Origin of the sequence: Egbenema bharatensis FJBBOT/2019 (genome assembly GCF_048077055.1) — a bacterium.
GTDB classification, from domain to species: domain Bacteria; phylum Cyanobacteriota; class Cyanobacteriia; order Elainellales; family Elainellaceae; genus Egbenema; species Egbenema bharatensis.
On record NZ_CP182236.1, the window covers coordinates 4,639,633 to 4,697,303 of the forward strand.

42 protein-coding genes and 4 pseudogenes (2 of these 46 only partly in view) are annotated in these 57,671 nt (G+C 50.8%); 24 read left to right on the top strand and 22 right to left on the bottom strand.

Annotated features, from left to right (window positions below):
* The 6 genes and pseudogenes from ACM1PF_RS21450 to ACM1PF_RS21475 form a co-directional block, all read right to left on the bottom strand.
* Window positions 1-34, bottom strand: the beginning of a protein-coding gene (locus ACM1PF_RS21450) for a response regulator (RefSeq protein ID WP_416666687.1). 1,172 nt of this gene lie to the left of the window's left edge; the window shows 34 of its 1,206 coding nt (coding positions 1-34); it begins with the start codon at window positions 32-34; the stop codon falls past the left edge of the window.
* 310 nt (window positions 35-344) lie between these two features.
* Window positions 345-1,607: a SufS family cysteine desulfurase gene (locus tag ACM1PF_RS21455; RefSeq protein WP_416666689.1), complete on the bottom strand. Its 1,263-nt coding sequence runs from the start codon at window positions 1,605-1,607 to the stop codon at window positions 345-347.
* Window positions 1,608-1,716: 109 nt separating this feature from the next.
* A complete protein-coding gene (gene sufD, locus ACM1PF_RS21460; RefSeq protein ID WP_416666690.1) occupies window positions 1,717-3,066 on the bottom strand; it encodes a Fe-S cluster assembly protein SufD in 1,350 nt (449 codons plus the stop codon).
* Window positions 3,063-3,851 carry a Fe-S cluster assembly ATPase SufC gene (gene sufC / locus ACM1PF_RS21465; protein WP_416666692.1) on the bottom strand — a complete coding sequence of 263 codons (789 nt, stop codon included), beginning with the start codon at window positions 3,849-3,851 and terminating at the stop codon, window positions 3,063-3,065. Before sufC ends, sufD begins: the two co-directional genes overlap by 4 nt.
* 68 nt (window positions 3,852-3,919) lie before the next feature.
* Window positions 3,920-5,355, bottom strand: a pseudogene (gene sufB, locus ACM1PF_RS21470) (Fe-S cluster assembly protein SufB).
* Between the two features lie 104 nt (window positions 5,356-5,459).
* The gene (locus tag ACM1PF_RS21475; RefSeq protein WP_416666694.1) at window positions 5,460-5,825 is read right to left on the bottom strand and encodes a ferredoxin-thioredoxin reductase catalytic domain-containing protein; all 366 of its coding nucleotides are present in this window, start codon (window positions 5,823-5,825) and stop codon (window positions 5,460-5,462) included.
* 211 nt (window positions 5,826-6,036) lie between these two features.
* On the opposite strand from ACM1PF_RS21475, the gene sufR reads away from it, so the two are divergent.
* From sufR to ACM1PF_RS21535, 12 genes are all read left to right on the top strand, one after another.
* A complete protein-coding gene (sufR, locus tag ACM1PF_RS21480) occupies window positions 6,037-6,693 on the top strand; it encodes an iron-sulfur cluster biosynthesis transcriptional regulator SufR (RefSeq protein ID WP_416666695.1) in 657 nt (218 codons plus the stop codon).
* A gap of 51 nt (window positions 6,694-6,744) precedes the next feature.
* Window positions 6,745-7,080, top strand: a complete 336-nt coding sequence (locus tag ACM1PF_RS21485; protein ID WP_416666697.1) for a hypothetical protein — start codon at window positions 6,745-6,747, stop codon at window positions 7,078-7,080.
* Window positions 7,081-7,398: 318 nt separating this feature from the next.
* On the top strand, window positions 7,399-7,806 hold the full coding sequence (locus ACM1PF_RS21490; RefSeq protein ID WP_416666699.1) for a hypothetical protein: 408 nt from the start codon (window positions 7,399-7,401) through the stop codon (window positions 7,804-7,806).
* A 367-nt stretch (window positions 7,807-8,173) separates the two neighbouring features.
* Window positions 8,174-9,373: a class I SAM-dependent methyltransferase gene (locus ACM1PF_RS21495; protein ID WP_416666701.1), complete on the top strand. Its 1,200-nt coding sequence runs from the start codon at window positions 8,174-8,176 to the stop codon at window positions 9,371-9,373.
* An 88-nt stretch (window positions 9,374-9,461) separates the two neighbouring features.
* Entirely contained in the window at window positions 9,462-9,923 is a 462-nt protein-coding gene (locus tag ACM1PF_RS21500; RefSeq protein WP_416666703.1) for an ATP synthase subunit I, read from the top strand.
* A gap of 66 nt (window positions 9,924-9,989) precedes the next feature.
* Window positions 9,990-10,739: a F0F1 ATP synthase subunit A gene (atpB, locus tag ACM1PF_RS21505; RefSeq protein WP_416676749.1), complete on the top strand. Its 750-nt coding sequence runs from the start codon at window positions 9,990-9,992 to the stop codon at window positions 10,737-10,739.
* Between the two features lie 173 nt (window positions 10,740-10,912).
* Window positions 10,913-11,158, top strand: coding sequence for an ATP synthase F0 subunit C (gene atpE, locus ACM1PF_RS21510; RefSeq protein ID WP_088893994.1), 246 nt, complete (start codon window positions 10,913-10,915; stop codon window positions 11,156-11,158).
* Window positions 11,159-11,264: 106 nt separating this feature from the next.
* Window positions 11,265-11,756 carry a F0F1 ATP synthase subunit B' gene (locus tag ACM1PF_RS21515; RefSeq protein ID WP_416666704.1) on the top strand — a complete coding sequence of 164 codons (492 nt, stop codon included), beginning with the start codon at window positions 11,265-11,267 and terminating at the stop codon, window positions 11,754-11,756.
* A gap of 27 nt (window positions 11,757-11,783) precedes the next feature.
* The gene (locus ACM1PF_RS21520; RefSeq protein WP_416666707.1) at window positions 11,784-12,326 is read left to right on the top strand and encodes a F0F1 ATP synthase subunit B; all 543 of its coding nucleotides are present in this window, start codon (window positions 11,784-11,786) and stop codon (window positions 12,324-12,326) included.
* On the top strand, window positions 12,323-12,883 hold the full coding sequence (atpH, locus tag ACM1PF_RS21525; RefSeq protein WP_416666709.1) for an ATP synthase F1 subunit delta: 561 nt from the start codon (window positions 12,323-12,325) through the stop codon (window positions 12,881-12,883). The genes ACM1PF_RS21520 and atpH overlap by 4 nt, the downstream gene beginning before the upstream one ends.
* Window positions 12,884-12,987: 104 nt before the next feature.
* Complete coding sequence (gene atpA / locus ACM1PF_RS21530) at window positions 12,988-14,508, top strand: F0F1 ATP synthase subunit alpha (protein ID WP_416666712.1); 1,521 nt, start codon at window positions 12,988-12,990, stop codon at window positions 14,506-14,508.
* Window positions 14,509-14,681: 173 nt separating this feature from the next.
* Entirely contained in the window at window positions 14,682-15,635 is a 954-nt protein-coding gene (locus ACM1PF_RS21535) for a F0F1 ATP synthase subunit gamma (RefSeq protein ID WP_416666715.1), read from the top strand.
* Between the two features lie 91 nt (window positions 15,636-15,726).
* Here ACM1PF_RS21535 and ACM1PF_RS21540 read toward each other — a convergent pair whose 3' ends face one another.
* The 5 genes from ACM1PF_RS21540 to ACM1PF_RS21560 form a co-directional block, all read right to left on the bottom strand.
* Window positions 15,727-16,251, bottom strand: a complete 525-nt coding sequence (locus ACM1PF_RS21540; protein ID WP_416666716.1) for a hypothetical protein — start codon at window positions 16,249-16,251, stop codon at window positions 15,727-15,729.
* A gap of 1 nt (window position 16,252) precedes the next feature.
* Window positions 16,253-16,699 (bottom strand): Tse2 family ADP-ribosyltransferase toxin, encoded by a 447-nt coding sequence (locus ACM1PF_RS21545; RefSeq protein WP_416666719.1) that lies wholly within the window; start codon window positions 16,697-16,699, stop codon window positions 16,253-16,255.
* Window positions 16,700-16,718: 19 nt separating this feature from the next.
* The gene (locus tag ACM1PF_RS21550; RefSeq protein WP_416666721.1) at window positions 16,719-18,320 is read right to left on the bottom strand and encodes an HlyD family efflux transporter periplasmic adaptor subunit; all 1,602 of its coding nucleotides are present in this window, start codon (window positions 18,318-18,320) and stop codon (window positions 16,719-16,721) included.
* A 99-nt stretch (window positions 18,321-18,419) separates the two neighbouring features.
* Entirely contained in the window at window positions 18,420-21,482 is a 3,063-nt protein-coding gene (locus ACM1PF_RS21555) for a peptidase domain-containing ABC transporter (RefSeq protein WP_416666724.1), read from the bottom strand.
* Window positions 21,479-22,234, bottom strand: coding sequence for a peptidylprolyl isomerase (locus ACM1PF_RS21560; RefSeq protein WP_416666727.1), 756 nt, complete (start codon window positions 22,232-22,234; stop codon window positions 21,479-21,481). The genes ACM1PF_RS21555 and ACM1PF_RS21560 overlap by 4 nt, the downstream gene beginning before the upstream one ends.
* 516 nt (window positions 22,235-22,750) lie before the next feature.
* On the opposite strand from ACM1PF_RS21560, the gene ACM1PF_RS21565 reads away from it, so the two are divergent.
* Window positions 22,751-23,578 carry a metallophosphoesterase gene (locus ACM1PF_RS21565; protein ID WP_416666730.1) on the top strand — a complete coding sequence of 276 codons (828 nt, stop codon included), beginning with the start codon at window positions 22,751-22,753 and terminating at the stop codon, window positions 23,576-23,578.
* Between the two features lie 157 nt (window positions 23,579-23,735).
* Here the strand turns inward: ACM1PF_RS21565 and ACM1PF_RS21570 are convergent, their stop codons facing one another.
* Together ACM1PF_RS21570 and ACM1PF_RS21575 are read right to left on the bottom strand one after the other, a co-directional pair.
* Window positions 23,736-26,045 (bottom strand): GumC family protein, encoded by a 2,310-nt coding sequence (locus ACM1PF_RS21570; protein WP_416666733.1) that lies wholly within the window; start codon window positions 26,043-26,045, stop codon window positions 23,736-23,738.
* A gap of 214 nt (window positions 26,046-26,259) precedes the next feature.
* A complete protein-coding gene (locus tag ACM1PF_RS21575) occupies window positions 26,260-27,636 on the bottom strand; it encodes a polysaccharide biosynthesis/export family protein (RefSeq protein WP_416666736.1) in 1,377 nt (458 codons plus the stop codon).
* Between the two features lie 1,010 nt (window positions 27,637-28,646).
* Here ACM1PF_RS21575 and ACM1PF_RS21580 point away from each other — a divergent pair.
* From ACM1PF_RS21580 to polA, 3 genes are all read left to right on the top strand, one after another.
* Window positions 28,647-31,703 (top strand): HAD-IIIC family phosphatase, encoded by a 3,057-nt coding sequence (locus ACM1PF_RS21580; RefSeq protein WP_416666739.1) that lies wholly within the window; start codon window positions 28,647-28,649, stop codon window positions 31,701-31,703.
* A gap of 45 nt (window positions 31,704-31,748) precedes the next feature.
* On the top strand, window positions 31,749-32,780 hold the full coding sequence (locus tag ACM1PF_RS21585; RefSeq protein WP_416666742.1) for a glycosyltransferase family 2 protein: 1,032 nt from the start codon (window positions 31,749-31,751) through the stop codon (window positions 32,778-32,780).
* 182 nt (window positions 32,781-32,962) lie between these two features.
* Window positions 32,963-35,896, top strand: coding sequence for a DNA polymerase I (gene polA, locus ACM1PF_RS21590; protein ID WP_416666745.1), 2,934 nt, complete (start codon window positions 32,963-32,965; stop codon window positions 35,894-35,896).
* Window positions 35,897-35,932: 36 nt separating this feature from the next.
* Here the strand turns inward: polA and ACM1PF_RS21595 are convergent, their stop codons facing one another.
* Together ACM1PF_RS21595 and rpoD are read right to left on the bottom strand one after the other, a co-directional pair.
* Window positions 35,933-36,550 (bottom strand): hypothetical protein, encoded by a 618-nt coding sequence (locus ACM1PF_RS21595; protein ID WP_416666748.1) that lies wholly within the window; start codon window positions 36,548-36,550, stop codon window positions 35,933-35,935.
* Between the two features lie 212 nt (window positions 36,551-36,762).
* Window positions 36,763-37,899, bottom strand: a complete 1,137-nt coding sequence (rpoD, locus tag ACM1PF_RS21600; protein WP_416666750.1) for an RNA polymerase sigma factor RpoD — start codon at window positions 37,897-37,899, stop codon at window positions 36,763-36,765.
* A gap of 578 nt (window positions 37,900-38,477) precedes the next feature.
* Here rpoD and ACM1PF_RS21605 point away from each other — a divergent pair.
* The 4 genes and pseudogenes from ACM1PF_RS21605 to ACM1PF_RS21620 all read left to right on the top strand — a co-directional run bounded on the left by ACM1PF_RS21605 (window position 38,478) and on the right by ACM1PF_RS21620 (window position 43,263).
* Window positions 38,478-38,759, top strand: a complete 282-nt coding sequence (locus ACM1PF_RS21605; RefSeq protein ID WP_416666753.1) for a TIGR02450 family Trp-rich protein — start codon at window positions 38,478-38,480, stop codon at window positions 38,757-38,759.
* Window positions 38,760-38,946: 187 nt separating this feature from the next.
* Window positions 38,947-39,651, top strand: a complete 705-nt coding sequence (locus tag ACM1PF_RS21610; protein WP_416666755.1) for a hypothetical protein — start codon at window positions 38,947-38,949, stop codon at window positions 39,649-39,651.
* Window positions 39,652-39,837: 186 nt separating this feature from the next.
* A complete protein-coding gene (locus ACM1PF_RS21615; RefSeq protein ID WP_416666757.1) occupies window positions 39,838-42,321 on the top strand; it encodes a heavy metal translocating P-type ATPase in 2,484 nt (827 codons plus the stop codon).
* A 16-nt stretch (window positions 42,322-42,337) separates the two neighbouring features.
* A pseudogene (locus ACM1PF_RS21620) lies at window positions 42,338-43,263 on the top strand (TIGR01777 family oxidoreductase).
* A 26-nt stretch (window positions 43,264-43,289) separates the two neighbouring features.
* Here the strand turns inward: ACM1PF_RS21620 and ACM1PF_RS21625 are convergent.
* Complete coding sequence (locus ACM1PF_RS21625) at window positions 43,290-43,571, bottom strand: Npun_R1517 family heterocyst differentiation transcriptional regulator (RefSeq protein ID WP_416666760.1); 282 nt, start codon at window positions 43,569-43,571, stop codon at window positions 43,290-43,292.
* A 1,335-nt stretch (window positions 43,572-44,906) separates the two neighbouring features.
* Here ACM1PF_RS21625 and ACM1PF_RS21630 point away from each other — a divergent pair.
* Window positions 44,907-46,067, top strand: a complete 1,161-nt coding sequence (locus tag ACM1PF_RS21630) for an ISH3 family transposase (RefSeq protein ID WP_416666610.1) — start codon at window positions 44,907-44,909, stop codon at window positions 46,065-46,067.
* A gap of 125 nt (window positions 46,068-46,192) precedes the next feature.
* On the opposite strand, the gene ACM1PF_RS21635 is transcribed toward ACM1PF_RS21630, so the two are convergent.
* Window positions 46,193-46,540, bottom strand: a complete 348-nt coding sequence (locus ACM1PF_RS21635; protein WP_416666762.1) for a hypothetical protein — start codon at window positions 46,538-46,540, stop codon at window positions 46,193-46,195.
* 182 nt (window positions 46,541-46,722) lie between these two features.
* Window positions 46,723-48,846: an alkaline phosphatase gene (locus ACM1PF_RS21640; protein ID WP_416666764.1), complete on the bottom strand. Its 2,124-nt coding sequence runs from the start codon at window positions 48,844-48,846 to the stop codon at window positions 46,723-46,725.
* A gap of 391 nt (window positions 48,847-49,237) precedes the next feature.
* Between ACM1PF_RS21640 and ACM1PF_RS21645 the strand changes: the two are divergent.
* Window positions 49,238-51,033 (top strand): annotated as a pseudogene (locus ACM1PF_RS21645) (sodium:solute symporter family protein).
* Between the two features lie 83 nt (window positions 51,034-51,116).
* Here the strand turns inward: ACM1PF_RS21645 and ACM1PF_RS21650 are convergent.
* Window positions 51,117-53,155: pseudogene (locus tag ACM1PF_RS21650) on the bottom strand (thioredoxin domain-containing protein).
* 493 nt (window positions 53,156-53,648) lie between these two features.
* Here ACM1PF_RS21650 and fusA point away from each other — a divergent pair.
* Together fusA and ACM1PF_RS21660 are read left to right on the top strand one after the other, a co-directional pair.
* Complete coding sequence (fusA, locus tag ACM1PF_RS21655; protein ID WP_416666766.1) at window positions 53,649-55,739, top strand: elongation factor G; 2,091 nt, start codon at window positions 53,649-53,651, stop codon at window positions 55,737-55,739.
* Between the two features lie 256 nt (window positions 55,740-55,995).
* The gene (locus tag ACM1PF_RS21660) at window positions 55,996-56,181 is read left to right on the top strand and encodes a hypothetical protein (protein ID WP_416666769.1); all 186 of its coding nucleotides are present in this window, start codon (window positions 55,996-55,998) and stop codon (window positions 56,179-56,181) included.
* Window positions 56,182-56,311: 130 nt separating this feature from the next.
* Here ACM1PF_RS21660 and ACM1PF_RS21665 read toward each other — a convergent pair whose 3' ends face one another.
* The 3 genes from ACM1PF_RS21665 to ACM1PF_RS21675 all read right to left on the bottom strand — a co-directional run.
* The gene (locus tag ACM1PF_RS21665) at window positions 56,312-57,088 is read right to left on the bottom strand and encodes a hypothetical protein (RefSeq protein ID WP_416666771.1); all 777 of its coding nucleotides are present in this window, start codon (window positions 57,086-57,088) and stop codon (window positions 56,312-56,314) included.
* Window positions 57,089-57,326: 238 nt separating this feature from the next.
* Window positions 57,327-57,539 (bottom strand): type II toxin-antitoxin system HicB family antitoxin, encoded by a 213-nt coding sequence (locus tag ACM1PF_RS21670; protein ID WP_416676751.1) that lies wholly within the window; start codon window positions 57,537-57,539, stop codon window positions 57,327-57,329.
* Window positions 57,539-57,671: the 3' portion of a type II toxin-antitoxin system HicA family toxin gene (locus ACM1PF_RS21675; protein ID WP_416666774.1), read on the bottom strand. 53 nt of this gene lie beyond the right edge of the window; 133 of the gene's 186 nt are visible here — the last part of the coding sequence; its start codon lies beyond the right edge, outside the window — the gene reads right to left on this strand; it ends in the stop codon at window positions 57,539-57,541. Before ACM1PF_RS21675 ends, ACM1PF_RS21670 begins: the two co-directional genes overlap by 1 nt.

Here is a 57,671-nt window from a genome sequence, read left to right on the forward strand (position 1 = left end):
TGTCTAACTTTTCAATTAACCAGGCTAGTTCCATTGGCAGTAGGCTCTTCTGATAGAGGAAATGCTGATCATTTGCGCGATCGAGCAATCTAGCAACGGACGGACAGCCTGAAATGAGCAAAGCTGCCGAGTTCAAATTGTGGATGAGACTGAAAAAAGCCTTATCCCGACTGTTCCCTCGATTGCAATGCAATTAAATGCCGTGGCTACTCCCTCTCAAGGATCTTTAAAAAGAACCTGTGCCGCAATAGAATGGCGGCAGTATCATCGAAGCTTCATAAACTGCTGTTCTGAGTTAAGTTAGGGTGAAATAATTGAAAGTCTTCCGTTGAATTATCTACAGCCTATCCAAAAATGCCGCTAAAAAACTCGATCGCTTCCTTCAAAGATGCAATAAATGTATCAATTTCTTCGCGGGTGTTGTAGAAGTAGAGGCTGGCTCTGGCAGTGGATTGGGCGTTGATATAGCGGTGCAGGGGTTGTGTGCAGTGGTGTCCCGCTCGAATTGCAATGCCCGCCTGATCCAGAATGGTGGACAGGTCATGGGGATGGACGGCTCCCGTTGTAAAGGAGACCAGGGCTGCCCGATTGCTGGCAGTTGCATTCGGCTGCGGCCCGTAAATTTGGACTTCGGGAATCTGGTTGAGTTGTTCAAACAGGTAAAGGGTCAACTCCTGCTCGTAGGCATGGATCTTGTCCATCCCAATACTGGTCAAGTAATCGACTGCCGCACCGAGTCCGATCGCCTCGGCAATGGCGGGAGTTCCAGCTTCAAACTTGTGGGGTAAATCAGCGTAGGTGGAATGATCTAGAAAGACATCGGCAATCATTTCCCCCCCACCCAAGAAAGGCGGCATGGAGCGCAACAGATCCAGCTTGCCGTACAGGAAGCCAATGCCCGTGGGCGCACACATTTTGTGCCCTGAACCCACTAACCAATCACAGTCGATCGCCTGCACATCGATCGGCATATGGGGCACACTCTGGCAGGCATCAATCAGAACTCTGGCTCCGTGCTGATGGGCAAGTCGCGTAATCTCTTCTACCGGATTAATACAGCCCAGTGTATTCGAGACATGAACGACGGCAACCAGCTTCGTTTTGTTTGAAAGCAGTGATTTGAAGTGGTCTAAATCAAATTCCTGGGTGTCTGTTAATTCAACAAACTTAAGAACTGCTCCGGTACGCTGGGACACAAGCTGCCAGGGAATCAAATTACTGTGGTGTTCCATCACTGTGAGAATCACTTCGTCCCCCGCTTGAAGATGATTCATACCCCAGGAATAGGCCACCAAATTGATCGCTTCGCTGGCGTTGCGTGTATAAACAATTTGCTCCCGACTTTCCGCATTGACGAACGCGGCCACCTTATCCCGCGCCCCTTCATAGCTATCCGTCGCCCGCGAACTCAAGGTGTGAACGCCGCGATGCACATTCGCATTATCCGTTTGATAATAATGCTGCAACGCCTCTAGAACTGCCCTGGGCTTCTGGGAAGTGGCCGCATTGTCCAGATAAACCAGTGGTTTGTCATGCACCGTTTGATGCAGGATGGGAAAGTCGGCGCGAACTTTAGAGGCAAGGGTTCTTTCTTGAGCAATAGTCATAATCGGTGGGGAGGAGGAGAAGGTGAAAGGACGGATTCACATTATGTAGGGGCAAAGCATTCAGTAGACAATCCTGCAATTTTAGAAATTGTTGCCCAAAGGCTTTGCCTTACCTGAAGCATTCAGACAATCGATCGCGCAACGTCTCGATCGGAATATCGTTAATGATTTCGATCGCAAAGGCATAGATCAGCAAGCTGCGAGCACTGTCAGCATCAATCCCCCGGCTCTGAAGGTAAAACACTTCATCTGCTTCCAGTTGTCCCACCGTGGCCCCGTGGGTACATTTCACGTTATCGGCAACAATTTCAAGCTGGGGTTTGGTGTCTACCCTGGCTTTAGGGGAGAGGAGAAGATTCTGATTCAACTGTCCGGCATTGGTGAGTTGAGCCGCCTGGGGTACAAACACCTTACCGTTGAAGACGGTGTGCGCTCTGTCGTCCACAATGCACTTATGGAGTTGATTCGTCGTCGCGTAGGGCTGAGTCAGGGCAATCTTACTATGGGTATCCGCCAGTTGAGTCCCTCTGGCGATCGTTAGTCCATTGAGCGTTGTCTGAATTTGCTCTCCGGTCTGGTAAATCTCCAGGTGATGGCGAGAAATCGCGGCTCCCAGACTAATGGCATGGCAGATATACCGGGAATCTCGCGCCTGGGAAACGGCTGTCTTACCCACATGGAAAGCCGGATCAGACTCCCGCTGTAGTCTAGTATGATTGACCTCAGCGTTGCCCTCAACCCAGATTTCCGTCACTGCATTGGTGAAGGATTGCCCCTGTCCGATCGCTCCATACTCCTCAACAATCGTCACGGAGCTATTGGGTTCAGCCACCACCAGACAGCGCGGTTGGTTAAATAAAGGCGTTTCACCTGCCGTAGAAACAAACAGCAAATGAATCGGCGTTTCTACCGCTAGATTTTTAGGAACCCAGACGATCGCAGCATCCGTCAAACCGGCTGTATTGAGAGCCGTAAACAGTTCGTCATGCCCCGACTGCTGACCGAGATAAGTCTCCAGCTTCAGATCCGGCAAACCAGACAGCGCACCAACGGTCAATCCATCAGGCAAATTGGCGATCGACGATAGCTCTGGGGCATAGACTCGATCGACAAATACCAGCCGACTATTCACCGCTTCCGGCAACACAAACCGATCGAGAGTCCCCAACCCGACTCCCGACTCCCGTTCGCGGAGCGTCTCCGCAGGAGAACTCCCGACTCCTGCAAACGGTACCTCCAGCAACGGGGACAGATCGGTAAACCGCCATTCCTCATCACGGGTGGTCGGAAATGACTGGGACTGTACCTGGGCTAAGGCCCGATCGCGCAATGCCGTGAGCCATGCCTGAGTCGGTTGAGTTTGTTTGACTAGATTCAGCAGATGAGCCAGGTAAGCATCTCGCTTCATGGTTGGCGTTAGTTCAGCGGTCATCGGATTCGCAGAGACTTGAATCGTCATGATGCCACCACCTCCCCTGCGGCTTCCAGCACCCAATCGTAACCACGCTCTTCCACCTCTAGAGCCAGTTCCTTAGTTCCGGTGCGAAGAATCCGACCATTGGCCATGATGTGAACGTAATCCGGCTCAATGTAATTCAGCAGCCGTTGATAGTGGGTGATCAGGACGAGCGCATTGTCGGGATTAGAAAGCTGATTCACGCCATTGGACACAATCTTCAGGGCATCAATATCCAGCCCGGAATCCGTTTCATCCAGAATTGCCAGCTTCGGTTCCAGGAGAGCCATTTGCAGAATTTCATTTCGCTTCTTTTCGCCGCCAGAGAATCCTTCATTCACACTGCGGCTGAGGAAGCTAGCATCCATTTTGACCACGTCCAGCTTTTGCTGCACTAACTCGTCAAAATCGAAGGCATCCAGTTCTTCTTCCCCCAAATGCTTGCGCTTCGAGTTGTACGCCACCCGCAGAAAGTCGAGGTTGCTGACTCCGGGAATCTCTAGAGGATACTGAAACGCCAAAAAGATGCCCGATCGCGCCCGGTCTTCCGGTTCCAGTTCAGATAAATCCTCTCCCCGAAAGATGAGTTCACCTCCCGTTACTTCGTAGTCCGGATGGCCCGCCAGCACCTTGGAAAAGGTACTCTTTCCAGAACCGTTCGGGCCCATAATGGCGTGGACTTCGCCCGATTTGACTTCTAAATTCAGCCCTTTTAGAATCGGGGTTCCGTCTACATCAGCCGTTAAGTTCTTGACGGAAAGAATAACCTCGCTATTTTCAATGATCATTTCAGATACCTAACTAAACTCTCACTCGATTCCTAACTGCATCGCATCATGCTTCCAAACTGGCTCGATCAACCGACGCTGCCTTCCAACTTCAGGCTCAGGAGGCGATCGGCTTCCACCGCGAATTCCATTGGCAGTTGGTTGAACACATCCTTACAGAAACCGCTGATGATCATGGAAATGGCATCTTCCGCCGAAATCCCGCGCTGCTGGAAGAAGAACAGTTGGTCTTCCCCAATCTTGGAAGTGGAAGCTTCGTGTTCTACCCGGGCAGAATTGTTTTGTACCTGAATGTAGGGGAACGTGTTGGCACCCGCCGTATCACCAATCAGCATCGAGTCACACTGGGAGTAGTTCCGCGCCCCTTTCGCCTTCGCCCCACTTTTACCAAGCCGCGATAGCTGTTTTTAGAATGCCCTGCGGAAATTCCCTTAGAAATAATCGTGCTGCGGGTGTTCTTGCCAATATGCACCATCTTGGTGCCCGTGTCTGCCTGCTGACGATTGTTAGTCAGTGCTACAGAATAAAACTCACCGACCGAGTTATCGCCCACCAGCACACAGCTTGGATACTTCCAGGTAATCGCTGATCCCGTTTCCACCTGAGTCCAGGAGATCTTAGAGTTCACGCCCTGACACAAACCGCGCTTTGTGACGAAGTTATAGATGCCACCCTTACCCGTTTCATCTCCGGCGTACCAGTTCTGTACCGTGGAATACTTAATATCTGCATTGTCCAACGCCACCAGTTCTACCACTGCTGCATGGAGCTGATTCGTGTCAAACATGGGAGCCGTACAGCCTTCCAGATAGCTGACCGAGCTACCTTCCTCAGCAATGATCAGCGTCCGCTCGAACTGCCCTGAATCACCATTATTGATCCGGAAATAGGTAGATAATTCCATCGGGCATTTAGTGTTCTTAGGAACGTAGACAAACGATCCATCACTAAACACAGCAGAATTCAAAGCAGCAAAGAAATTATCGCCAACCGGAACAACACTGCCCAGATACTTTTGCACCAGATCAGGATACTTCTGTACCGCTTCCGAGATGGAGCAGAAGATGACCCCTTCCTCCGCCAGTTTCTCCTTAAAGGTCGTGGCAACGGATACGCTATCAAACACTGCATCGACTGCTACGTTGGACAACCGCTTTTGTTCCGACAGAGGAATACCCAGCTTCTCAAAGGTTTCCAGCAATGTTGGATCAACCTCATCCAGGCTGTCCAGTTTTTTCTGCTGCTTCGGCGCAGAGTAGTAAATAATTTTCTCGTAGTCGATCCTGGGGTATCCGACCTCTGCCCACTGGGGTTCTGCCATCTTGAGCCATTGACGGTAAGCTCTCAGACGAAAATCCAGCATAAAGGCTGGCTCGTTTTTCTTGGCAGAAATGAGCCGAATTACATCTTCGCTGAGTCCAGGCGGCAGGGAGTCCGACTCAATGTCGGTGACAAATCCGTATTTATAGGGCTGATTAACAAAAGTTTTGACAGAGGTAGTCATGGGTCAGGTTCTCTCTCGACACGGAATTTCGGGGTTTAGATTTTGGATTTTAGATTTTGGATTTAACAGCCGATCGTCAATCCAAAATCATCCATCCCAAACGACTAGTACTGGTTGGTAATCGTGCGGATCTCGTCAAAGCCAATTTCTTGTTTGTCGCCTGCGAAATCGTTGTCAGAAGTCAAAAACAACATACAGTGGCATTCTTTGCGCTCTCGCATTGGCACACAGGGACAATTCCAGTAGGCAGCTTCGGCTTCAGCTTTCTTATCTTCGTAATGGCGACAAGGACACAGGGGAGAACCCAATTCATCCTTGTGCTTGGCCAAACCTTCGATCACCACTGCGGTTACACCTGGATCGACACAAAAGTATGTTCCAGTGCGTTTGGCGTATTGCTCTGAGAAATGCCGCATGGCTTCCAGGCTTTTGTCGGAGGCTTGACTCGTTTGCTGACTCGATGTATTCATCTCTCTTAGGCGACAGGACGACCAACAGATCTTATAATTAAAACAACACATTTGTTGCTTTACTACTAATTGTAAAGTACTTTAGCAACGTCTGTGTTGTCAAAGTGTATTTTAGAGCCTTTTGGCTCTCTTTGTCTGACTTTTGGCGTATCGAGTTGCAGATCTGACAACTCTGGGAAACGACTCTGGAAAACCTGTTCTGGGAAAACTGATGACAGCCGCGCAGCAGCCTTCCACCAAACAAGATATTTTGAATCATCTCCTTAAGCAGGGCCAGGCAACGGCTCAGGATTTGGCTGAATCGCTGGAGGTCAGCCCCCAGGCCATCCGTCGGCACCTGAAGGATTTGGAAGACGATGGATTGATTGAACATCAGGCGATTCAAGTGGGAATGGGTCGTCCTAACTTTGTCTATCACCTCAGCCGCGAAGGCCGCGATCGCCTGCCCGATCGCTACGATGATTTTGCCCTTTCCCTGCTCGATACCCTGGCCGAAACCGTTGGCAAAGACCAGGTAAATCGCATCCTGCATAAACAGTGGGAGCGCAAAGCATTAGACTATCGCCAGCAGCTAGGGTCGGGTTCTATCCAGGAGCGAGTCGCCAATCTGGTGGAACTCCGTAAGGCAGAAGGCTATATGGCGGAGTGGCATCGGGTTGAGCCAGAAGAGGCTCCCTCGGCAACGCCCCGCTTCATCATCACCGAATACAACTGTGCTATTTCCCACATCGCCGAGTCTTTCCCCAGCGTTTGCGGTCATGAGCTAGAAATGTTTGAACTGGCTCTGCAAGGCTGTAAGGTGGAACGCACCCATTGGCTGGTTAATGGTGAACATCGCTGCGGGTATTTAATTCAGGAAAAAAAATAGCTTAAATACCTTATGTCCTAAGATTGCATACAGAAAATTAATTCACCCCCTATGCACTTTTTCACCATTCATGCCATCCCTGATCCCGAAAGCGAACACGCTGAGACTGCAGGTGGGGCTTATGCCAACTGCTGGATTGACTTCAAGCAAAGAGACGGAGCAGAAGTATTAGCTCGCTACTACATCGAAGAGTCGGGTTGGATCTCCGAGGCGATCGAAGAGGAAGATTGGGTCGAAGAAAAGGATTATGCAGACAACCCAGAGGTGCTGGAATACTTTCAAGAAGCCAGGGAAGATGGCATGTGCATTGTCTTCCATGTCTATCCAATCGGGGATGAGGTAGAGGATGAAGCGGGAGATAATGAGGAGGAGTGGGAGGAAGAGTGAGGATTGAGTGCTGAGGACTGAGGACTGAGGACTGAGGACTGAGGACTGAGGACTGAGGACTGAGGACTGAGTTAAGAAAAGAAAAGAGAAAATTGTATGGTGGACAGTGCTCACCATCCTCAGGAATGCAAAGTGAATAACCTACAATTCTTGTGGGGTGGGCAGCGTTTCGACTGAGTGCTCAAGCCGAAGTCTTGCCCGTCCAGTCAAAGAAGCAGAACGGTGAACAGGTTATTTAATCCATCATCCTGAGCGAGTACCATTCAACCCAAAATAATTCGTTTGTTGCTGGGAAATCTTGAATTAAGGGCTTAATACATGAGTGATTTTCAAGCTGCATCTGAGCAATTTTTAACCCCAGAGGAATGTGCGGAAGTAGACATCGCCATGATGACCTCCCGCGATCGCTTTTCCGCCAGGGTGGCTATCTATTCCCTGCGTTCCCTTAAGCAAATTGCCCAGCAGTATGAGCAGCCGATCGCCCAACTGAAGCCGCAACAAATTGCCAATTGGGTGGAGCAAGATCCATCGCTACGACCGGAAAACGGCTTTGATCAGAGCTTCAAAAATTTCTTTGCCAAACTGGTCATTTCCTCGCTGAATCCCCTGACGCAAATCGCATCAGAGGCGGGGATAGCGATCGAGCAGTTGACAGTTCCCCAGGTTGTAAGCTGGTTTGAGCAAATGGCGAAGCAGCGGATTGAGCAGGAACAGTCATCGTCTTGATCATTTTGCTCATCTTTTGAAGGTGGTGGTGTGTAACTACTGGTGCGATCGTTCTGCTGTGCTGACTGGGCGGGCAAGACTTCGGCTTGAGCACTCAGTCGAAACGCTGCCCACCCCACAAGAGTGATATAGCGTTCACAAATTGTTTGTGAACAAGGGGGGAGGGGCAACGCCCCCACGCCAGGGTTTTACCCCTGCACCCCGTTCAAATCCTACGGAGGATAGCTGTAGATGATTGAATTGGACTGACTGAGGGTGGCACGATTAGAGAATTCCTGGATCGTTGGGGATAGCAGTCCCCTTTTCGATACACTCAGATCTGGTGAGTTCGGATCAATGCGCTGCGATCGAGCAGTGAAAATCTCTTATGTCAGACCCACAGACTATTAGCACCGCCGTTGCTAAACTTTACGACACCTATCCTTTTCCCCCAGAACCCCTGCTGGATGAGCCACCACCAGGCTACAACTGGCGATGGAACTGGCTCGCAGCCTACAACTTTTGCACTGGACAAAAGCCGGCTCGACAGGATATTCGGATTCTGGATGCCGGATGCGGAACGAGCGTAGGGACAGAATACCTGGTGCATCTCAATCCTGAAGCTCAGGTCGTAGGAATTGACTTGAGTGCCGGAGCCTTGGCGGTTGCCAGGGAACGCTGTCAACGATCGGGGGCAAACCGGGTCGAGTTCCATCACCTCAGCCTGTATGATGCCGATCGCCTGCCTGGAGAGTTTGATCTGATCAACTGTGTGGGGGTGCTGCACCATCTACCCGATCCGATCCGCGGGATTCAGTCCCTTGCCCCTAAACTGGCTCCGGGCGGGTTAATGCATATTTTTGTCTACGGAGAATTGGGTCGCTGGGAAATTAAGCTGATGCAGCAGGCGATCGGTCTACTCCAGGGAGAGAAAAAAGGAGATTACCGGGATGGGGTGAAGGTTGGGCGCGAAGTTTTTGCCTCATTGCCAGAGAATAATCGGCTGGTGCAGCGAGAGCAGGAACGCTGGTCGATGGAGAACCAGCGGGATGAATGCTTTGCTGATATGTATGTCCATCCCCAGGAAATCGATTACAACATTGATACCTTGTTTGAGCTGATCGATGCCTCTGGACTGAAATTCCTGGGCTTCTCCAATCCTCGCACCTGGGATCTCGATCGCTTACTGGGCAAATCCCCAGAACTCATGGAACGGGCTAAAAAGTTAGACGATCGCCAGCGTTATCGGTTAATTGAACTACTCGACCCGCAAGCCATCACCCACTACGAATTTTTCCTGGGACGCGCTCCCCTTCCTCACGCCGACTGGTCATCAGATGCTGCCCTACTCAACGCCATTCCCGAACGCAATCCCTGCATGGACGGCTGGGACGGTCGCTGCCTGTTTAACTACGATTACCAAATTGTGAACTTAAATGAAGCAGAGTGGAGATTTCTCAAGGCATGCGATGAAAATCGGGTGGGATCAACCGTAGCGAACTTATTGTCTGATACGGGTTTGGAGCTTGCTGAAGTGCGATCGCTGCTGGCCCAACAACTGATCCTTTTGACTCCATCCGATCAATAACTCATTAAGTATTGTTACCTGTCAGTGATATGATTTTTTAGGGTCATCTATAGACCCAGCCAACACTCTGGATATGTTCTAAAATCCTGTGAACTCGCCAGAAACGTCTCACGAAACCGCTCAAGATCCACAAGAGCCAACAGCCTCAACTGAAGCTCAGGAGGCTGGCACCCTGCCAGACTCACCCGATTCCTCAATGCAGGAATACTACCAGCTTCAGCAGGATTTGTTGAAAGTTACGCTCATCCTAACAGGGATTATCTTTGTCTCTGTCTGGATTTTCTATTCCCTTAATATTGCTCTCAATTATCTGATTGGAGCATGCACAGGTGTGGTTTACTTGAGAATGTTGGCTAGGAATGTAGCGCAGCTTGGACGGGAGCGGTCAAAACTGGGCAGTGCCCGACTCGCTCTTCTGATTGGGGTGATTGTAACTGCCTCTCAGTTGAATCAGCTACAAATCATGCCCATTTTTTTGGGGTTCTTAACCTACAAAGCTGCGGTCATTTTCTATATGCTGCGAACGACTATCCTGCCTGACTCCAATTAGGTTTAGGGTATCCTAGCACTCCTCTAAGTTTCTGGGAAACCTATCGCACGACTACATCTCATGGAAATGTTGAACGTTCTGAATGTCCCACACTTGTTCCTGGCTGAATTAGAGGTTGGCAAGCAATTTTACTGGCACGTCGGCAATTTAGAGCTACATGGTCAGGTGTTCCTGACTTCGTGGTTTGTGATTGGGCTGCTGGTGGTTGCTTCTATCCTTGCAACTCGCAACATCCAGATGGTTCCGGCGGGGTTCCAGAACTTGATGGAGTATGCGCTGGAGTTCGTCCGGGATCTAGCAAAGACGCAAATTGGTGAAAAAGAATATCGTCCTTGGGTTCCCTTTATCGGAACGCTGTTTCTTTTCATCTTTGCTTCTAACTGGGCAGGTGCTTTAATTCCTTGGAAGTTAATTCACTTGCCAGAAGGTGAACTTGCTGCTCCAACTAGCGACATCAACACCACAATTGCCCTCGCGTTACTTACGTCTTTGGCATATTTTTATGCCGGATTCAGCAGGAAAGGTCTGGGTTACTTTGGCAACTATGTGCAGCCAGTACCCTTTATGCTGCCCTTCAAAATTATTGAAGATTTCACCAAACCACTCTCCCTGAGCTTCCGTTTGTTTGGAAATATCCTGGCAGACGAACTGGTGGTCGGAGTATTGGTTCTCTTGGTGCCTCTGTTTATTCCGCTGCCCGTCATGGCGTTAGGACTCTTCACCAGTGCGATTCAGGCATTGATCTTTGCCACCCTGGCGGCGGCATATATTGGAGAGGCGATGGAGGAACATGGTGAAGGACATGAGGAACATTAGAAACTAGGTTCCTCAGAGGGGGTATCCGCCTCCGTTCCCCCGGTAAACAAGTGTTTCAGGTGTTGATTGGTTGATAGCCACAACGCTTTGGAACCATCGGTAGCGTAGCAACGCTAACCTACAACCACGCTCGTTTCGTTGTTTATTTAGTGTAACAAGGTAAGGAAAACATCATGAATCCAACAATTGCTGCCGCTTCCGTTCTTGCTGCTGCATTAGCTGTAGGTCTAGGTGCAATCGGCCCTGGTATTGGTCAAGGTAATGCGGCAGGTCAAGCTGTGGAAGGGATTGCTCGTCAGCCCGAAGCAGAAGGAAAAATCCGTGGTACGTTGCTTCTGAGCTTGGCGTTCATGGAAGCGTTGACAATTTACGGTCTGGTGGTTGCACTGGTGCTACTGTTCGCTAACCCCTTCGCGTAAATTTCTCACTCCCTAGAGGCGCGATCGATCGCGTCTCTACCCCCTCTTTTTAATTTTGGTCGTTTTCGGAGTATCACCCCTTTCTATCTCACCGGGGTCAAAGAATATGATTCACTGGACTATCCTGCTCGCTGCTGAAGCTGCTGCCGAGGGCGGTAAAGGTGGACTGTTTGATATTGATGCCACGCTGCCGTTAATGGCGGTGCAATTCATTATCCTTGTCATTTTACTGAATGCAGTTTTTTACAAGCCGTTAGGGAAAGCGATCGACGATCGGAGTGCTTACATTCGCACGAATCTAGCCGAGGCGAAGGAGCGAATCTCAAAGGCAGAAAACCTGGCAAAACAGTACGAGCAAGAACTGGCAGAGACTCGTCGTAAATCTCAAAGCCTGATTGCAGAGGCGGAGGCAGAGGCAGAAAAAATTGCGGCTGGACAAATTGCCGAAGCTCAACGGGAAGCTCAAGCCCAGCGAGAAGCAGCCCAGCAGGAGCTAGATCAGCAAAAGCAAGCGGCATTGCAGTCGCTAGAGCATCAGGTGGATGACTTGAGCCGTCAGATTCTAGAAAAGTTGATCGGGTCACAGACGGTTGGTTAAGCAAAGCAACGATACTGAATGGTAATCATGGGGACTTTCATAGTACTGGCTGTTGAGGCGGTCGCGGAAGCGGAGGAGTCGGGGTTTGGCCTAAACTTCGACATCCTGGAGACAAATATTATTAACCTGGCGATCATTATTGGTGTTCTGATTTACTTTGGTCGCGGATTCCTGGGTAAGACGCTGGCCGATCGCCAAGCTCGGATTGCCGAGTCGATTCAAGAGGCGGAACAGCGGAAGAAAGAGGCGGCATCTGCCCTGGCAGAGGAGCAGCAGAAATTAGCTCAGGCGCAAACGGAAGCATCCCGCATTCTGGCCGAAGCCGAAGAGCGCTCCAAGGCGGTTCGGGAAGCGGTGCTGGCTCAGGCGCAGGAGGATATCGAGCGCATGAAGGCAGCAGCGGCCCAGGATCTGTCCAGTCAGCAAGACCGGGTGATGAACGAACTTCGGCAGCGGATTGCGACGCTTGCCCTGGAGCGAGTGGAAGGTCAGTTGAAATCTGGATTGAGTGAATCTACTCAGCAACAGTTGATCGATCGCAGTATAGCCAGTATTGGAGGTCACTCATGAGATCCACACTCCTCTCCACAGAAATTGCTGAACCCTATGCTCAAGCTTTAATGTCTCTGGCGAAGGATAGTGATCTGGTCGATCGCATTAATGACGACATTAGCTCTCTGCTCAATCTGCTGAAGGAATCTGATGAGCTGCGGCTCTGCATGACGAGTCCTATGTTTAAGCCAGAGCAGAAGAAGGGGATTCTGAATCAGTTGGCAGGTGGCGATCAGCTTCATCCCTACACCCAAAACTTTTTGATGCTGTTAATCGATCGGGGGCGGATCGTTTTCCTGGAACCCATTTGCAAGCAGTTTCAAGCTCTGGTGCGTCAACTGAAGCAGGCGGTTCTGGCGGAAGTCACGTCAGCAGTGGATCTCTCTGAAGAGCAGCAGGAATCCATTCGCCAGAAAGTGACGGCCCTGACCCAAGCTCAACAGGTTGACCTGGACATTAAGGTTGACCCCAATCTGATCGGCGGTGTCATCATCAAAGTGGGTTCACAGATTCTCGATCTCAGCCTGCGGGGGCAACTGCGCCAGCTTGGAATGCGGCTAACTGGAGCGAGCTAGAACCAGGATTAGTGCTCCAGAATTCAGGGATCCGCTAATCCTGCCTCCAACCTCTAAAACGGTTTATCCTTCACCCTTAACCTTTTACTGAAAGAGAAAAACCAATGGCAATCAGCATTAGACCAGACGAAATTAGCAATATTATTCGCCAGCAGATTCAGCAGTACGACCAGGATGTGCAAATGTCCAACGTCGGGACTGTGCTCTCGGTAGGAGACGGTATCGCTCGTGTTTATGGCTTAGACCGAGTCATGGCTAGCGAACTGCTGGAATTTGAAGATGGCACGATTGGGATTGCCCTAAACCTGGAAGAAGATAACGTCGGTGCCGTGTTAATGGGCGAAGGCCGCGATATCCAGGAAGGCAGTACGGTTAAGGCCACCAGCAAAATTGCTTCGATCCCGGTGGGCGATGCCATGCTGGGTCGGGTCGTGGACTCCCTGGCGCGTCCGATCGACGGAAAAGGGGATATCCCAACTTCTGAAACTCGCCTGTTAGAATCTGGCGCACCGGGAATTATCGATCGTCGTTCCGTTTGCGAACCCCTGCAAACTGGGATTACCGCTATCGATGCCATGATTCCCGTCGGTCGTGGTCAGCGGGAGTTGATCATTGGCGACCGTCAGACTGGAAAGACGACCATTGCAGTAGACACCATCCTCAACCAGAAATCTGAAGATGTAATTTGCGTTTACGTGGCGATCGGTCAAAAGGCTTCCACTGTAGCTCAGGTGGTGGAAACGTTCCGGGAGAAAGGCGCGTTAGATTACACGATCGTTGTGGCTGCCAATGCTAACGATCCAGCGGCTCTACAATACCTGGCCCCTTACACGGGTGCGGCTTTGGCAGAATACTTCATGTACAAAGGCAAGCACACCCTGGTAATCTACGATGACCTCTCCAAGCAGGCTCAGGCTTATCGTCAAATGTCCCTGCTGCTCCGTCGTCCACCGGGTCGGGAAGCCTATCCTGGAGACGTATTCTACCTCCACTCTCGCTTGCTGGAGCGGGCGGCAAAACTCAACGATGAGTTGGGCAGTGGCAGTATGACGGCTCTGCCGATCGTGGAAACCCAGGCGGGTGACGTATCGGCGTACATTCCCACCAACGTAATTTCCATCACGGACGGTCAGATCTTCCTGTCCTCCAACCTATTCAACTCTGGTCAGCGTCCGGCAGTAAACCCTGGGATTTCCGTATCCCGTGTGGGTTCGGCGGCTCAGACCAAAGCGATGAAGAAAGTTGCGGGTAAGGTGAAGCTGGAACTGGCTCAGTTTGATGAACTGCAAGCCTTCGCCCAGTTTGCCTCTGACCTGGATAAAGCAACTCAGAACCAGTTGGCACGGGGTCAACGGCTCCGGGAAATCCTGAAGCAGCCTCAATATTCTCCGCTCTCAGTTGCGGAGCAAGTTGCTCTGATCTACTCCGGCATTAATGGCTATCTGGATGACATCCCTACTGATAAAGTGGTGACGTTCACCAAGGGACTGCGGGATTACCTGAAGACCAGCAAAGCGCGGTACATGGAAGTGATTGGCAATGAGCGGCAGCTCAACGAAGAGGCAGAAGGTCTGCTGAAGGAAGCGATCGCTGAGTACAAGAAGACCTTCTTTGCAACGGTTTAGTTGGTTATCGGGGATCGGGAGTCAGGGATCAGCGATCAGAGTCAAGTGGTTCATTCTGATGCTTGACCTGCTCCCCACTCCCCTCTATGTATGGGCGATCGCTCCTTCGGAGTCGCTGTGCGAACGCAATTGCCCCTACTCCCTACTCCCTACTCCCTATTCCCTACATAGTCATGGCAAACCTCAAGGCAATTCGCGACCGAATTCAATCGGTCAAGAATACGAAAAAGATTACTGAAGCAATGCGTCTGGTGGCAGCAGCCAAGGTGCGTCGGGCCCAGGAGCAGGTGATTGCGACTCGCCCCTTCGCCGATCGCCTGGCCCAGGTTCTTTATGGCTTACAGACTCGCCTGCAATTTGAAGATGTGAATCTACCGCTGTTGAAAAAGCGGGATGTTCAAACCGTTGGTCTGCTGGTGGTGACAGGCGATCGGGGTCTCTGCGGCGGTTACAACGCAAACGTGATCCGTCGGGCAGAAAACCGCGCCAAGGAACTTCAGGCGGAAGGGCTGAACTACAAGTATGTTCTGGTGGGACGAAAAGCAACCCAGTACTTCCAACGCCGGGAGCAGCCAATCAGCAGTACCTTCATTGGGCTGGAGCAAGTTCCGACTGCCCAGGAGGCTTCCCAAATCGCGGATGAACTCCTATCGCTGTTTCTCTCAGACGAAGTCGATCGGGTGGAGCTAATCTACACCAAGTTCGTTTCCACCATCAGCTCTCGTCCGGTGGTGCAAACCCTGCTTCCTCTAGATCCTCAAGGACTGGAAGCGTCTGACGATGAAATTTTCCGGTTAACCACCCGTGAAGGTGTATTTCAGGTGGAACGGCAGCGCGTGGATGCTTCTGCGATTCCCCCGATGTCAAAAGACATGATCTTTGAACAAGATCCCGTCCAAATTCTGGATGCATTGTTGCCGCTGTACCTGAACAACCAGTTATTGCGGGCCCTGCAAGAGTCAGCCGCGAGTGAATTGGCAGCTCGGATGACAGCCATGAGCAACGCCAGCGAGAATGCGAGTGAGTTGATCAAGACGCTCACCCTGTCCTACAACAAGGAGCGGCAGGCTGCCATTACCCAGGAAATTCTGGAAGTGGTCGGTGGAGCAAACGCACTGGCGGGCTAAACCTGGCGTACCTGATGCGTATCTTAACTGGAGGGCATCTCTTTATGAGATGTCCTTTTCTGTTATGTTAATCTCCGATCAATCGTTGAATTCACTTGACAAGCAGTTCATTCAGCTTATTTCTCAAAGCTGGTGATACTACCAATGGATTGTAAACTTCGCCTTCATAGGGGTGCCAAACATAACCTGGGCTGAAAGGACGGAATTTGGTCGAGGCTCCAAACAATCGCCAGACTGACTCCGCTAACACTAAGCCTGGAAAGCTAATTTCAGGGTTTTCTGTACTCAACTCACTGTAGGTTCTAAATTCATCCACTTCCACGCCCACTAAAGCATAGCGAAAGGGTGGAGCCGAGCGCAGCCGTTGATAGAGTAAGATGCCCAACTCTGTCATCTGGTAAGCAATGTCGGATTGATCAATTCCCACGTCACTGATGCCACTGGGACAAACCTGACACCACCAGTTTTCCTCAATATCCTGAAAAACTGCTGTATAACACTGGGACTGATGACCGCTGGAAAGAACCCAGGAAAGACCGTCAAAGTGCTGTGCGAATTGCTCGGCGGCAACCTGATCTGCACCACATTCAGCCGATAAACCAAATGCCCACACCATTTCAACTAACCCTCTCCCAGTCATTTTGGGTATTTGCCAATGCAGTCTCGTACTTTTCCAAAAGCATCGTGACTCTTGGCACAATGCTAACGTGAGTGGCACCGTCTTGGACAGCCTCAAGATCGCCACCAATTTTGCTATCTTCAATTTGCCACAGGGGATCTCTTCCCATTCCTCCAAAAGCTGAAGGTCTGCGAAAGGCAGGTAAGCTCTCGATCGAGAGTGATGTGGACATCCCTTTCGTGCTTCTAACGGCTACAATCACCACCTCCCCTGTGGCTTTGCGTTCTGCTTCGGGTCGCAAATATCCCTGGGCATTCAGCCAATCCTTCGGTATTTCTTCAATATCAATATCAATGCCAAGCCTGACTCCCAGGAGGCGAGCACTACGACCCACCTTGGGCTTGCCGTTTGCTTCTACCATGCCTCGATAGTAAAGTTTTGTCACGCAACCGGAATGAACAGCCTTACCGCACCGTTCTAAGATTATCCACCTGTCGTCTGAACTGATCGGTAAAGATGCTCATCACCGTTCGATCGCGGGTAATGATATTGGCGGTAATCGACATCCCGGTTTGGAGGGGAATATCTCGTCCCCCGGCCCGAATGACTTGTCGATCCATCTCGATCTTGACCGGGAAGCGATAGAAGGGATTCACCTGATCCGGGGGCAGGGCATCAGATCCAATATGAACAATTCGCCCTTTAATATCACCAAACTCACTGAATGGGAACGTATCGATCCGAACATCAACCGGCATTCCCTCTTCAATGAAGCCAATATCCCGGTTGGTGACAAACACTTCAGCAATCAGCGCGTTGGTCGGCACCACCTTCAAAATGGGTTCACTGGTGTTGGCCACAAATCCCCGTCCCCTGGCTTGCAGGTCAAACACCACTCCATCCACCGGGGCCCGAAGTTCCTGATACCGCAGGGTTAGCTCCGTTTGACTGAGTTGGCTATTGATTTCCGCCAATCGGGTTTCATTGTCCAGAATCCGCTGATTCAGTTGACTGTCGATCGTGGCAATCTGCTGCTCGTTGTTAGAGATTTTTTCCCGCAGATCGGTGCTGGAGAGGGAAATCGTGTTCTGTAACCGCTCCCGCGCCTGGGCAATGGCGAACTCTAACCGTTGTTCCTCTTGACTGAGCCGCTGTACTTCCGATTGAGATTCCAGAACCTGCTGCTCTTGACGAGTCACCTGTAACCGCTGGATGCCCCCCTCCTCCAGCAAGGGCCGTAAATCACCCAGCACTTCTTCATCGATCGACAAACTTTGCCGAGCCGTAGCCAGTTGCGTCCGCACCTGATTCAACTGTTCCTGAAGCTGAGACACCTCCAGACGAGCTGCCGCTTCCCGTGACTGGGACTCCGAGAGATTATCCCGTAACCGAGCTGCCTGATCGGGGGTCAGTCCAGCATCAATTGTCCCCGTTAGCTGAGACTGGTATAACCGATTTTCCGCCAGCAGAGCCGCCCGGTTGGCTGTCAACGCCTGAATTTCTGAGGACAAATCAAGCTGCTGCAACTGCGTCGAGTCGGGAGTTGCCGTGGTTCCATTCAGTTGCGATCGCAGGAACTGATTTTGTCGCTGGAGTAAGGACTGAACCTGTTCCAGTGACTGCCGTTCCGCTACCGCAGCCGTGGGGTCAAAGCGCATCAGCACATCCCCCTGGGTCACCCGCTGCCCTTCCTGCACATAGATTTCTTCCACAACACCGCCTAAGGGAGCCTGCACAGGCTGCACTTGCCCTTCCGGTTGCAGTTGCCCGGTGGCTGGAACCGCTTCCTCAATCCGAGCGACCGAAGCCCAGATAATGGCAACGCTGGCAAATCCCACGATGCCCCAGAGGATGGCCCGTGACCAGAGGCTGGTTTGCTGCAAAATCACAGGCTGGTCAAAGGCTTCAGTATGGGTTAATGAGTGGGATTCCTCTTCAACCAGTTCGCCATCGATCGCCGATTGATCGATTTCATCCCTGGGAGCCAGCACGATCGATCGCTGGTGCTTATCACCATTGCGCTTGGCATTATTTTTCCCATTGTTTCCATTGCGTCGAATCATCATGGCAGAAAAGTCCTTAGTTGGTCGGGAGTAGGGTGAGTCTGGTCGGTCGGGTTTCTACTCGACCATTACTGAGAGATTGGACTGACATTGGGACTGAGATCAGGTTTCTTCGCTGACCGCTTGCTGCTGCTGATACAAGCAATAATACCGTCCACGCAGGGACATTAGCTCGTCGTGGGTGCCCAGCTCTACGGGGGAACCCTTATCCATCAGTAGAATTACGTCAGCATTACGAATTGTACTGAGGCGGTGGGTAATAAAGAAGACCGTGCGTCCCTGAAACGCTTCCGCCAGGTTGAGACAAACCCGACGTTCCGAGTCATAGTCCAGGGCACTCGTCGCTTCATCCAGGATTAGCAAGCTGGGATTTTGGAGCACCGTACGGGCGATCGCAATCCGCTGCCGTTGTCCTCCAGACAGAGAGGCTCCCCGCTCACCCACTCGGGTGTTGTACCCATTGGGCAACTTCATGATGAACTCGTGGGCTACCGCAATTTCAGCAGCACGGATAATATCCTCCGGCGAAGCATCCGGGCAGGTGATGGCGATATTTTCCTGCACCGTTCCTTCAAACAGGAGGGGTTCCTGGGGAACAATCCCAATCTGCCGGCGGAGGGAATAGAGTTCTACCTTGCCGATGTCATATCCATCGATCAGAATCCGCCCTACCTCCAGGTCGTACAACCGGGGCAACAGCTTCATCAGCGTACTCTTCCCAGAACCACTCTGACCGACAATGCCAACAAACGCACCCACCGGAAACTCTAGATTGACATTGGACAACTGCCAGGGGCCACTCGTGCCGAAGCGGAAGGAGACATCATCAAACGCGACCGCTCCCTGAATCGCAGGCATGGGAATGTTCTGGCGATCGGTTTCATCCGCTTCTGGCGAGGCATCCACAATATCGCTGAGACGTTCGATGGACAGTCCGACTTCCTGGAAGTTTTGCCACAGTTGCGCCAGACGGAGCAGGGGACTGGTGACATAACCCGCAATAATTCGGAAGGCAATTAACTGACCCAGGGATAGTTCCTGTTGAAGAACCAGGTACGCCCCAACCCAGATCACCAGTAGACCGGAAAGTTGGTTGAGGAAATTACTGGCAGCTCCAGCCGTCGTAGAGGTGAGGACGGTTTTAAAGCCCGCACTGACGTAGCGAGCATACCGCTGTTGCCACTGCCAGCGCGATCGCAGCTCCATATTCTGCGCCTTGACCGTTTGAATCCCCGACATCACCTCGACTAAGTAGGATTGGGTTTCCGCATTGCGCTCGGCTTTAACCCGGAGTTGTTGGCGAATCAGGGGGGAAGCCACCACCGCCAGCAGGATGAAGAGGGGCACTGTCACCAGGGAAACCAGGGTCAGCACCCAGCTATAGAGCAACATCACCACGATGTAGATCACCGAGAACACCGCATCTAACACCACCGTTAGCGCAGTACCCGTCAGGAATTGCCGAATGTTTTCCAGCTCATTAATTCGAGTCGCCAACTCACCCACCGGACGACGCTCAAAGTACCGCAACGGCAGCCGCAGCAGGTGATCGATAATTTCTGACCCCAGGGTCATGTCAATCCGGTTGGTGGTATCCACAAACAGGTAAGTGCGGACGCTGCTGAGAATCGCCTCAAAGATGGCAATAATCACCAGGAAAATGCCCAGAACGTGCAGGGTGCTCACACTCTGCTGGACAATTACCTTGTCAATGATCACCTGAATCATCAAGGGATTGGCCAGGGCAAACAGTTGCACAAAGAAGGAGGCGACAAACACCTCAATCAGCACCCGCCGATACTTTTGAATTGAAGGCAGGAACCAGTCCAGCCCAAATCGTTTCTGTGGCGTTTGGCGGGTCGATTGCAGCAGGAGAACCTCACCCCGATCGCCCCAGGTTTCAATAAAGTCGGCTGGCTTGCGGCGAATGATTCCCAGTTCCGGCACCGCAATCACCATCTCCCGCTCGGTAATGCTGTAGAGCAGAGCCATACTGTCCTGCCATTCCACCAGGGCCGGAGCTTCCAGCCGACTGATCGCGCTAGCGGGCACCATCACCAGTTGAGCATTTAATCCCATCATTTCAGCGATCGCACCGCACAGATCCAGGGAAACACCCCCTAGCCGCTCCATCTGGCTGACCAATACTCGCCGAATCACATCCCGCCGAAACGGCATATTGAAATGCTGACAGAGCATCTGGAAACAGGCCATGGTGACATCTGGCTGCCCCTTCCCGCGTACGAAGGGGAACTTGGTCGGAACGGGTTGCTGGAAACCGCTGCGGTAGGTTGGTTCTGGATCGGGTGGGCGATCGGGGGCGTAGGGAATATTATCCTCAGGAGCCTGCACTTCCAGGGAATCGGCTTCATCAACCGACAGAACATCAGAAGGTTGTAAATCGGTTGTGCCCTGAAGATGGGTCATGCTCTGGGAAGTCGCCAGTGCCTCGGGGTCGGTGATGTCTTTGGGAAAGCCAATCACCCGCGCGGGTCTGTCTCCCACGACCTCCAGATAGGCTCCCAACTCCACCGACTTGGCATTCACATTGAGCCGACTGGCCACGGGATAGTTACTTACCTCTCCGCCGCTCACCAGCCACAGCCGATCGCGTTCCAACTGATTCAGGGGCGTTCGTCCAGGGGGTAAATTACAAACCACCGCAGAGGATGCAGCCCGTACAGAAAGTTCCTTTAAGTCTGCATCGCCGATCGCCTGCCGATGGAGTTCAGCCCCCAGCAGATCAAACACCTCAATCAGGGGACATTGCTGGCGGAAGGCTAGGGCGATCTGGGGTTCCCGTTCCAGTAACGCTAGAAAATCAGAAGCCGCCAGCGTCAGGCAAATGGTTTCATCGGAAGCGATCACCGTTTCACAGGCAACCCCCCGAATTAGACCCACCCAGCCAATGATCGCACCGGGCTTAAGCAGTTCCAGGGTGACGGGCCGCTGAGTCCGAGGATCATGGCCCAATAACCGGACTCGTCCTTCGTAGAGAATCGATAACTGGGCAGGCAGCTTATCTCGAATTAAAACCGCTTGCCCCATGCGATAGCGCAGCAGCTGGAAGCGATCGGTCAAGTAGGCTAATCCAGCGGGGGAAAGTTGATCAAAGGGGGGAATCGTAGCAAGAAAATCTTGAACGGAGGCTTTTGTATAGGTCATGGGGCGGTGGAGGCAGAAGTAGAGGGCGCAAATGAAATTGAACCAAGCTTTTCTAACTGATCAGCCAACCAGGTGTTGAAACATTCATCCAGTAGACGACGGCGCATGGCTTCATCTAACTGGGCAGGAATAAATTTTTCTAGACGCACCAAAACCAACCACTCACCCACGCGGGTAGGGGGGCAAAGTTGTCCTGGCTGACTCAGGGTTAATAGTTGGGCGAGGGTCGGATGGGGTACACTGAGCTCCACCGGGCCAATCAGCCCATCGGTCTGGGCCTCTGGGCCTTGGGAGTAGACCCGAGCCAATTCACCCAGAGATTGTTCTCCTTCTAGAATCCGAAAGTAAAGCTCCTGAGCAATCCCCACATCCTTTGTCCGGATTAATGAATAAATGACTTTGTCAAGCTGTCCCTTGCGACTCAGGAAATAGGACTCTAGCTTCAATCCCCAGGTTGCTTGCTTGAACTTCTCAATCCGGACTCCGCGAGTGGCTAGAGCCTGTAATTGCTCTTCCGTCATCCCATAACGCCCCAACCAAGTCCTGCGGGCTTTCTCGTCAGTAATTTGGGTCTGAACATAGAACTGCTCACAAGCTTCAGCCGTTTCCTCAGGAGTACACTCGATCGAAGCGATGGCCTGATCGATTAGAAGTTCCTGGATAAATTGGGGTAACATCCGATAGCCTGCCAGGAGAGGCAGAACCTCTTCAGCCGCAATGAGACGTTCACCGATTTGTAAAGCTACAGACATTGATTGAACTCGGATGTTTGACCATTGAACTTAATAGATAATATTCCCTACTTCAGCCCATACCCCCTCAGTTATTTCATAAAAAACTCTTAAAGTGCGCGTTTCCTGGATTAAGAAAAATAACGCTGACGGACGGGAGTGGACTCTGTGTGAGCTGGGGATGAAGAATTTGAGTTAAGAATAACCCGTCGAGCAGGAATAATACAGACAAAGCTGAAGTTTTAGAAATCTGCTCTGTTGCTGATCTTGTCCTTAAATATCATTAGACGCGCCTTTTTTTATAAAAAATTATTATGCTCCGCTGGAGTGGTTACATGAGGTTGGCTCTTGTACTACTTTTGTACGGATTGACCCTAAAATTGGATGCTTCAGGTCAATGGGTGGGTAGATGAATTTTGTAATAACCACCGTCGTGCTTCCTGCTGTTCAAAGGGTGTATGTTGCACAGATAACAACCAGTCCGATCGGTTCCTTTGGTAAGCTGGGATTGCCATTCCGGGAAGGAACAATCAGGCTATGCACAGGCTATTGTCAGGCAAACTCAGTGTTGAACGGTTGACGGTTGAAATTGCAGGTTTACCTGAGTCCCTGCGGGGAACAACATTAGTCCAACTCTCGGATTTACACTTTGATGGGTTGCGTTTGTCAGAGGCACTCCTGGCTGAGGCGATCGAAGCAGCAAATCACATTAACCCTGATCTGGTTGTACTGACGGGAGATTACGTTACAGACGACCCTGCCCCAATCCATGAACTGGCCAAATGGTTGCAAACGTTGAAGAGCCGCCTCGGAACCTATGCTGTTCTGGGGAACCATGATATCTATCCGATCGGTGCTCAGTCAGAAGTCACTGCTGCCCTGACCGCCGTGGGAATTCAGGTTCTCTGGAATCAGATCGCTTACCCTCTGGGAACGGAGTTGCCGATCGTCGGATTAGCGGATTTTTGGTCGAGGGAGTTTAACCCCGCTCCAGTTTTTGCCGAACTCAGCGCAGAAACACCACGCATTGTTCTTTCCCATAATCCCGATACGGCCAATCGATTACAGTCCTGGCGGATTGATTTACAGCTTTCAGGGCACTCCCACGGTGGACAAATCGTTCTGCCGGGATTGGGGCCATTTCCCACCTGGTATCAAACCGTCCGTCGGTATATTCCGAAGCCCCTTTATCCGTGGATTCCCTATATGCGAGAAGACTGCTACAAGGTGATGCGCCATTGGGAATGGGCCCAGGGCATGCATCAGGTTGGTCAGAACTTGCTTTATGTGAACCGAGGTTTGGGAACCTACTTACCTGGACGGCTATTTTGTCCACCCGAAGTAACGGTGATCACCTTAAACTGATGCACTGAGATCTTTGTTCAGGATCGGTGATTGCGTAACCTGTCCACTGGACTTCTTTGACCTGAAGAATTTGCCTAAAAAAGAATTTGCCTAAAAAGATTGACGGCCAATGACATGGCCGTCATACTTCAAACACGATCGCCAGACTTGAGCCAAATTACAGTCGATTGCTCAGGGGGTTTTCCCGACGGGTCTGGGCAACACCTTGATAACGGTTCAAGGATGAACCACTGGGGCTATTGCTTTCCTTCAGGTAGTTCGTGATCAGGCTGACTCCCGTTGGCCGCACCATCGACAGCTTACTAATTACCCGATCGGCCACCGTGCGGTTGGTTTTGTTCGCCGCAATGACCATCAAGATCTCATCCACCTGAGTCGTCAGGAAGCTCGCATCCGTCAACCCAAACAGATGAGGAGTGTCGTAGATCACCAGATCGTATTCATTCTCCAGCTTGTCCATCAGAGACTTCATGCGGTCAGACCCCAGCAGACGAGCCGATCCGGGAATAGACGGCCCCGCCGTCAGGACGTAAAGGGAATCTGAGAGGGTCGATCGCTGGATCAGGTCGTCCACCACCAGATCGTTATTCAGAAGCCCACTTAACCCTTTAGTGTTGGGTAGATCCAGACGATTATGAATCTGAGGTAACCGCAGGTTGGTATCCACCAGCAGCACCTTCTGACCCGCTCCAGCAGCGGTTTGTGCCAGATACAGGGCGATCGTGGTTTTGCCATCTCCCGGTTCTGCCGAGCAAATCATCACCGATCGAATGGGTGGTTCCGCCAACCGAATATTGGAGTAGAGATCGCTGAAGGACTCACGGAATGAAGCCGTCCCCAACCGACTATCATCAATTTCCTCCGTGCTGAAGGTGGATGGGAAGTCGAAGGACTGCTTTGCCCCTCTGGAAAAGGGAATTACGCCCACCAGAGGCAGGGGAATCGTCTCCTGGACATCATCAACTGCGTAGTAAACATTGCGATACCGCTCGACCAGCAGAGCCAACAACGTTCCCAGAATTAATCCGAACGCAGCTCCCGCAATCACAATCCGAGAAGCCCTGGAGGGTTGGGGAATGGGATCGCCCTGAGCATCACGGGGAATCAGCGGATCAGAGATCAATTCCCAGGGAACTTCAGTCTGAGCTGATTCAATCCGCAGGGTTTCAAGCTGGTTCCGCAGCCGGTTCAGGGTTTGGGTTGAAATTTCCAGTTCTCTGGTCAGATCCGCATACCGTCGGGCAATACCGGGGAACTGCTGGAGCTGGTTTTCAAACTGCTGCCGGGATGCCTGAATTTCTCGCTGCCGAGCCTGCAACACATCAATCTGGTTGCCTGCGGTGACTAGTTGGTTCGTTAAGTCCAGCCGAACCGAGTTTTGAAAGGCCTGTATCTGAGCATTACCGACATTTTCAGGGCCCACCACTTCTGATGTCCGTTCTGCCAATAATGCTTCAATGCTGGCTCTCTGGGCGGTCAGCGATCGTAAAACTGGACTGCCTGGCCCAAAGCGAGACGATTGAGTGGCAATTTCCCCTTCCAGGGTGAGCAACTGAGTTTGCAATGCCTGATAGTTGGGATCTTCACTCAGGGCAGAAGCCGCGATCGCCTGTTCAGGAGTCAGGTTATCCAACTGCCGCTGCAGGTTAGAGAACAACACTTGCTGCTCTTGCAATTCTCGATCGGTTGCCAGTTCCAGCGTGACGATATCGTCAATTCGGGTGGAGAGTTGCCCCCCCTGAGTTCCCGGATCAATCAGGCCATTCTGCTGCTGGATTTGTTGCAGTTCATCCTGGATCTGGCTGACGCGCTGCTCCACCGCTGGGAGTTGTTCTTCAATAAAGCGAACCCCTTCCCCAGTGCGAGTCCGGCGATCGTCCAGACTGTATTCCAGGTAGCGATCGGCGGTGACTCGGAGCACCTTCTGCACCAATCCTGGATCGTCCCCTTCAAACGACACCTGAATGATGCGGGTAGGCTCAGGAGAACCTTCTACCGTGAGCCGTCGCACATCCAAACCATTGACCAGATCGTTATAGCCAAAATCCGGATACTGGGCCTGGACATCCTGCACAATCTGATTCAGTCGTCTTGGGGTGAGCAAGACCTGAATTTGTGTGGTGTAGTCAATGGCGAAGGCATCACGGTTCGGAACCCCGCCATCCGTCCGCGTCACCGTTAGCGGATCGGATAGCCTAGCCTCTGTCGTGACTGGCTCAACCAAAATTCGGAAATCACCCTCGTAGGTAGGAGGTTCCTGCATTGCCAGGTAACTGGCCCCAACGGCTACCAGCGTGGCCACACCCGCAATTAACAGAGCTTGCCGTTGTACCGTTCGTCCCAGCGATCGCAGATTCAAACCCCGATTGGCTTGACCTTCTCCTTCGTCTGGTTCGATCGGCGGCTGGACATATGCCCTCCCCCTTACATTAGATGTCAAAACCTGAGATGTTTGCTCTGTCTCCATGTTGACCTCTACGCAGCTTAAATACCCATCCTTGTAAAACAGGCGACTAACACAGAAAAAATTCGTTCAGAGGAGTAGTCATCACCAACGGCTCGCAAAATATACTTGCAGTTGCCTGCCTAACTCTCCTTTATGATAGATGCCCCCGGAATTCTTGTTGCTGAAAATTATCATTTGCTCTGAACTACCCGATGTGTCCGTTGCTCCAAATCAATCAATCGTTATTGAAGAGATCACGCAGAATGTTGAACGGTGCCAGGATGGCTCCTACCGGAGTCAAGACGGTTTGAAGAAAATCGGTCGTTGATACAAGCCCCGATCGCCCAACCACCACCGTATCTCCATCCCGCAACGCTGGATTAGTTTCTTCATTAATTCCAGCTGCAAAATCAATTGGAATTCTCCGCTGAACCGCCGTACCGTTGGGATTGAGACGAATTAAGTCTACCCGACTGGTTCTGGCTCGCCGCCGATCGAACCCGCCAGCCGCTTGAATCGCCTGATTGAGAGAAGTATTAGGCGGCACTTCAATCACGCCCGGTTGAACCGTTTCACCCACCACATTAATGCGAATCACACCCGGTGCAAAGCTAGCTGAACCAATCAGAGCAGCCTCATCCGGGTTGAGGGCAGTCGCCGTAGGAATCACCAGGGTATCTCGATCGCGCAGGGTAATGTCCTGGGTCAGTTGTCCGGTGCGAATCAGTTCCCACAGGTCAATATCTATCAATTGCTCCGAGCCATCTGGCAATGCCCGGCGAATTTGAATATTGCGCAGGTCGGCCAGTTGAGTAATTCCACCCGCCGCCTGAATCGCCCGTGACACAGTTGGCCACTGATTCGGTGCGCCTTCACCACCACCACCGCCATCAGCCTGAACCGCAGTACTGGCCGCTCCTTCAGGACTAATGGAATAAGCTCCAGGCCGTCTAATCTCTCCCACAACGCTCACCGTCAGGGTTCGAGGAGTCAGTAGATTGATCGTAATCAGCGGATCAACTAAAAATTGTCGTCTGACATATTCTTGCGTCACGATGGAGGTTACTTCTTCGATCGTGCGTCCTTGTACCTGAACCCGACCAATCCAGGGAAAGACAACGGAACCATCCACCAGAACTCTATAGGTATTCGTAAACTCAGGAATATCAAAGATATCCAGGGTAATTTCATCTCCCGGCCCCAACACATAGGTTGCTTCATCGGTAGTGACTCCCTCCCGCGCTCCCGGAACGGGTGACAGGGGTTGAATCGGAGTAGGCCGGGGTGGAATGGGGACAATTTCAGGAACTTGAATGGTTCCCGATCCTGGCGTATCAGTGAGCGGATTTAACTGGAAGGGTGCGTCCGGATCCAGTGGATCGATCGTTTCTACCGGAATTTCAATGGGACTTTCCGTTGCATCTTCAGGCAAAGTAGGAGCCTGAGCAGATCCCGGCATCGCAGACAGGAGCGTCACCAAGACGGCAATGGATATCCCTACCGCCGATCGCCTTCCCTCATGAGCAAAATGCAAATCATGGGGTCGGGTAGACGGAATCTTCACGGATGTCCTGGATTTGGCAAGTTGAGTATGACTGACCGTGGCTCTCATAGTCATTTCTAGGCAGAATGGGCTGAACTCTAGACGGAATTTGGCTGACAGAATTTGGCTGACAGAATTTGCTAAACAAGCAAAACAGATTTAGAGGGAAACTCGGTAAACCTAGGTAAACCTGGCTCAATTCTTGAGTGGAATCACTGACTTCAACCATGAAGATGGGAGCGACCATCTTGATGAAATCATTTGATAACATCATTCAAGTTTGAGTCACCAAACAGCCAAACCTTAAGGTAGTTGATCATCCCCTGATTTCTTTTGTTCCCTGCAAAGCGAGAACAATCCGGACGCTCTGTAAGCAAACCTCTAGCCTGAGATGCAATAACAGAAGAAACGCGACTTGAAACCTTATCTTCCTAATTATCAATACACGCTATCACAAGATTTTACGCAAAGAACACCCGATCGCCCCCCATTAACGGCTTTTTACGTAGGATGGGCGTTTCTTTTCAAATCTTTGTATAACTCCCCCGAAAACCACAACAAGCTTTCACAATACTTCTAAGGATTTTTGACTAGTGTGGTTATGTGGGAGTAGATCTGTCAATACCAGAAAAATGCACTTCCGTTTGGTTGAATCATTGGTGGCAATCATGTGTATCGTCCGAAGCCAAGTTGGGTCCAATAATCAGGGAGAATATGCTCATGCAATGTGCTCATGCAATGTGCTCACGAAGTGATGCCAGTTGTGATGTTAGTGATGTCAGTAACCTTAACATTGGATAGGAGTCGTCCTATTATCGCTATATTCAGCGAGTAATACTGACTCTCACCTTTGCCCATCGTCCTAGTCAGGTCAATCTAGTCAGGTTAATCCGAGTCAGTAAAGTTTTCCCTGTTGCTAGACTCAGCCTTGCCCGTAGAGCAGGCGTTGGGGTTTGAGTTCGGCTATCCTGATCCAACTCACTTGACTGCTCAGGTTCGATGGTCTGAATCTGACTAGTCGGATGAATTAGTTTTCAAAAGTGCTAGCACCCTACTGTCTATAAATTTTGAGAAGCGTGATGCAGTCCACTCAACTTCCTGTACCCGTAGCCGCTAGTCTTCAGCAACCGATCGCTGTGTCCGCCACATTTACGGCTGAACCGCTTGAAGAATCACTAGCATTTTGGATGGAAAAGCTGGCTATTCCAGCATCGATAGAGTTCGCACCCTACAACCAAATTTTTCAACAACTGCTGGATCCCACGAGTCTCTTCGCTCAAAACCAAACGGGAGTCAATCTCCTGCTGGTTCGATTTGAAGATTGGTGGCGATTCAGTCAAACCGAAGATACTTCAGATACCCAACGGCTCGCGGAAGTACAGCGCAATGCCCAGGAACTCTGTCAGGCTCTCCAGGCTGCCCTGAACCGATCGGCCGCAGCCCATATCCTGTGCATTTGTCCCCCTTCTCCGGCGGTTCAAAATCATCCAGATTGGCCGATCGCCTTTCAAGCCATTGAAGAGCAATTTTTGAGCGAACTCGGAGGAGCCAGCAATTTTCACCTGCTGCGATCGCCTGATTTTGAACGTTATGCCTCAGCCTCGGTCTATGCTCCTGAGCGCGATCGGTTGGGCCATATTCCCTATACGCCCGACTTTTTCACCGCCCTCGGTACCACCCTTGCTCGCCGCATCTATGCCATCAAGCGATCGCCCTACAAGGTGATTGCCCTGGATTGTGACAATACCATTTGGAAAGGGATTGTCGGAGAAGATGGCGTAGATGGTATTGAGTTTTCTGCTCCTTTCCAGGCTCTGCAACAGTTCATGATTGAACAACAGAATGCGGGCATGGTGCTGTGTTTGTGCAGCAAAAACAATGAAGCAGATGTAATGGAGGTGTTTGAGAAACGCCCAGACATGCCACTCAAGCTGGATCATCTGGTGAGTTGGCGGATCAACTGGTTGCCCAAGTCGGGGAACCTGCGATCGTTAGCGGCAGATCTCAACCTGGGGTTGGATAGCTTTATCTTCCTGGATGATAACCCGGTAGAGTGTGCAGAGGTGCGGACAAATTGTCCGGAAGTGCTAACCCTGCAATTGCCGAAACGAGAAGAAGATATACCAGCGTTTTTGGCGCATGTATGGGCCTTTGACCATCTCACCGTCACCGAGGAAGACCGGAAACGAACGGCTCTCTATCAGCAAAACGTGGCCCGATCGCGGTTGGAGAAAGAAGCGACCTCCATTGAAGCCTTTCTCTCCAGCCTGGAATTGTCCGTTGATATTGCTGTCCCCACTGAAGAACAACAACCTCGCGTTGCCCAACTGACCCAGCGCACCAATCAATTTAACTGCACCACTCGCCGTCGATCGGAAGCAGATATTCAGCAGCTAGCCGCTCAGGGGCTGGAATCTCGCGCCATTGAAGTACGCGATCGGTTTGGGGATTACGGACTGGTCGGAGTCATGATCTTTGGCGATCGAGCAGCGGCACTGGAAGTTGATACCTTCCTGCTGAGTTGTCGAGTTCTGGGGCGCGGTGTGGAATACCAGATGCTTCGAGAATTGGGACAACTGGCGCAACAGCGGGGATTACCGACGGTGCGAGTTCCCTTCATCCCCTCGAAGAAGAATCAGCCTGCTCTGAGCTTCCTGGAACGCTGCGGGGCTGACTTCAAAACTACCACCGATGAGGGCTTTTGCTTCGAGTTTCCCACTGACTATGCGGCCCAGCTTGCCTACAATCCCTCCGCTAATCCCTCGGATACCGCTCGCTCTGATGCCGATCCTACCTCGCCCCAACCTCAGGCTAAAGCCTCAGTTCAAAGCAACAAACCAGAGCCGATCAACCGATCTGAACGCTTGCAGATGATTGCCACTGAGCTGCGATCGCCCACTCAGATTCTGCAACACATTCGCAGGCAAGGAAAAGCCGTCCGTCCTGACCTGGGGCATGAGCTAGTTCCTCCCCGAACAACAACTGAACAGAAGTTAGTGAAAATTTGGTCAGAATTGCTCAAGCTTGACACCGTTGGCGTGACAGACAACTACTTCGATCTGGGGGGCACATCGCTGCTGGCAGTGGAAGTTTTTGTCAAAATCCAGAAAACCTTCGGACAAAAGCTGCCCCTAACAACTTTGGTGGAACGTCCTACGATCGAAGCTCTGGCCCAGCGGCTTGAACGGAAAAAGAGGCGGTCTCAGGAGGAGACTCCTACCTCTCTCGTATTACTCCAGTCCGGTAATGCCGATCCTCCCCTGTTCCTGGTTCACGATGGCGATGGTGAAACCCTGCTGTACCGAAATTTGGCCAAACGCCTGGCTCCGCGTACGGTTTACGGAATTCAACCCCTGAATCGTCCAGGTTTCCCCATTCTCCACACCCGCATTGCTGATATGGCCGCCTATTACATTGAGCAAATCCGCACCGTGCAACCGCAGGGGCCATACCTGCTGGGAGGAATGTGTGCTGGAGGGGTGCTGTCCTTTGAAATGGCTTGTCAGCTAGAAGCACAAGGTCAGCAGGTAGCGTTGGTCGCACTGATGGATGCAGCGGACAGTCAGGCTGAGGAAAAAGTCGGGCGAATTGCCAGCGAACGATTATCCCGCTTCACTCAGGTTCTTAAACAGGAGGGGAGCCGTCCAGCCCATGAGCGCATCGTTGGAGTTCTGGGTAAGATGCTCAATAAGGCCTCCAACTTAGTACGCTATGAAACCCAATCTCGCTCTAAGGCAGTGACCGATCGAATTCGATTCAAGTTGCTGCGGTTTTATCTCGATCGCAAAGCGATTTTACCCCCCTTCCTGGCAAACTTCCCTGTACGGACGGTCTACGAATTAGCAGAAAAGGAGCACGTCCCCCATACGGATTACTCAGGAAACCTGTTACTGCTGCGGGCGACCAGTGGCGAAGGGGCTGATGAACCCCATACCTGCAAGTATGCCGATCCATTGCTGGGGTGGGGACAGCGAACCTCGAAGGGGGTGATGGGGGTGACGGTGTATGACGTGGCTGGAGGACATGCCAGTATGCTGCAAGAACCCGCAGTGGAAGACATGGCTCAACGCATCCGCAACCATCTGGAACACAACCTTGCCAACTCTTTATCTCTGGTTCAATCCGGCTCCCGTTGATGACGGTAGGGAATAGTTAATATTCAGACACATTTTTCTACAACCATGAGTGATTTTGCATTAAATAATCCGTCGGTTCTGGTCGTGATCGTGAACTATCGCACGTCACGGTTGGTAGTGGAAGGTTTGCGATCGCTGAAGGAAGAAGTGCAGGCTCATCCCAGCATCCGGGTTGCCATAGTGGACAACGAATCGGGGGATGATTCCCTGGAGTACATTCAGGCTGCGATCGTTGAACAGGGCTGGGGCGACTGGGCGACGCTGATTCCATCGGGTTACAACGGTGGCTATGCCTACGGCAACAATTTGGTCATTCGTCCAGCCCTGCAATCATCTGAACCCCCGGACTACTGCCTGCTCCTCAACCCAGATACCACCATCCGTCCTGGCGCGGTCTGGACATTAGTGGAATTCATGGAAAAACACCCTGAAGCAGGCATTTGTGGGAGTGGACTGGAAAACCCCGATGGTTCACGCTGGCCCTATGCGTTCCGATTTCCCTCCATATTGAGCGAATTGGATGGGGGACTGCGGATTGGACTAGTCACTAAGCTGCTGAATCGTTGGGTTGTGCCCCAGGAGATGCCAGATCACCCCACCCAAATCGATTGGCTGCCAGGAGCCAGTATGATGGTGCGCCGCCAGGTGTTTGCAGACATCGGGCTAATGGATGAGGAATATTTTCTGTACTACGAGGAAACAGATTTTTGCCTGCAAGCCCAGCGATCGGGTTGGGAGTGCTGGTATGTACCCGAAAGCCGCGTTATGCACATTGCTGGACAAAGTACTGGAGTCACGGTACGAACCGATCGCCCCAAACGCTTGCCCACTTACTGGTTTGAGTCGCGTCGTCGTTACTTCACCAAAAATTATGGCTGGCTCTATGCGGTGATTACCGATATGGTCTGGATGCTTGGCTTTATGCTGTGGCGACTGCGCCGCGTGGTTCAACGCAAGCCCGATGCCGATCCACCCCATATGCTGGTCGATTTCTTCCGCAATAGTACGATAATCGATAGTCTGCGAAGACTGGCAAAACCGCCATCGGCTGGGGTCAGGGCCGATTCCTATAACTAATGGAAACCAAGGAATACGAGTTGAATCATTGGGAATTCTGGTGGGGTGGGCATCTTGCCTGCCCAGGCAGCGAAGTCAAACGTTCAGGCGAAGCAACAACTTAAGATTGGGACTACAATGACGAGTCGTAGAGGCATTCTTGATATGTTCTCTCCACTGTGATTCCATTGAGTCTTTTGCGTATGTCCTCCGCTGCTTCATCACCCAAAATGCTCTTAATTGATGGGCATTCCCTTGCATTTCGCTCCTACTTTGCCTATGCCAAGGGGCGTGATGGCGGACTTCGCACTTCCACCGGAATTCCCACCAGCGTTTGCTATGGGTTTCTCAAATCGTTGCTGGATACCCTGGAGGCAGAACGACCGGATTATGTGGCGATCGCCTTTGATGTCAGCGATCCCACCTTTCGCCATGAGGCTGATGATACCTATAAAGCTGGCCGACCGGAAACCCCAGAGGACTTCATTCCAGATTTAGAAAACCTCCAGGAGCTATTGGCGGCTCTTAATCTGCCCGTTCTAACCGCTCCGGGGTATGAAGCCGATGATGTGATTGGCACCCTGGCTCGCCGGGCCAATGGGGAAGGGTTGCGGGTGAAGGTGCTATCGGGCGATCGAGATTTATTCCAGTTGATTGATCCAAAGCAAAGTGTCACCGTGCTCTACCTCAGCACCACCTACGGCAAAGGCACGCCACCCCCCAAGGAGTTTGGGCTGGAGCAGGTAAAGGACAAGATGGGAATTTTGCCCTCTCAGGTGGTGGACTACAAGGCACTTTGTGGTGACCCTTCCGATAATATTCCAGGGGTTAAAGGGATTGGCGACAAAACAGCGGTTCAACTCCTGAAGCAGTACGAATCGCTGGAGAAAATTTATGCTTCGATCGACGAAATTAAGGGAGCGGTTAAGAAGAAACTAGAGGATGGCAAAGATGCTGCCCTCCACTCGCAGTATATGGCGCAAATTCACCTGGATGTGCCTTTGTCCGTGAGCCTGGAGGATTGTAAGCTGACGGGATTTGATACCGCGACCCTGGTTCCCGTGCTGGAAAAACTGGAGTTTCGCAAGTTTTTGAGCCAGATTAATCAGCTTCAGCAAATTCTCGGCGGGGAAGTGATCGAATCGCTGGATGGAGAGACGGCTACTGCATCCAGTCCCCCAAGCCCAAAAACCGATCGCCCTGCTCGACAAAATCAGGAAGATGGCGATCTGTGGTTTTTCAGTGCGGAGGAGACTAAAACCGCGCAACAATCCACCTCAGCGGCGATCGCCCCTCAGATCATCGATACCCCGGAGCAGTTAGAACAACTGGTTAAAACCCTCCTGACCTACCAGGATGCCAAAACGCCTGTCGCCTGGGACACGGAAACCTCTGCCCTGGAACCCAGAGATGCAAACCTGGTGGGCATTGGCTGCTGCTGGGGAGCCGGACTTTCTGACGTGGCGTATATTCCCCTGGGGCATGGGGAAGGTCAAAACCTAGATCTAAAATCAACCCTGGAAGCCCTACGGCCAATTCTGGAAAGTGAGAAACACCCGAAAGCTCTACAAAATGCCAAGTTCGATCGCCTGGTGTTGCGCTGTCAGGGGATTGAGCTAAAGGGCGTGGTGTTCGATACGATGCTGGCCAGTTATGTGCTGAATCCCGAAAATCGCCATAATCTCAGTGATTTAGGGCTGAAATATCTGAATTTGCTGTCTCAAAGCTATGAAGATTTAGTCCCAAAAGGCAAAACGATCGCCGATGTCGATATTCAGGCTGTCGCTAATTATTGCGGTATGGATGCCTACGTAGTCTTTCAACTTGTTCCTAAACTGCGATCGGAGTTAGAGCCAATTCCAGAGTTGCTGAGTTTGTTGCTAGATGTGGAGCAACCCTTAGAACCCGTATTGGCAGAAATGGAATTTCAAGGGATTCGTATCGATCAGGACTATCTGAAGGAGTTCTCCAAGCGGTTGGAAACGGATTTACATCAGATCGAACAACAAGCTTATGCAGCGGCTGGAGAAACCTTCAATCTCGGTTCTCCTAAGCAACTCAGCGAACTCTTGTTTGACAAACTGGAACTCGATCGCAAAAAGTCTCGCAAGATCAAAACCGGCTACTCCACCGATGCCGCAACCCTGGAAAAACTTCAGGGGGATCATCCCGTCGTAGATGCGATCGTTGAATACCGTACGTTAGCCAAGCTGAAATCTACCTATGTTGATGCGCTGCCGAACCTGGTGCGTTCAGATACTCACCGCATTCATACCGACTTTAACCAGGCAATCACCGCTACGGGTCGGCTTTCCTCCTCCAATCCCAACTTACAGAACATTCCGATTCGTACCGCCTTCAGTCGCCAGATTCGCGCTGGTTTTATTCCAGAACCGGGCTGGTTGATGGTGGCGGCCGACTATTCTCAGATCGAACTGCGAATTCTAGCCCATCTCAGTCAGGAACCTGTCCTGCTGGAAGCCTACCAGACCAATCAGGATGTCCATACCCTGACGGCGCAACTGTTGTTTGAAAAAGAGGAAATTACTTCAGATGAACGGCGGTTGGGGAAAATTATCAACTTTGGCGTAATTTACGGCATGGGGGCGCAGCGGTTCGCTCGGGAAGCAGCCGTCGGTCGCACAACGGCAAAGGAATTCATCGATCGCTTCAACGATCGCTACTCCCGCGTGTTTGCCTATCTTCAGCGAATGCAGCAGGAGGCGATCAGTCGGGGCTATGTCACGACGATCATGGGTCGTCGTCGCTATTTCAATTTCACCAGCGAAAATCTGAAAGCCTTACGCGATCGTAATCCTGATGAGATTGATCTAGATAAACTCAAGCTGCGGAACCAGTATGATGCTCAGATGCTCCGAGCAGCGGCCAATGCGCCGATCCAGGGTTCCAGTGCCGATATCATCAAAATCGCAATGGTGAAGCTGCACGAGATTTTGCAATCCTACCGCGCCAATTTGCTGCTACAAGTCCATGATGAATTGGTGTTTGAAGTCCACCCTGACGATTGGGCAGCCCTTCAACCCCAGATTCAGTCCACGATGGAATCGGCAGTGGAACTCAGTGTCCCTCTGGTCGTAGAAGTGCGGGACGGAAAGAACTGGATGGATGCCAAGTAAAGTGGATTGATTCAAAGTGCTAATTTGTTCAAAGTGTCAATTTAAATTTTGCTCACACTCCTGAAATACAAAGTGAAGCGCACCTAAAATCGCTGGCAGGTCGTTCAAACCATAGGGCAGTGTTTCGTAAACCTGTCCGGACACCAGCAGCTTATAGAATTGCCAGAGGCTACCGTTTGTGACAATTCCTAAAATATCGATCGCCTGATCAATCTGAGCATTTTGCCACTGACAGGCTTGCATTTCCACCAAACACTGAGCGAGTCCCTGCTCAAAGTCATCTTTTTTGGCTTCGACAATACAGAGCAAAGGAGCTTCCAGGTATCTTTTTCTCTCTGCAATCAAATAATCTGCGCTGCCGATCGTATTTTCTCCCTCCAGCCCTGCCCCTTTCCAAATTTTCAAGCGGGAGAAAGTTTGAATTGCCTCTTCACAGAAAGCATCGATCAAGAGTTCTTTGGATCGTTCGTAGCTCTGGAGATCAAAGGCTTCGAGGCGTTTGAGTCGCTGTTGGAAAAAATCACTGGGCTGAAGGGATGGTGCATTGATTTCCCAAGCATAGAGGTCAGTAATATGAAGCTGTTTCATTGCCTCTTTAAGGGTGAAGCTAGAGAAATTTTTCTTTGATTTCTTCAGTCGAACTTCCTTAACCATGTTCTTCGCCTCCCGCCCAGATTTCTCTTTCATTATCTGAGACAACTTACCTGATCGCTTATTCTGACCAGTCAGTCGCACTTTAAATCTAGATGAAACCGTACTCCCAATTCCAAAGCCCTTTCAAGGAAAACAAAAAACCTACCCGTCTGAACAGGTAGGTCTTGAACCATTTTGATTGAACGCTTGATTGAACGCTCCAGACAAATGCCTTAGCGAATGTACTCTTTCAAGACACTATTGCGATTGGGGTGACGCAATTTTCGCAGAGCCTTGGCCTCTATTTGGCGAATTCGCTCGCGGGTGACGTTGAAGATTTGACCGATTTCTTCCAGCGTCTTCATCCGGCCATCATCCAGCCCATAGCGCAGGCGCAGCACATCCCGTTCACGAGGGCTGAGGGTTCCCAAAACGCTTTCCAGATCTTCCCGCAGTAAGCTCTTGGAAACTTGATCTTCCGGCGTTTCGCCATCGGATTCAATGAAGTCCCCCAGACGGGAATCTTCTTCCTTACCGATCGGCGTTTCCAGGGAGATGGGCAACTGGGCTGACTTGGCAATAAACCGCAGCTTCTCAATGGTCATTTCCATCCGAGTCGCAATTTCTTCCTCGGTCGGCTTCCGTCCCATTTCCTGAGAGAGCAGCTTCGTCGTCTTCTTAATCCGGGAGATGGTTTCGTACAGGTGGACTGGGAGACGAATCGTGCGGGATTGATCCGCGATCGCCCGCGTAATTGCCTGCCGAATCCACCAGGTGGCGTAGGTCGAGAACTTGTAACCCTTTTCATGGTCAAACTTCTCAGCGGCCCGGATCAGACCCAGGCTCCCTTCTTGAATCAAGTCCTGAAAGGACAGTCCGCGATTCATGTACTTCTTGGCGATCGACACCACCAAACGCAGGTTAGACTGCACCATCTTTTCCTTTGCCCGCCGTCCCTCGTAGAGCCGTCTGCGGAATTTTGGCAGAGGTTGTTCCACCTCGTTAGCCCAAATTTCCATGTTCCGCTCTACATCTTGAGGGCTGCGTTCCAACCGCTCACATAAGCGATCCCGAACTCGCTCTAACTCAAGCAAATCGGCAATCTTTCGAGCCAGTTCAATTTCCTCATCGGCTCTCAACAGGCGAATCCGCCCAATTTCCTGGAGGTACAGCCGAATTGAGTCTTCGGTGTAGTGCTTCTTCTTTGCTTGTGCCCGACGACGAGAAGCTCCCTTTGCCTCTTTACCGTCTTCATCAGGCTGGGCATCAAATTCGTCGTCTCGATCATCTCCTTCATCCACCACCAAGAGTCCATTAAAATCACTCTCAGTCGGGTCAATGGTTTCGAGTACGTCGTTAGCCTGGGTCATGCCGCGCTCCTCATGCTCCTTGTGTCAAGAAATCGAGATTAAGAGTTGATAAAAAGGGAATATCACGACCTAATAAAGTTAAGGTCAGTTCAGTATTAGTGCCGTTTTGGAATTGCCCAAATCATCATGTTGCCTGCGCCAATCCAAAAACACATCGCTTCTTCATAAAGTCGAACAGAAGCACCAATGCGGAACTCTCTGCCTTTGAATTTTGCCAAGATCTCTAATGATTGTAACTTTTCTCACAAAAGTTGTACGCTTTTTTGTGCGGTTTATGGAACAAATTAAGCCCACGAATCCAGGATAAGCATAAAACGAGAGAGTTGCACAAAATTAGGACAATGGCACAAAATTAATTTCAATCTGGCAGGACTCCAATTTGGTTCCAGCGTAACCAACTGGTTCGTTAAACCAGTTCAGAGAAATAGCTGAAATGAGTTCAGCCATTCTGATGAACTCAGCATAACCGAACATTGCCCCGATCGGGGACTGGTTCGTTGATGAATTTCTGGCATTGGATTGGATTGATTAAGATGGCAAATAGCAAGCCATTACTCAGTTAAGAACGCCCTGGCAAAATGTCCAAACCGCGAAAGCAAAAATTTCCCCATCTGATTGGCTCCAAATGGACGGCTCAACAACCCGTCTTGGGGTGGCGGCACTTTCAGGTGGTCAGCCGCAAAAACCAGGGACAGTGGGTGTTTGCCGAATTGGTGGCAGCCTGTGATCCTGCTGTGCGGTTTTGGGTCAACGCCCAGCAGTTGAAAAAACGATCGCTCTGGCTGGCTGGTTGGCAATCCCTCCAGGAACGGGAAGTCAATCCATCCGGGAGGCAAACCAGGGAGGCCGATGGACTATAAATAGATGGACTTATAAATAAATGAAATCAATGAAACAGTGAACTACGAGCGGTCAAAGTAGAGTTTTGTTGACTTATTCAGCCATTTCGATCCTTCTCAATGCAGCAGCGTTATAATTCGGCGGTTTGGATTTTTGGCTCTTTGGATTTTTTGATTTCCTTTACCGCTAAAACCCTGGAGTTGGAGTATGGTGAATCGTCCCAGAAGTATTGACAGCCTGCTTCAAGACGGGTACTCGGTGGATATTGGGGGGTATTTATCGCGGGGTTGGGAACTATTCAAACGCAACGTTGGCGGATTTATTGGCTTTGCCGTTCTTTTGGGGGGAATTAATATTGGGTTTATGGTGTTGATTGCAATGGTTGATCCAGCGGCGGGCGATCCAGAACAGCCCCCCTCAGCAATTGCCAGCTTGATCAACGGGATTAGCACCGTGATTTCCATTCCCCTACAGGCAGGGTTTTACGTCGTTGCTTTTAAGCTTGTTAAGCAAAGACCCACCACATTTAGTGACTTTTTCAGGGGATTCAACGATTTTCTGCAACTATTTCTGGCTAGCCTGGTCAGCGGAATTTTTATTATCCTGGGCTTTTTATTGTTAATCATTCCCGGAATTTACTTAGCTGTCGCGTATTCCTTTGTGGTTCCCCTTGTGATTGAGCGCAAGATGGAATTCTGGGAAGCCATGGAAACCAGTCGTAAGGTGATTACCAAACAGTGGTTCGCCTTTTTTGGACTGGGAGTCTTAATGTTTTTTATCAATCTGGCAGGAGCCATTGCTTGCGGTCTGGGATTGCTCATCACTATCCCGCTAACTTACTGCACCTACACTGCGGCCTACGAAGCCATTTTAGGGATGAGCCTTGCTGATACAGGGTATGAACCACTCTGAAGGAGCTATGGTTCGGGGATATTTAACAATTTGTTAAGGGAAAACAGGTTGCCTCTTCTAGGCAATTGACCTGTAATTCGCCTAACCTCTAAGAGGATGCTGCAATATTCACTGCAATATTCACTGAATGTCGGCTGAATGTTTGCTGAATATGTATGGTGTCTTGTTTTAAAGCGATCGAACGGTATGCAAGTAGTTCAAAATCGTGTTCCCATATCTGAACCCACTTCGGAGACTTTAACGCTAGATGTAGGGGGAATGAAGTGTGCGGGTTGTGTCAAAGCGGTTGAGGAGCAGTTAACTCAACAGCCAGGTGTCGTTTCAGCAACGGTGAATTTAATTACTGAAGTGGCCCTGGTTCAGTACAACTCGGAGCAAGCTGACCCTGAAGCCATCGCTCAATCCTTAACTGAGATTGGTTTTCCCAGCCAACCTCGGTTGCCTCAAGGTCAGGCTGGTACTCCAATTCAAGCGATCGATCCAGTTGAACGGCAACGTCAGGCCACGCGACAACAAATTCAACGGTTTGCAGTTGCAGCCACATTACTTCTCCTTTCGACGATCGGCCACTTCCATCGCTTTGGTTGGATCACAGTTCCCGGACTCAGCAATATGTGGTTGCATTGGGGATTTGCGACCATAGCCCTTGCTTTACCTGGGCGATCGATTCTTATGGATGGGTGGCGCGGGTTGAGACACGGCAATCCCAATATGAATACCCTGGTGGGGTTGGGAACAACGACAGCCTACACCACTAGTGTCATCGCTCTACTCTTGCCGCAGTTGGGCTGGGAATGCTTCTTCGATGAGCCAGTTATGCTAGTGGGTTTTATCTTGCTGGGGCGCACCCTGGAACAGCAAGCCAAGCACAAAGCAACTGAGGCATTTCACTCTTTAATTTCCCTCCAACCTGCAACAGCCAGATTGATTAACGCTGAGTCCGCTGCTGCAAGTCTTGAATTTCCTGAACCGCAAGCTGCTCCCACTCCCCAACCGGACAATCCGTCAGACCAACCATTCAACTCCCAAAGGGCGATCGAAATTCCAGCAGAAGCCGTTAAGGTGGGCGAACAACTCTGGGTGCTTCCTGGAGAGAAAATTCCAGTGGACGGCAACATTGTTACTGGACAAACGACGGTCAACGAATCGATGTTGACGGGGGAAGCCATGCCTGTGCTGAAGGGGGGTGGCGATCGCGTGGTGGCGGGTAGTTTGAACTTGTCTGGCGCAATTGTCCTGGAAGCAACTCGAACCGGACGGGATACAACGCTGGCTCAGATTATTGCTCTGGTGGAAGAAGCCCAAACCCGTAAAGCCCCGATTCAACGGTTGGCCGATACCATTGCAGGCTACTTTACCTACGGGGTAATGACGATCGCGGCCCTCACCTTTTTGTTCTGGTATTTCATTGGTATTCCCCTCTGGGGCGAACACCTGCTGACCACTGGACATAGCCTGCTCCATGCTGCCCATACGGTCACGGCCTCGCCTCACCCCCTCACCCCTTCACCCCTATTACTCAGCTTAGAACTGATGATTGCAGTGCTGGTGATTGCCTGTCCCTGTGCCCTCGGATTGGCCACACCCACAGCTATTATTGTCGGTTCCAGTCTGGGGGCAGAACGAGGCCTGCTGATTCGGGGAGGAGATGTCCTGGAGAAGGTGCATCAACTGCAAACGATCGTATTTGACAAAACTGGAACTCTGACTCAGGGTTCGCCGACTGTGACGGATTGCATTCCTTTATCTGATGCATTCTCTGCCCTGGAATTAATTCAGCTTGCGGTCAGTGTAGAGTGTGGAACCCAGCATCCGATCGCCAGAGCGATTCAGCAGTATGCCCAACAGCAGCAGATTTCTCCATCTCTTGCCCAGGCGTTTCACACAGAACCTGGACTCGGTGTCTCGGCTCAAGTCAATCAACAGCTTGTGCTATTGGGAACGGCAACCTGGCTGGAGCAGCAGCACGTGGCGATCGATGAGGCCGCAAGAATGCAGTCTCAAATTTTAGCGGCAGCAGGAAAGAGCATTGTCTATGTGGTAGCTGATGGTCAACTAGTGGGGCTGGTTGCCGTTCAAGATCAACTGCGGGAAGATGCCAAATCTACGATCGATCAGCTTCAGGCGATGGGATTAAACGTCATGCTGTTGACTGGGGATCAATCGGTTGCGGCTGAGGCCGTGGCGCGTTCGCTGGGTTTAGCTGCTGACCATGTTCTGTCCAATGTTCGTCCAGCGGAAAAAAGTGCGGTGATTGCTCAGCTTCAGCAAACAGGGCAACAGGTAGCGATGGTCGGAGATGGCATTAATGATGCGCCAGCCCTGGCCCAGGCAGAAGTCGGGATTGCCCTGCATTCTGGAACAGACGTTGCTGCTGAAACGGCGGGAATTATTTTGATGCGCGATCGGTTGCTGGACGTGGTAGAAGCCATTCACCTGAGCCGAGCAACATTTAATAAAATCCGCCAAAATCTTTTCTGGGCCTTGATTTATAACTTGATGGGCATTCCGATCGCAGCGGGAATTTTATTACCCAGTCTGGGCATTATTCTAAGTCCCGCAACGGCAGGGGCCTTTATGGCGTTTAGTTCCGTCAGTGTTGTAACCAATTCTCTGCTACTGCGCCGTTTATTCAGGAATCAGCAAAGCAGCACATACGAAGTAGTTTAGGAAGGGTGGTCAAACGATGAAGGTAGCAATTACAGGAGCAACCGGGTTTGTGGGTAGTCGTCTGGTCGAACGGCTGACGGAGGCAGGTCATAGCGTTTTGGTCTTCACCCGGAATGCCGATCGCGCCAGACGAATCTTTCCCACCTCCGCCTTTCCATCGGTGGAAATTGTCGCCTATACCCCTCTGGAGTCAGGTGCCTGGCAGCAGAAAATGGCTGGGTGTGATGGTGTGGTTAATTTGGCAGGGGCACCGATCGCAGAGAGCCGTTGGACATCAGAACGTAAAAAAGAAATTTTAGATAGCCGCCAGATTGGAACCCGAAAAATTGTGGAGGCGATCGAGCAGGCTGACCCAAAACCTGCGGTACTGGTCAATTCTTCTGCCATTGGCTACTACGGAACCAGCGAAACCCGTACCTTTGATGAAGCGGATCCACCAGGGGATGATTTTCTGGCTCAGGTTTGTCAAGCCTGGGAAGCTGCTGCCGAAAAAGTAAAGGATACGGGAGTACGCCTGGTCATTCTACGAACTGGTATCGTTTTGGGCATGGGTGGAGCACTGGCCAAAATGCTGACCCCCTTCCGTTTGTTTGCAGGGGGCCCCTTGGCAGCGGACAACAATGGTTCTCCTGGATTCATCGAGATGATTTGGTGAACTTGATGATCCAAGCGTTGACTCAACCGGAAATGGAGGGAACGTTTAACGCAACGTCCCCCAATCCAGTGCGGATGTCTGAGTTATGTCATACGCTGGGGCAAGTGATGCATCGTCCATCGTGGCTGCCAGTGCCTGATTTTGCTTTGGAAATGCTGCTGGGTGATGCGGCTCAAGTCGTTCTTCAGGGGCAGCAAGTGTTGCCGAAGCGAACTCAAAGCTCTGGATTTGAGTATCAATACTCAACGGTTAAACAGGCGATCGAAGCGGTACTGAAGGATGCTTAAGGTCATGCAAGGAAGCTCGTTCGGACTCAAACCACCTCTCTAGCGTTGCGCAGGCGAATGAGTTGGCGGCGCATTTGAGGAGAAGCCTGCATCTCGGGAACTTCTGCTGCTTCAACTTGTACATTGACGGGTTCCAGAAACTCGTCCGCACCATAGGAGAAGGCATCAAGCAACATTTCCAGCAGGCGTTCTCGATCGCTAACGAGAACCTGCTTTTCTTCAATTAGTCTGAATTTGAGACGAATTTCACAGTCGTAAACAGCAAACTCGGAATCAATCGGTTGATGCTCTACAGGGGTCAGTTTCATCTGCGGTTACAGCACTTGCCGTGCCAGACTAAAGGGTTAAAAATCGGGTAGGATGCACTACTAGTATCAAGTTACTGTCTGCAATTCCCCTACCTCAAGAGAACTCAGCCAAGCAAGAATCGCATTGGCACTCAAGATCCTGGCTCTGCAAAATTCAGTTTTGGATAGTTGCCAACTTAGCATTCCCAAAAAATGAATCAGATCTGCTAACTCGTTGATTAGAATTAGTGACCATTCAAAATTGCCAATACCCTATAGATAGCATCATTTCCATAACCTTCAAGGGTTGTTTTTATAAATTCTCTGTGAGAAGTTCAGATGTCCTTTACAAGTGCTTTAAACAGGTTTGTTTTGGCTTTTGTACCAGCATCTTGGTCTGATCAATTACCTGTTAAACAGCAAAAAACACGGGAAGTTACTGATGTTTCTGATTGCAGCGATACCTGTATCAAAAACTTAAAAATCTGTACGTAACCGTGACTAAGGATACGGACAAACTTCAGGGTGTCTCAAGACTTCAGCGATCGAAGTTATACTGTCGTCAGGAAAATAAAGCATTTTAGAAGTTGCAGAACGTTGGCAAATGGCAAATAGAAACCATTGTGGGAATTTCTTTTAAGCCAGCCTGAGAAGATAATTCACTGATTAATTAACCAGATACATTGTCTAAAATGGCACAACATTCATTGCAGAACCACTCAGCATCTCATTCTGGTCTTTCATCGTTCGTTGAATTTTAGGATAATTAGATTTACAACAAATTTATATTTCGTAGCGCACTCTTACTGAAAGTACTGATGGTAGTTTCAGTAGGAACCGTTCAGTATGAACAGGAAAGAATTTTCTCCCATGAGAACTCACTGTCTGATCGAATCTTTGTGCCCGAACGAATGAATAAAGTTTAGCCCAGTAGAAAGCGGCTGTATCTGCCCGTTGATATTGGGTTTTGAATCACTGCGAGCCTTGATTGCTTGTAGAGTGGGCAGTTCTATTCAATTATTTATTCCAAATAACTTCTTTTTTGAATATATTTTGCGGTAAGTTCTGCGTTAATTAATGTCGATCGTTTGTATCAGTGGTAATCGCTTTAAACTTCAATCTTCTTTCACTAAATTTTTGTAAAATTCTAAAATATATTTCGATTAATGTCTATTTTTTGTCCAGTGATTGTCTGATTAATGTCCAATTAGTGTCTGATTTTCACAGTCTGACAAACGTAACTTAATTCTTCAAATACCTAAAAGTAAAGCTTTGTCCAATCTTTTTCCAATCTCAGTAGATCGCAAATTCTCTAGGAAAGGGGTAGGGTCAGGCTAAACGCATTAAAACAAAGCCATGACGATCTACCCAAGTTCATTATCGCCTGCTCCAGCTTTGACGGATGAAGCGACGTTGGAGGTAGCCCTCGACTGCCTATTGGAACACTTATCCCTGGACATGCAAGGTGGATACACACTCCAAGATCTGTTTGAGATTTTGCTACGGGCCGCCAGTCGCAGCGATAGCATTGAACACACAACACAACGATTGGAGGGCGTACCCAGTGGCAATGGCATTCGCTATCATCTCGATAAGTTAGACGATATCACAACTCTGGAATCTCAACTCAATGCCGCTCTGCAAAGCCGCATCCCCCCAAAAATTCGTAAGGGCAAGCATCGTATTGCCATTGACCTCCATCTGATTCCCTATTACGGCAGTGTGAACGTCGCCACTGAGCCTTACATCTACCGCTCTCAAGCTAAGGCAGGCACGACTTCGTTCTTTGCCTATGCCACCGTCTATGTGATTTGTCGTAACAAACGGGTTACTTTGGGTATTCATGCCGTGCATCGGCATGAAACATTGGTTGCAACCATCACTTATTTATTAGCCATGCTGACTCCCTTACGAGTCCGCGTCAAACGGCTTTATCTTGACCGTGGGTTCTATAGTGTACCAGTCATTCGTTGGCTCAAAGCTCTCAATATTCCGTTTCTCATGCCTGCGGTAATTCGAGGCAAACGTGGAGGTACTCGCCAGTTGTTGATTGGGCGCAAAAGTTATGCCACCCGTTATACCCTCAACAGCCCTCAATATGGTTCAGTTACCTGTCAGATGCGGGTGATTTGCAGCTATTACAAAGGGTTCAAAGGGAAACATGGTATCCAATACACCCTATACGTGGTGCATCGTGTGAGGGTTGCTTTGGAGCAGATGCATCAGCATTACAAAGACCGTTTCGGTATCGAGACCAGCTACAGGATGAAAAATGGGTGCCGTATCCGCACCACGAGCAAGAATCCAGTCACCCGTTTGCTGTTTGTGGCTCTGGCGTTTATTTTGGTCAATCTCTGGGTGTATTTGCTCTGGTTCTTTGTGAGCCGTACTCAACGAGGAGGACGGGTCGTTTACCGAGAACTCTTTAGTCTCAAGACCATGTTGGAGTTTCTCTCTCAGGCTGTCGAGCGACATTTCCCAGTCATCACAGCCATCTATTTACCCTCTCTAGAATGAATTTGCGATCTACTGAATCTAATCTAATAGAGACTAACAAAAATCGATCGCCCCTTAAGTTCATCAGTTTGATGGCTCAAACCAACGGAATAGGCGATCGACAATCAGCACAAATCTCTCGAAACTTAAGACAATGAAGAAGTTCCGTCAGTGGTGTTTCCCTGGCGGCGCACCATTAAAGGCGGATTAGTGATGAGTCCAACTAAATGCTCACTGGTGAAGCAGAGACTGGACTGCCCATCGTCAATGGGAATTTGAAACAAAAAGTTTTCGGTTTTGCCCTGGGTTCTGGCTAAAAACGCTCCAATTAAACTGCGCAATAATGCCGCGTCGGATTTTAGCGTAAGGCTATACTCATATCCTCCTGCTAGTAAAATCTTAACGGCAACATCTCTGGATTGGACTGTTTGGGCAGTTGAAGCGTCTAGTACATCTAACGTTTGGGGTGTCTCCTGACGGAGAGAGCTATTCATCGTTTTGTGTCCTCTTTTCAGATCTACCTTACGTCGTATCCATCCAAAAACTCGCCAGGGATATTGGAATTCAAACCCGATGACGAGTTCTCAGATAGATTCATGACATGAGATTGAGAAAGGGCAGATACTTCAACAGAGAATCCGTTTAAGCATGATCTGCCCGTTAGTGAGTTATGCTACTAAGCAAACGCAAAGCTACTACTGTCGATCGCGCTAGCTTCTACGCCGAGCAACACCGCTACATCCTGCTCCATTACGCTGATCACAGTGCCTAGTTCGGATTCCGTCAAGGTGAGGTCGTCAAAGCGACTGACTTCAGAAATACCCAGGAATCCAATTACGTCGATTCCTGCTTCAAAGTCTACTACGGTGTTTGCTGCTTCTGGCAAAGAACCGTTTGCCACCCAGAATTGATCGGCTCCTAAACCGCCAACTAGCGTATTGTCACCTGTGCCAACGGAATATAGGACATCATCGCCGTTGCCGCCCAACAAGGTGTCGTTAGACTGAGCAAACAGCGTGTCATTGCCATTGCCACCAAACAGCCGATTGTTGCTGCCCGTACTGACCAGCACATCATCACCGTTAGCCCCAAACCGCATTTCGTTGTTCCCTGCCACCAGTACCTGATCTTCAACGGCCATCAGATCTTCTACATCCATTCCGGTCATGGCGGCTTTCATGGTGTAGAAAACATGCACCAGGTCAATGTGATCAGCAATACCAGGAACATCTGCGCCATAGGCGGTAAAGCCTTGACCAATGAAACCATCTAGAACCTCGGAGCCTGCCCCTTGATAGTAGATGGGAACCGGACGGTTGGAGTGAGTGCCCCACTGATATTTATCGGCGGGGTCAGATCCCCAGAAGTGTCCGGCGGCATCAGGATCAAATTCCAGAGTCAACTCCGCTGCGCCGCTCGCTTGCAGCAAGGCTGGAAAATCATCGTTGAGCGTCAGGTAATGATCATGGTCTGGAACGATGAGCAGCAGGTTTTCTTCCCAGCCGCCATTGGACTCAATCCAGTCCATCACCACCTGCACCGACTCATCGAAGTCCAGCATCCGGCCAATCGTGGTGTCTATGTTGTTGTCATGAAGTACCCAATCCAGGTCGCCCCCTTCAATGTGCAGGAAGAAACCATCGGGATCTTTGCTGAGGAAATCCAGGGCTGCTTGAGTCATTTCAGCCAACGTTGGGTTTTCGTTGATTTCTCTGAGAATGAATTCTTCATCAGTTTCGCCTGGAGCCAGAGGACGCACGTACTCTGGAACAGTGGGGCCATCGAACTGGGAACCACGATGGCCAAAGGTGGTGTAGCCCGTGCTGGAATAGCTGCGATCGGCATTTCGCATGGGTAGGTTACCGTTTTGTCCCCGTGCCCCATACAAACCAAGGAGACGATCGCCTGCTTCGGGATCAAGTTCAGCCACCGTGTCCAGCAGGATCTGTGCAGCATCGGGCCCCCGTTCCAGGAAGGTGTAGCCGTACAGGTTATCCGTGGGGTTATTACTCAGTTCGCTGTAGGTAGACTCGTTAATGAAGGAGAACGAAAGTTGTCCGCCTTCTTCCGTGTGATTGTTCAAATCGAGCGGATGCCCACCACCCAGGATGATATCCACCTGAGCCGTCCGAAGCATTTGTTGCAGAATGCTGTCGGTATCTGGGTAGTCAGAGTCGTACTTATTGCGATGATTGACATGGGCTGCTGGAGCCGCTGGAGTTGCATGGTTAATCGGCACATCCGAAAGTGTTCCTGTGGATTTACCAAGAGCCGCCGCAATCTCCATGATATTTTCAACGGGCTGCTCAAACAGGTCAACGCCTAAACCCGAACCATAGGTTTTGGTGCCTGTAAAAATAGACGTACCGGCAGCAGAGGAGTCCGACCACCCCAGCTTGATGTATTCCGGATCGGTGCCAGGAGTCCAGGGATTGATGCCGCCAAGAACGGGGTCATACCCGACCAAATTACCACCTTCCGGATCTTCTTCAGGGTTGAAGCTGGGATCAAAGACAAAATCAGAGCCAACTGCGACTCGCGCTTCCCCTGTAGGACGCTCCAATGCATTGCCTTCCAGTGCCGATCGCCGGTTATCGCCCAATACCACTGTTGGATAGGTCGTGGCATAGGTAAATCCTGCCAATTCCTGAAAGCTCAACCCGGTTCCTTTGCCTTCAGTATAAAAGTCGGACAGGGTAGTTCCAGTGTTGCCTTCGGACAAGAGCTTGGCGATCGCTCCTGCACGGGCCATTTCCCAACCCATACCGTCGGGAACCATGATGATGACATTCTTAGCCATTTATTCCTCCAAGGTGATAGATGCCTTTGCGTCAACTGCACACAAATTGCTGTACAGCACACGAAAATTAAGGCTTAGAGCCTTACTCAAGGCCAGGCAAACTTGCCGCCTTCACCTTAGAGAGTCCAAGTTAAACTGCAATGATCGGAGGTTTAAGTTCTTTCGCCTCGAAGTTAAGAAAATGTATTGAATTTAACAGTTTTCAGTCCGCAAGCCTTTGTCACTCTGGATTTGCCAACTTAACCTGCACATCACTGAAATCGCCGTTATCACAACCGTTCTTCCCATTGGACTTGAAAAAATATCACAAGCTCTGGGGAGAATGCTGTTTTTTGAGAAACGAAATCAATGTGTGGCAAGATGGCTAGATGCAAGAGTGAGTTGAGCTGCCATGCGATCGATCGACTGGGTAATTGTACTGCTGTATCTGGTATTCACAATGGCGTTGGGGTTGTACTTAACCCGTAAAGCCTCTGGCAGTTTAATTGATTTTTTCGTATCGGGTCGATCGCTCCCCTGGTGGTTGGCGGGCACCAGTATGGCCGCGACTACTTTTCGATCGATACTCCTCTCTATGTGGCCGGTGTCGTCGGTAATCGAGGCATTGCTGGAAACTGGGAATGGTGGAGCTTTGGCATTGCCCATTTAATCATGATTTATGTCTTTGCCCGACTGTGGCGACGATCGGAGATTGTCACGGATGCGGAACTGACGGAGATGCGTTATGGCGGACGCATGGCCGCTATTTTGCGGGGAACAAAGGCTTTCTTGTTTGCAGTGTTGATCAACTGCATCGGCATCGGCTATGCCATGTTAGCCATGATTAAAGTCGTAGATGCGCTGGAACTCTGGCAAAGTTTAGGATTCAATCCTGGTGAAGATTTAAAGCTGTGGAGTGTGGTGGGTATCAGTGTCCTGGTGCTAATCTACGCTGGATTTTCGGGACTGTGGGGGGTCGTCGCAACCGACTTTTTCCAGTTTTTCCTGGCGTTGTTTGGGGCATTCATCGTGGCAGGAGCGGCGATCGGACAGGCCGGCGGCATGGAAAATCTGCTGCAACAGGCTCAACAAGCCACTGACATTGATGTGCTGTCCTTGATTCCCGTGACGATCGGTGGAGAAGGGGGATGGTTCACCTGGAGTGATACGGCGGGAATTACAGCCACTACGTTTGCAGCCTATGCAGCGGTACAGTGGTGGTCGTTTCGACGCAGTGATGGCGGCGGTGAGTTTATTCAGCGACTTGCAGCGGCAAAGGATGAACGGGAAGCCGAACGCTCTGCCTGGTTTTTCAATATCCTGCATTACATCGTCCGCACCTGGCCCTGGGTGGTGGTCGCCCTGGCTGCTTTAGCCCTGTATCCCAACCTGGAAGACCGAGAGCTGGGCTATCCTCGGCTGATGCTGGACTTTTTGCCTCCCGTGGTTCTGGGGCTGGTCGTTGCCTCCCTGCTGGCCGCCTTCATGAGTACGGTGTCTACCCTGATTAACTGGGGAGCCTCTTATCTCACGAATGATCTGTATGGTCGGTTTATTAAGCCGGATGCGACCCAGGCTGAACTTGTCACCGTGGGTCGCCTCTCCTCCGTAGTCGTGACCGCTCTGGGTGCGATCGCGGCTTTCTTTTCCGATGATGTCACAACGGTTTTTCGCCTCGTGATTGCGATCGGCACTGGGCCAGGGCTGGTACTGATCTTGCGCTGGTTCTGGTGGCGGATTAATGCAGCGGCTGAATTGGCTGCGATGCTGACCGGATTTGTGATTGGTCTAATTACCAGTGTTGTACCCATTTTGCGGATTGATGATTTTGGCTGGCGGTTGATTGTCACCTCTGCTATCACCGCTGTGATTTGGCTGATGGTGATGTTCCTGACTCCGCCTGAATCAGATGCTACCCTGGATGCTTTTTACACTAAAATTCGTCCCGGTGGCCCAGGTTGGAGTCGCCAGCAAGCTCGTACAGGATTAGCTCCCGCGCAAGATCTGGGACGGGCGATCATTCAAACGATCGCCGCTGCTCTCCTGCTATTTGGAGCCATGTTTGCGATCGGAGGATTTTTACTCTTCCAGCCAATCTTAGGATGGGTATCGCTGATTTTGGCGGTAGGGGGTTGGGTCTGGTTAAGGCGGTTGGGGCGATCGGATCTGATGCCGGTGTCTAGACCGGGGTTAAGGAGTGAGGAGTGAGGAGGGGTTGAGGGAGGAGTGAGGAGTGAGGAGTGAGGAGGGGTTGAGGGAGGGGTGGGAGCGCGGTAGCTCGCCAACCAGGCTCAGACTACTCGAATCAAGCTTTGATGCACCTGCTCCTGAAGTTGAGAGGTCGATCGCGCGGGTTCCTGGCAACTGAGTCCCTGACATACCAGTCCGATCGTCCCTTCGGGTAAATCCGTCGTCACCTGACAAACAGCGGTCGGGAGATACTGGCGACTGAGTTGGGCACACTGAGCACCATCCGTACGAATCAGCGTCGCATTTTGAAACCAGTCCAGGGCAGCAAATAGACTGGGACAAGCCTGGGGAGCTTGCTGCATTGCCTGACTAAAGGACTGTAAGGTTTGCTCGGCTCGATCGAGGTATGTAGAATCCTCTGTCAGCAAAAACAGCCGCACCAGATTACTGACGGCAATCCCATTAGCTGAAGGTGTGGCATTATCCTCAAAGCTCCGTTCCCGCAACACCAGATCCGATCGCGCATCTGTGTTGTAGTAGCCGCCTAACTCCACACTCCACAAAAACTCATCAAACTCCTCCTGCACCTGCACTGCTGCCTGGAGCCACTCCCCACTCCCCGTCTGCTCCAAATCCAACAACGCTTTAATAAACAGCGCGTAATCCTCCGACTGAGCCAATACATCAGGCTTGCCGTCATAGTTCAACCGATGGAAACGTCCTTCGATCCACTGGTGATCCAGAATAAATTGCACCGCAGTGGCCGCAATCTCGGCATACTCCGCCTTTTGCATGACTATTGCCGCCCGGGCCAGTCCAGAAATCATCAAACTATTCCAGGCCACAATCATTTTGGTATCCGTCACCGGCGGAATCCGTCCCGCCAATTCGTTTCCTTCGCTTCCTGACTGTTGCGAGCGGGGGGAAACGTTGCGATCGCCCCCTCGCCGTAGCGAACCGTAAAGAGTTTAGCCAGAATTTGTTCGATCGCCTCTCCGTCCATCTCCTCTGCGGTGCGGCGCTGGAGGACATTTTTACCCTCAAAATTGCCGGTTTCCGTCACCGTAAAGTACTCGGACAGGATGTTCAGTTCATCCGTCGTTAACAGCGATTTCAGCTCTCGATAGCTCCAGACATAAAACGCCCCTTCCTCCGGCTCCACATCGTTCGGTGTCGTAAAACTATCCGCATCCTGGGCAGCGTAGAAGTACCCTTCCGGAGCCGTCATTTCCCGTTTTAGCCAGCTTACCGTCAGGTCGATCGCCCGCTCAAAGGCAGGTTCAGACTCACCCGCGGCCATCAAATCCGCCAGGTATTCCACAATTTGCCCATTGTCATAGAGCATCTTCTCAAAGTGGGGAACTGTCCAGGTATGATCCACGGTATAGCGATGGAAGCCGCCCCCTACATGGTCGTAAATCCCACCCAACGCCAGAGCCAGCCCGCGCTGTTGGCAGGTGGCAGCCGCATCGTATTTGGCATCCGGGTAAGCAAACCGTTTTGCGCGCAGGGCCGTCCCTGTGTAGGGGATCATCGGAAAACTTGGCCCCATGCCTCTGGTGGCTAAAATTCCCGTGCTGTATTCCAGTCCCACTCGTAGCAACTCTGGAGTCAGATCACCCTGCATGGAGGTCATAGCACCTTGCTGCAGCCGTCCCAGAATCTCCCCCTTGATATTGGACATCTTTTCCCCTTCAGTGTCATAAAAGCGACGAATCGCCTGTAAAACCTGAAGGAATCCCGGCCGCCCATACTTTGGCTCCAGGGGAAAATAGGTGCCTCCGTAGAAGGGAACCCGATCGTCGGGCGACAGAAACACATTCAGCGGCCATCCCCCCTGCCCGGTCATCAGTTGGAGAGCCTGCATATAAATGCTGTCGAGGTCTGGGCGTTCCTCCCGATCGACCTTGATCGGCACAAAGTTGGCATTCATGTACTCAGCAATGGCCGGATCCGAGAAGGCTTCTCCCTCCATCACCGTACACCAGTGGCAGCTAGAGTATCCGATCGACAAAAAAATCGGCTTATTTTCCTGTTTGGCTGTTTCCAGGGCTTCATCACACCACGACCACCAGTCGATCGGATTGTCGGCGTGCTTCCGCAGGTACAGGCTTTGGGCTTGGGCGAGGCGGTTGGTCATAGCGTAACCAGCTAAAACGACACGGCATCTTTCGATCGTAGTGGTTAATTTCAGATCAGCTCTCTTGCCTCAGATTTAGTAAAGATTTGGAGCCTGGGGAGCAGCACCCAAAACCTCAAATTTTTTCACTACAAAACCTGTACGGTTTTCAGCTCAGGACTTGCAGGCAAGCCGTTCTCCGCGACCCAGCAAAATCGTCATTTTTCGTTAGCTTTTGTCATCTTTATTTGTTATCTTTAAAATCCATGCCAGCGGTGTGGGCGGAAAGCCGATCGCCTAACCCTCGCCGAGGGAGTCCCATTTACATTAAGATATTTTACAGTCAGTGGTATCGCCATGCACCATATCGCCATGAGCAGATCGGGAACTTCAAGATTTCGAGTGATTGGGATCAGCCCGCGCTGACGACAAAAGCAGTATCAACCTTATCTCCTCTAGGAAAAACCTGGAGGTAGCCACTGGCGTTTGTAGCACTTAACCTTCGAGAGCAAACATGAAGAAAGACCTCACTCGTTATCGGAATATTGGTATCTTTGCCCACGTGGATGCGGGTAAGACCACCACTACTGAAAGAATCCTGAAGCTGACTGGCAAAATCCACAAAATCGGTGAGGTTCATGACGGGGCGGCAACCACCGACTTCATGGAGCAGGAGCAGGAGCGGGGGATTACGATCCAATCGGCTGCCACGAGCTGCTTCTGGAAAGATCACCAGTTCAACATTATTGACACCCCTGGACACGTAGACTTCACCATTGAAGTGTACCGCTCTCTTAAGGTACTGGATGGTGGTATCGGCGTATTCTGCGGCTCTGGCGGTGTGGAACCCCAGTCGGAAACCAACTGGCGGTACGCTAACGATTCTAAGGTTGCCCGGATTATTTACGTCAACAAGCTCGATCGTACGGGAGCTGACTTCTATCGGGTGGTGAAGCAGGTTGAGGACATTCTGGCTGCCAAACCCCTCGTGATGGTGCTGCCCATCGGTACGGAAGATCAGTTCACGGGTGTCGTGGATCTCCTCACTCGCGAAGCCTGGATCTGGGATGAATCCGGCGATCCAATGAACTACAAGATCAAAGAAGTGCCCAACGATATGGCGGACAAGGTGGAAGCCTACCGCGAGGCATTGATTGAAACGGCAGTGGAACAGGATGATGCTCTCCTGGAGAAATATCTGGAAGGGGAAGAGTTAACCATCGAAGAAATCAAGTCCTGTATCCGTAAGGGCACGATCAACCTGTCCTTCTTCCCCACCTACTGCGGCTCCTCCTTTAAGAACAAAGGGGTGCAGTTGGTGCTGGATGCGGTCGTGGATTACCTGCCGAACCCGACGGAAGTGCCTCCCCAGCCTGAGATGGATCTGGAAGGCAATGAAACGGGCGGATTTGCCATCGTGGATGCAGAAAAGCCGTTGCGGGCCCTGGCGTTCAAGATCATGGACGATCGCTTTGGGGCGTTGACCTTTACTCGGTTGTACTCCGGTACTCTGAGCAAGGGAGATACGGTATTAAATACCGCCACGGGTAAAACTGAGCGGGTGAGCCGTCTGGTGGAAATGCACGCCAACTCGCGGGAAGAGATCGAATCGGCTCAGGCGGGTGACATTGTGGCGATCGTGGGGATGAAGAATGTCCAAACCGGACACACCCTCTGTGATCCCAAAAATGCAGCGACCCTGGAACCGATGGTCTTCCCAGAACCTGTGATTTCGATCGCAGTGAAGCCGAAGAAGAAGGGTGGCGATGAAAAGATGGCCATGGCCCTCAGCAAGATGGTGCAGGAAGACCCCTCCTTCCACATGGAAACGGACGAAGAGAGCGGCGAAACCATCATTAAGGGAATGGGCGAACTGCACCTCGACATCAAGGTGGACATCCTGAAGCGTACCCACGGCATTGAGGTGGAAGTGGGCAAACCTCAGGTGGCTTACCGCGAGTCTGTCACCAAGCGATTGGAAGACAGCTACACCCACAAGAAGCAGTCGGGGGGTTCGGGTCAGTACGGTAAGATCGACTACGTGATTGAGCCTGGTGAACCCGGTAGCGGCTTCCAGTTTGAGTCGAAGGTGACAGGCGGAAACGTTCCCAGAGAATACTGGCCGGCTGTGCAGAAAGGGTTTGAATCCAGCATTGTTAAGGGGGTTCTCGCCGGATATCCCTGTGTGGATTTGAAGGTGACGTTGACCGATGGTGGATATCACCCGGTTGACTCCTCAGCGATCGCCTTTGAAATTGCTGCCAGAGCTGCCTATCGCCAAACCTTACCTAAAGCGGGTCCTCAATTACTGGAACCGATCATGAAGGTAGATGTCTTCACCCCAGATGATTACATGGGGGATGTCATTGGTGACTTGAACCGTCGTCGCGGCATGATCAAGTCCCAGGAAACGGGCGCAATGGGGGCGCGGATTAAGGCAGATGTGCCTCTGAGCGAAATGTTTGGCTACATTGGTGATCTGCGAACCATGACCTCTGGACGGGGACAGTTCTCAATGGAATTCTCCCACTATTCTCCTTGCCCAGCCAACGTGGCGGAAGAAGTGATCAAGGAAGCCAAAGAGCGGGCTGCGGCACTTGCATAGTTGCTGGTTCGCTAACTATCACTAATTTAGAAGGGGCGATCGAGCGATCGTCCCTTTTTTGATTGGGATGACGGGTTTGCTGGGGTGACGGGTAGTTCGATCGCAATAAGCGGCGTTACAGCCATATCTATGACCATATCAAGCCCATATCACCTGTTATGAACTGATTGAGTTGCCCGCAGTGAATTGATCTAGGATCAAAGTGAGGGAACGCTTCACCTCTCAAGCCATACTTCCAATGAAAGGAGGTATCAAGATGGCAAACTTACAACCCTTCTTCATATTGCTCGGCATCATTCTTCTGTTCCCACTCCTGTTTGGTATTGCTTACCTACTGTGGAACATGAACCACGCTGTTGCTTTGACAGTTTTGTTTGTTGGGTTATCTGCGGATGTTTTGGGTGGTTTCAAGCTTCTCGATCGGGCGCTGAGTCGTAGCTGAATATCCTTGTCGAGAACGTGGAACAATATGCTCCACCTCAATTGTCAACCCTGTCGATTAGAAAGTTGCCGGAACACTACTTAACCCCGTCCGGCTCAGAGGCTATGTTAGCCCCCATTTGCGCTTGTAACTATTGCTCAATAATACTTACAGAAACATTAACTGATCTAAAAGTAGTTGATTTTTTATCCCTGCAAAGATCAGTACTCAAATTACTGCCAGTAGCATTTTCAAATTCCTCGTTAATTAGTGAGTAAAGTCTCTGTGGATTTACAGCATCTAAAGAGGTAGAGCTAAGCAGCGCACGATGGTTGAGAGTACAGGTATAAGTTAAATAGATCTCATTAACTTGAAAAGCTTGGCGAAATCTTTCCCTGTTAGCTGCTTCTATTTCTTCTCTTGGCTTAGATCTCGAGTGAGAAATTGCGGCACTGTAAGGAACCAGCCTTACAACTCTTTGTCCTGGTCTTCTTGGTATATTATCTGATGGCTGCGGTTGACTATACGGAAGATTAGCTTGTGGCGTTTCAATAGTCAGACCGCTATTATTTTGAGCATACTCCAGATTTCTTTGGTATTCACTTACTTTGCTCTGTGCAGTCTCGTAACTAGGACTGTTTTGTGGAACAGATTTCATGAGAGTTATCGCCTGCTCCCATAAATTTGCTACTTCGCGCCATTCTTCTGGGGTCTTAGCTCTCTGGGTCAGTTCAGCAACTTCCATAGCTTTATTGACAGCATTTCTAAACGGTTCGGTACTTGAACTTTGATCTTCACTTACTGCTGGAGCGGACTGGGAAACAGTTGCTTGATTGAGTGCTGTAATACTTTCGCATCCAGATATTGAGACTAGAAAACTAGAGGCTACAATCAAACCGAAACGCCTTGATAAAATCATGAGTTTCAATTATTCCTCAGGCATTACTACGAGCCAACGTCAAAACATCAATATCAATTAGTTTTCCCTCCTTATCAGGAAAAGATTCAAAAATGTTGGATGAAAGAATTCGTCTTTGTGTTGAAGGAGTACTTGGAGGAAGTGTCTCAACAGAGAACGAAAGGAGGCTAACGTCTCAGTTTACCCGCCGCAAGTAGCCTCCTGTATTCACCAACCAACTTGATACGGTCAGTGTGCAACGGGGCTGTTATGCAGCGACCTCAACATAGGCTGACGAAGTTGTGGGCTGTGGAATCTCTAACCCCTCCAACTTCAACCCATCCAAATGGAACTCCACTGCCTCGCGCATATTCTGTTCCACTGCTTCGCGGGTTGCTCCAGTCGAGACACAGCCTGGTAGGTCAGGAGAATAGGCAGAATATCCGGTTTCTGTCTTCTCAATCACGATAAGATACTGCATCATTTCAAACCCGCTTGTTTCAAGATACTACCCAACGTTCCCGGAGCCAGATCATCACCCGGTTTTCCTGGTACAGTGACTAAACCCAGTTTGTTGGGGTGTTTATATTGACGATGGCTGCCTCGTGTCCGA

Bases quoted from the DNA above. Each gene is read 5' to 3' on its own strand.
- atpE (WP_088893994.1), top strand. From the start codon at position 10,913: ATGAATCCAACAATTGCTGCCGCTTCCGTTCTTGCTGCTGCATTAGCT.
- ACM1PF_RS21670 (WP_416676751.1), bottom strand. From the start codon at position 57,539: ATGCAGTATCTTATCGTGATTGAGAAGACAGAAACCGGATATTCTGCC.
- ACM1PF_RS21540 (WP_416666716.1), bottom strand. From the start codon at position 16,251: ATGGTGTGGGCATTTGGTTTATCGGCTGAATGTGGTGCAGATCAGGTT.
- ACM1PF_RS21580 (WP_416666739.1), top strand. From the start codon at position 28,647: ATGCAGTCCACTCAACTTCCTGTACCCGTAGCCGCTAGTCTTCAGCAA.
- sufD (WP_416666690.1), bottom strand. From the start codon at position 3,066: ATGACGATTCAAGTCTCTGCGAATCCGATGACCGCTGAACTAACGCCA.
- atpB (WP_416676749.1), top strand. From the start codon at position 9,990: ATGTTGAACGTTCTGAATGTCCCACACTTGTTCCTGGCTGAATTAGAG.
- ACM1PF_RS21455 (WP_416666689.1), bottom strand. From the start codon at position 1,607: ATGACTATTGCTCAAGAAAGAACCCTTGCCTCTAAAGTTCGCGCCGAC.
- atpA (WP_416666712.1), top strand. From the start codon at position 12,988: ATGGCAATCAGCATTAGACCAGACGAAATTAGCAATATTATTCGCCAG.
- ACM1PF_RS21635 (WP_416666762.1), bottom strand. From the start codon at position 46,540: ATGAATAGCTCTCTCCGTCAGGAGACACCCCAAACGTTAGATGTACTA.
- ACM1PF_RS21575 (WP_416666736.1), bottom strand. From the start codon at position 27,636: ATGAGAGCCACGGTCAGTCATACTCAACTTGCCAAATCCAGGACATCC.
- ACM1PF_RS21490 (WP_416666699.1), top strand. From the start codon at position 7,399: ATGAGTGATTTTCAAGCTGCATCTGAGCAATTTTTAACCCCAGAGGAA.
- ACM1PF_RS21610 (WP_416666755.1), top strand. From the start codon at position 38,947: ATGGTGAATCGTCCCAGAAGTATTGACAGCCTGCTTCAAGACGGGTAC.
- ACM1PF_RS21565 (WP_416666730.1), top strand. From the start codon at position 22,751: ATGCACAGGCTATTGTCAGGCAAACTCAGTGTTGAACGGTTGACGGTT.
- ACM1PF_RS21475 (WP_416666694.1), bottom strand. From the start codon at position 5,825: ATGAATACATCGAGTCAGCAAACGAGTCAAGCCTCCGACAAAAGCCTG.
- ACM1PF_RS21615 (WP_416666757.1), top strand. From the start codon at position 39,838: ATGCAAGTAGTTCAAAATCGTGTTCCCATATCTGAACCCACTTCGGAG.
- ACM1PF_RS21485 (WP_416666697.1), top strand. From the start codon at position 6,745: ATGCACTTTTTCACCATTCATGCCATCCCTGATCCCGAAAGCGAACAC.
- ACM1PF_RS21555 (WP_416666724.1), bottom strand. From the start codon at position 21,482: ATGACCTATACAAAAGCCTCCGTTCAAGATTTTCTTGCTACGATTCCC.
- ACM1PF_RS21630 (WP_416666610.1), top strand. From the start codon at position 44,907: ATGACGATCTACCCAAGTTCATTATCGCCTGCTCCAGCTTTGACGGAT.
- polA (WP_416666745.1), top strand. From the start codon at position 32,963: ATGTCCTCCGCTGCTTCATCACCCAAAATGCTCTTAATTGATGGGCAT.
- ACM1PF_RS21660 (WP_416666769.1), top strand. From the start codon at position 55,996: ATGGCAAACTTACAACCCTTCTTCATATTGCTCGGCATCATTCTTCTG.
- ACM1PF_RS21550 (WP_416666721.1), bottom strand. From the start codon at position 18,320: ATGATGATTCGACGCAATGGAAACAATGGGAAAAATAATGCCAAGCGC.
- rpoD (WP_416666750.1), bottom strand. From the start codon at position 37,899: ATGACCCAGGCTAACGACGTACTCGAAACCATTGACCCGACTGAGAGT.
- ACM1PF_RS21560 (WP_416666727.1), bottom strand. From the start codon at position 22,234: ATGTCTGTAGCTTTACAAATCGGTGAACGTCTCATTGCGGCTGAAGAG.
- ACM1PF_RS21570 (WP_416666733.1), bottom strand. From the start codon at position 26,045: ATGGAGACAGAGCAAACATCTCAGGTTTTGACATCTAATGTAAGGGGG.
- sufC (WP_416666692.1), bottom strand. From the start codon at position 3,851: ATGATCATTGAAAATAGCGAGGTTATTCTTTCCGTCAAGAACTTAACG.
- atpH (WP_416666709.1), top strand. From the start codon at position 12,323: ATGAGATCCACACTCCTCTCCACAGAAATTGCTGAACCCTATGCTCAA.
- sufR (WP_416666695.1), top strand. From the start codon at position 6,037: ATGACAGCCGCGCAGCAGCCTTCCACCAAACAAGATATTTTGAATCAT.
- fusA (WP_416666766.1), top strand. From the start codon at position 53,649: ATGAAGAAAGACCTCACTCGTTATCGGAATATTGGTATCTTTGCCCAC.
- ACM1PF_RS21515 (WP_416666704.1), top strand. From the start codon at position 11,265: ATGATTCACTGGACTATCCTGCTCGCTGCTGAAGCTGCTGCCGAGGGC.
- ACM1PF_RS21585 (WP_416666742.1), top strand. From the start codon at position 31,749: ATGAGTGATTTTGCATTAAATAATCCGTCGGTTCTGGTCGTGATCGTG.
- ACM1PF_RS21495 (WP_416666701.1), top strand. From the start codon at position 8,174: ATGTCAGACCCACAGACTATTAGCACCGCCGTTGCTAAACTTTACGAC.
- ACM1PF_RS21520 (WP_416666707.1), top strand. From the start codon at position 11,784: ATGGGGACTTTCATAGTACTGGCTGTTGAGGCGGTCGCGGAAGCGGAG.
- ACM1PF_RS21535 (WP_416666715.1), top strand. From the start codon at position 14,682: ATGGCAAACCTCAAGGCAATTCGCGACCGAATTCAATCGGTCAAGAAT.
- ACM1PF_RS21595 (WP_416666748.1), bottom strand. From the start codon at position 36,550: ATGGTTAAGGAAGTTCGACTGAAGAAATCAAAGAAAAATTTCTCTAGC.
- ACM1PF_RS21640 (WP_416666764.1), bottom strand. From the start codon at position 48,846: ATGGCTAAGAATGTCATCATCATGGTTCCCGACGGTATGGGTTGGGAA.
- ACM1PF_RS21625 (WP_416666760.1), bottom strand. From the start codon at position 43,571: ATGAAACTGACCCCTGTAGAGCATCAACCGATTGATTCCGAGTTTGCT.
- ACM1PF_RS21605 (WP_416666753.1), top strand. From the start codon at position 38,478: ATGTCCAAACCGCGAAAGCAAAAATTTCCCCATCTGATTGGCTCCAAA.